General features: G+C 48.5%; 44 protein-coding genes, 3 tRNA genes and 1 rRNA gene (2 of these 48 running past the window's edge). 19 read left to right on the top strand and 29 right to left on the bottom strand.

Features of this window, described 5'->3' with window-relative positions; translation table 11 throughout:
• The 3 genes from Pan161_RS08505 to Pan161_RS08515 all read right to left on the bottom strand — a co-directional run.
• A 23S ribosomal RNA gene (locus Pan161_RS08505) occupies positions 1-328 on the bottom strand; it reaches 2,562 nt to the left of the window's first position.
• A 740-nt stretch (positions 329-1,068) separates the two neighbouring features.
• Positions 1,069-1,141 (bottom strand) — tRNA-Ala (locus Pan161_RS08510).
• A 95-nt stretch (positions 1,142-1,236) separates the two neighbouring features.
• Positions 1,237-1,310: transfer RNA gene (locus Pan161_RS08515), tRNA-Ile, on the bottom strand.
• Positions 1,311-2,481: 1,171 nt separating this feature from the next.
• On the opposite strand from Pan161_RS08515, the gene Pan161_RS08525 reads away from it, so the two are divergent.
• Both Pan161_RS08525 and Pan161_RS30485 read left to right on the top strand, forming a co-directional pair.
• Complete coding sequence (locus tag Pan161_RS08525) at positions 2,482-4,542, top strand: acetylxylan esterase (protein WP_145225856.1); 2,061 nt, start codon at positions 2,482-2,484, stop codon at positions 4,540-4,542.
• A 4-nt stretch (positions 4,543-4,546) separates the two neighbouring features.
• Positions 4,547-4,708 carry a hypothetical protein gene (locus tag Pan161_RS30485; RefSeq protein ID WP_197995774.1) on the top strand — a complete coding sequence of 54 codons (162 nt, stop codon included), beginning with the start codon at positions 4,547-4,549 and terminating at the stop codon, positions 4,706-4,708.
• A gap of 9 nt (positions 4,709-4,717) precedes the next feature.
• On the opposite strand, the gene Pan161_RS08530 is transcribed toward Pan161_RS30485, so the two are convergent.
• The gene (locus Pan161_RS08530; RefSeq protein WP_145225858.1) at positions 4,718-5,662 is read right to left on the bottom strand and encodes a polysaccharide deacetylase family protein; all 945 of its coding nucleotides are present in this window, start codon (positions 5,660-5,662) and stop codon (positions 4,718-4,720) included.
• A gap of 154 nt (positions 5,663-5,816) precedes the next feature.
• On the opposite strand from Pan161_RS08530, the gene Pan161_RS08535 reads away from it, so the two are divergent.
• Positions 5,817-7,394: a sialate O-acetylesterase gene (locus Pan161_RS08535; protein ID WP_145225860.1), complete on the top strand. Its 1,578-nt coding sequence runs from the start codon at positions 5,817-5,819 to the stop codon at positions 7,392-7,394.
• A gap of 1,052 nt (positions 7,395-8,446) precedes the next feature.
• On the opposite strand, the gene corA is transcribed toward Pan161_RS08535, so the two are convergent.
• The 6 genes from corA to Pan161_RS08565 form a co-directional block, all read right to left on the bottom strand.
• On the bottom strand, positions 8,447-9,526 hold the full coding sequence (corA, locus tag Pan161_RS08540) for a magnesium/cobalt transporter CorA (protein ID WP_145232554.1): 1,080 nt from the start codon (positions 9,524-9,526) through the stop codon (positions 8,447-8,449).
• Between the two features lie 162 nt (positions 9,527-9,688).
• Complete coding sequence (locus tag Pan161_RS08545) at positions 9,689-11,248, bottom strand: carbon-nitrogen hydrolase family protein (RefSeq protein WP_145225862.1); 1,560 nt, start codon at positions 11,246-11,248, stop codon at positions 9,689-9,691.
• 132 nt (positions 11,249-11,380) lie between these two features.
• Positions 11,381-11,827, bottom strand: a complete 447-nt coding sequence (locus tag Pan161_RS08550; RefSeq protein ID WP_145225864.1) for a hypothetical protein — start codon at positions 11,825-11,827, stop codon at positions 11,381-11,383.
• 55 nt (positions 11,828-11,882) lie between these two features.
• Entirely contained in the window at positions 11,883-12,344 is a 462-nt protein-coding gene (locus tag Pan161_RS08555; protein WP_145225866.1) for a hypothetical protein, read from the bottom strand.
• Positions 12,345-12,396: 52 nt separating this feature from the next.
• Positions 12,397-13,320, bottom strand: coding sequence for a LolA-like protein (locus tag Pan161_RS08560; protein ID WP_145225868.1), 924 nt, complete (start codon positions 13,318-13,320; stop codon positions 12,397-12,399).
• A gap of 33 nt (positions 13,321-13,353) precedes the next feature.
• Complete coding sequence (locus Pan161_RS08565) at positions 13,354-14,094, bottom strand: DUF2071 domain-containing protein (protein ID WP_145225870.1); 741 nt, start codon at positions 14,092-14,094, stop codon at positions 13,354-13,356.
• A 568-nt stretch (positions 14,095-14,662) separates the two neighbouring features.
• Between Pan161_RS08565 and Pan161_RS08570 the strand changes: the two genes are divergently transcribed.
• Together Pan161_RS08570 and Pan161_RS08575 are read left to right on the top strand one after the other, a co-directional pair.
• Entirely contained in the window at positions 14,663-15,601 is a 939-nt protein-coding gene (locus Pan161_RS08570; protein WP_145225871.1) for a DUF1559 domain-containing protein, read from the top strand.
• 183 nt (positions 15,602-15,784) lie between these two features.
• Positions 15,785-16,312, top strand: coding sequence for a transthyretin-like family protein (locus Pan161_RS08575; RefSeq protein WP_145225873.1), 528 nt, complete (start codon positions 15,785-15,787; stop codon positions 16,310-16,312).
• A 237-nt stretch (positions 16,313-16,549) separates the two neighbouring features.
• Here Pan161_RS08575 and Pan161_RS08580 read toward each other — a convergent pair whose 3' ends face one another.
• From Pan161_RS08580 to Pan161_RS08595, 4 genes are all read right to left on the bottom strand, one after another.
• Positions 16,550-17,710: a succinylglutamate desuccinylase/aspartoacylase family protein gene (locus Pan161_RS08580; RefSeq protein ID WP_232103668.1), complete on the bottom strand. Its 1,161-nt coding sequence runs from the start codon at positions 17,708-17,710 to the stop codon at positions 16,550-16,552.
• A gap of 8 nt (positions 17,711-17,718) precedes the next feature.
• Positions 17,719-18,969 (bottom strand): RimK family alpha-L-glutamate ligase, encoded by a 1,251-nt coding sequence (locus tag Pan161_RS08585; RefSeq protein ID WP_145225875.1) that lies wholly within the window; start codon positions 18,967-18,969, stop codon positions 17,719-17,721.
• Between the two features lie 42 nt (positions 18,970-19,011).
• The gene (locus Pan161_RS08590; RefSeq protein WP_197995775.1) at positions 19,012-19,506 is read right to left on the bottom strand and encodes an ATP-dependent zinc protease family protein; all 495 of its coding nucleotides are present in this window, start codon (positions 19,504-19,506) and stop codon (positions 19,012-19,014) included.
• A gap of 397 nt (positions 19,507-19,903) precedes the next feature.
• A complete protein-coding gene (locus tag Pan161_RS08595; protein WP_197995776.1) occupies positions 19,904-20,503 on the bottom strand; it encodes a PDZ domain-containing protein in 600 nt (199 codons plus the stop codon).
• A gap of 492 nt (positions 20,504-20,995) precedes the next feature.
• Between Pan161_RS08595 and Pan161_RS08600 the strand changes: the two genes are divergently transcribed.
• Complete coding sequence (locus Pan161_RS08600) at positions 20,996-22,672, top strand: arylsulfatase (protein ID WP_197995777.1); 1,677 nt, start codon at positions 20,996-20,998, stop codon at positions 22,670-22,672.
• 88 nt (positions 22,673-22,760) lie between these two features.
• Here the strand turns inward: Pan161_RS08600 and Pan161_RS08605 are convergent, their stop codons facing one another.
• Positions 22,761-24,533 (bottom strand): hypothetical protein, encoded by a 1,773-nt coding sequence (locus tag Pan161_RS08605; protein WP_197995778.1) that lies wholly within the window; start codon positions 24,531-24,533, stop codon positions 22,761-22,763.
• 63 nt (positions 24,534-24,596) lie between these two features.
• Positions 24,597-25,565: a YybH family protein gene (locus Pan161_RS08615; RefSeq protein WP_145225881.1), complete on the bottom strand. Its 969-nt coding sequence runs from the start codon at positions 25,563-25,565 to the stop codon at positions 24,597-24,599.
• A gap of 358 nt (positions 25,566-25,923) precedes the next feature.
• On the opposite strand from Pan161_RS08615, the gene mprF reads away from it, so the two are divergent.
• The 7 genes from mprF (at position 25,924) to Pan161_RS08645 (ending at position 36,397) form a co-directional block, all read left to right on the top strand.
• Positions 25,924-28,470, top strand: a complete 2,547-nt coding sequence (gene mprF, locus Pan161_RS08620) for a bifunctional lysylphosphatidylglycerol flippase/synthetase MprF (RefSeq protein WP_145225883.1) — start codon at positions 25,924-25,926, stop codon at positions 28,468-28,470.
• Between the two features lie 4 nt (positions 28,471-28,474).
• The gene (locus tag Pan161_RS08625) at positions 28,475-30,535 is read left to right on the top strand and encodes a glycogen debranching protein (protein WP_145225886.1); all 2,061 of its coding nucleotides are present in this window, start codon (positions 28,475-28,477) and stop codon (positions 30,533-30,535) included.
• Between the two features lie 60 nt (positions 30,536-30,595).
• The gene (locus tag Pan161_RS31215) at positions 30,596-30,718 is read left to right on the top strand and encodes a hypothetical protein (RefSeq protein WP_261342948.1); all 123 of its coding nucleotides are present in this window, start codon (positions 30,596-30,598) and stop codon (positions 30,716-30,718) included.
• Positions 30,719-30,805: 87 nt separating this feature from the next.
• On the top strand, positions 30,806-32,083 hold the full coding sequence (locus Pan161_RS08630; protein WP_145225888.1) for an FAD-dependent oxidoreductase: 1,278 nt from the start codon (positions 30,806-30,808) through the stop codon (positions 32,081-32,083).
• A 135-nt stretch (positions 32,084-32,218) separates the two neighbouring features.
• Positions 32,219-33,235, top strand: coding sequence for a prenyltransferase/squalene oxidase repeat-containing protein (locus Pan161_RS08635; RefSeq protein ID WP_145225890.1), 1,017 nt, complete (start codon positions 32,219-32,221; stop codon positions 33,233-33,235).
• 137 nt (positions 33,236-33,372) lie between these two features.
• Positions 33,373-34,221 carry a DUF6159 family protein gene (locus tag Pan161_RS08640; RefSeq protein WP_145225892.1) on the top strand — a complete coding sequence of 283 codons (849 nt, stop codon included), beginning with the start codon at positions 33,373-33,375 and terminating at the stop codon, positions 34,219-34,221.
• A 106-nt stretch (positions 34,222-34,327) separates the two neighbouring features.
• Entirely contained in the window at positions 34,328-36,397 is a 2,070-nt protein-coding gene (locus tag Pan161_RS08645) for a serine hydrolase (RefSeq protein ID WP_145225894.1), read from the top strand.
• Between the two features lie 7 nt (positions 36,398-36,404).
• On the opposite strand, the gene Pan161_RS08650 is transcribed toward Pan161_RS08645, so the two are convergent.
• Positions 36,405-37,505: an alpha/beta hydrolase gene (locus tag Pan161_RS08650; protein ID WP_232103669.1), complete on the bottom strand. Its 1,101-nt coding sequence runs from the start codon at positions 37,503-37,505 to the stop codon at positions 36,405-36,407.
• 37 nt (positions 37,506-37,542) lie between these two features.
• Positions 37,543-38,823, bottom strand: coding sequence for a right-handed parallel beta-helix repeat-containing protein (locus tag Pan161_RS08655; RefSeq protein WP_145225896.1), 1,281 nt, complete (start codon positions 38,821-38,823; stop codon positions 37,543-37,545).
• A gap of 557 nt (positions 38,824-39,380) precedes the next feature.
• Between Pan161_RS08655 and Pan161_RS08660 the strand changes: the two genes are divergently transcribed.
• Positions 39,381-39,454: transfer RNA gene (locus Pan161_RS08660), tRNA-Arg, on the top strand.
• 150 nt (positions 39,455-39,604) lie between these two features.
• On the opposite strand, the gene istB is transcribed toward Pan161_RS08660, so the two are convergent.
• The 10 genes from istB to Pan161_RS08710 all read right to left on the bottom strand — a co-directional run bounded on the left by istB (position 39,605) and on the right by Pan161_RS08710 (position 47,422).
• Positions 39,605-40,315, bottom strand: a complete 711-nt coding sequence (gene istB, locus Pan161_RS08665) for an IS21-like element helper ATPase IstB (protein WP_145223927.1) — start codon at positions 40,313-40,315, stop codon at positions 39,605-39,607.
• A complete protein-coding gene (gene istA / locus Pan161_RS08670) occupies positions 40,233-41,936 on the bottom strand; it encodes an IS21 family transposase (RefSeq protein WP_145223926.1) in 1,704 nt (567 codons plus the stop codon). Before istA ends, istB begins: the two co-directional genes overlap by 83 nt.
• Positions 41,937-42,153: 217 nt before the next feature.
• On the bottom strand, positions 42,154-42,522 hold the full coding sequence (locus Pan161_RS08675; RefSeq protein WP_145225898.1) for a recombinase family protein: 369 nt from the start codon (positions 42,520-42,522) through the stop codon (positions 42,154-42,156).
• Between the two features lie 489 nt (positions 42,523-43,011).
• Positions 43,012-43,389, bottom strand: a complete 378-nt coding sequence (locus Pan161_RS08680; RefSeq protein WP_145225900.1) for a hypothetical protein — start codon at positions 43,387-43,389, stop codon at positions 43,012-43,014.
• Positions 43,390-44,162: 773 nt separating this feature from the next.
• The gene (locus Pan161_RS31355; RefSeq protein WP_145232561.1) at positions 44,163-44,237 is read right to left on the bottom strand and encodes an HTH domain-containing protein; all 75 of its coding nucleotides are present in this window, start codon (positions 44,235-44,237) and stop codon (positions 44,163-44,165) included.
• Positions 44,238-44,250: 13 nt separating this feature from the next.
• The gene (locus Pan161_RS08690; protein WP_145225902.1) at positions 44,251-45,021 is read right to left on the bottom strand and encodes a hypothetical protein; all 771 of its coding nucleotides are present in this window, start codon (positions 45,019-45,021) and stop codon (positions 44,251-44,253) included.
• Positions 45,015-45,863 carry a RecB family exonuclease gene (locus tag Pan161_RS08695; protein ID WP_145225904.1) on the bottom strand — a complete coding sequence of 283 codons (849 nt, stop codon included), beginning with the start codon at positions 45,861-45,863 and terminating at the stop codon, positions 45,015-45,017. The genes Pan161_RS08690 and Pan161_RS08695 overlap by 7 nt, the downstream gene beginning before the upstream one ends.
• 4 nt (positions 45,864-45,867) lie before the next feature.
• The gene (locus Pan161_RS08700) at positions 45,868-46,086 is read right to left on the bottom strand and encodes a hypothetical protein (RefSeq protein WP_145225906.1); all 219 of its coding nucleotides are present in this window, start codon (positions 46,084-46,086) and stop codon (positions 45,868-45,870) included.
• A 13-nt stretch (positions 46,087-46,099) separates the two neighbouring features.
• Positions 46,100-46,636, bottom strand: a complete 537-nt coding sequence (locus Pan161_RS08705) for a hypothetical protein (RefSeq protein WP_145225908.1) — start codon at positions 46,634-46,636, stop codon at positions 46,100-46,102.
• A gap of 108 nt (positions 46,637-46,744) precedes the next feature.
• A complete protein-coding gene (locus tag Pan161_RS08710) occupies positions 46,745-47,422 on the bottom strand; it encodes a metallophosphoesterase family protein (protein WP_197995779.1) in 678 nt (225 codons plus the stop codon).
• A gap of 259 nt (positions 47,423-47,681) precedes the next feature.
• Between Pan161_RS08710 and Pan161_RS08715 the strand changes: the two genes are divergently transcribed.
• The gene (locus Pan161_RS08715; RefSeq protein WP_145225912.1) at positions 47,682-48,125 is read left to right on the top strand and encodes a hypothetical protein; all 444 of its coding nucleotides are present in this window, start codon (positions 47,682-47,684) and stop codon (positions 48,123-48,125) included.
• Positions 48,126-48,190: 65 nt separating this feature from the next.
• Here the strand turns inward: Pan161_RS08715 and Pan161_RS08720 are convergent, their stop codons facing one another.
• Positions 48,191-49,168 (bottom strand): DUF932 domain-containing protein, encoded by a 978-nt coding sequence (locus Pan161_RS08720; RefSeq protein WP_145225914.1) that lies wholly within the window; start codon positions 49,166-49,168, stop codon positions 48,191-48,193.
• Between the two features lie 396 nt (positions 49,169-49,564).
• Between Pan161_RS08720 and Pan161_RS08725 the strand changes: the two genes are divergently transcribed.
• The 4 genes in view from Pan161_RS08725 to Pan161_RS08740 are tightly spaced (at most 4 nt apart) and all read left to right on the top strand, a layout consistent with a single transcriptional unit that may run on beyond the window.
• A complete protein-coding gene (locus Pan161_RS08725) occupies positions 49,565-52,639 on the top strand; it encodes a BPTD_3080 family restriction endonuclease (protein ID WP_145225916.1) in 3,075 nt (1,024 codons plus the stop codon).
• On the top strand, positions 52,636-54,552 hold the full coding sequence (locus Pan161_RS08730) for a DUF262 domain-containing protein (RefSeq protein ID WP_145225918.1): 1,917 nt from the start codon (positions 52,636-52,638) through the stop codon (positions 54,550-54,552). Before Pan161_RS08725 ends, Pan161_RS08730 begins: the two co-directional genes overlap by 4 nt.
• Positions 54,553-54,556: 4 nt before the next feature.
• On the top strand, positions 54,557-57,331 hold the full coding sequence (locus tag Pan161_RS08735) for a site-specific DNA-methyltransferase (protein ID WP_145225920.1): 2,775 nt from the start codon (positions 54,557-54,559) through the stop codon (positions 57,329-57,331).
• Positions 57,332-57,671: the 5' portion of a hypothetical protein gene (locus Pan161_RS08740; protein ID WP_145225922.1), read on the top strand. The gene runs 398 nt beyond the window's last position; only the first 340 of its 738 coding nucleotides appear in the window; the start codon lies at positions 57,332-57,334; the stop codon falls past the right edge of the window.

Genomic DNA, 57,671 nt, shown 5'->3' on the forward strand with positions numbered 1-57,671 from the left:
TTTCCAACGAATTCTTCTAACAAACAGTTTTGTAACTTCACAATGACAAGCCCCACAACCCCGCCATGCCGAAGCAAGACGGTTTAGGCTAGATTCGCTTTCGCTCGCCGCTACTCACGAAGTCGCTGTTGCTTTCCTTTCCTGCGGTTACTGAGATGTTTCAGTTCACCGCGTGTGCCTCATATACCTATGTATTCAGTATATGATAATTCGGGAACCTCGGGATCAACGCTCGTTTGACAACTTCCCCAAGATTATCGCAGTCTTCCACGCCCTTCATCGCCATCTGATGCCAAGACATCCCCCATACGCCCTTAATAGCTTAGCCGTAATAATTTTTACCTCACACTCGACACATTGCCTTGCGGGAGCCAAAAACATTACAACCCGATCTCAATTCACAAGGTCTTGCATAACAACCTTGCACTTGAGTCGATTTGCCTAAGAACAAAATCTCGGAAAAACAATACCATTCCAAAGAATTGATATTGTAATTTGAGAACTCTATCGTTTATAGATGCCACTTATTACTTTTACCAAATTGTCAAAGAACATTGATTCTCAGGGTTACCCCCAGAGAAAAACAGCCAACCAAAATCAGCTGAATCAAAACCAGCACTGCTGAATTCGATTCAATCGACTTAAGTCAGCTGAGAGAGTCATCTTATCGCTGTCTCTCAGAAAGTCAACCGTCCGAGAAACAAATTTGAAAACTTTTTCCAAAACCTCTCAAACATCATCTTGCCACAAACCGTTTCGCGACAACCACTTGCACCTAACAACATTCATTAAGAACAAGTGAAGGAGTGAGATCTTAACCAGACAGAAACCACTCGTCAAGCCAGAGAGAACAAATTCCCTGGAAGTTTTTTTGCCACAAACTCTTTCGTGACAACCACTTGCCATTAACAACTGCTGTCAACAACAACTGGCGGAGCGGGATCTTAACCAGTCAGAAACCACCCGTCAACCCACTGGGAAAAGTTTCCCCAAAAGTTTTCCAGAAAGAACTGAGACCTGATTTACGACCTCTAAAAGGCACAGATCACTCAACTCTCTGAAAGACAATGGAGACGACCGGGATCGAACCGGCAACCTCCGCCTTGCAAGGGCGGCGCTCTCCCAATTGAGCTACGTCCCCAAACAGATGCCGACAACAACTATTGCCGACAAACTCCGATAGTGCAACCAAATAGCTGCAAATCAACCGGAGCACCTCTTAAAGAAGAAAAAAAATGGGCGTACGTGGATTCGAACCACGGACCTCAGCTTTATCAGAGCTGCGCTCTAACCAACTGAGCTATACGCCCCAATAAGAGGACGCGTATTCTGTCTTCTTATGTTGTTGCTGTAAAGTCTCTTTCGACACTAGTTTCACAAAAAATTACATTTTCTTCACGCTAAAAGACACCCCTGCTGCGAACAGGTTCGCAGTCCGCTTTTAAAGTACAGAAAGAGTATTCCAACAGTTCCCACAGTAACGCCGTAGTATCAGGCAGAGATTCAGGGGATGTGTTCTTTCTATGAATTCCCTGTACGACTATTTGTCCGAGAGATATTATCATGTTCCATCTTCTGCTCAAATCTGGTTTATCGCTGGCATTAATGTCCAGTTTGACCACCGTCGGTAGCGGAAGTTGTACTCCAGACAAGCAATCGCATTACCCGGCTTTTTCGGGTGATCCGCACTGTTGCCCGTCTCATGTCTCCCCTGGCCACCATCCGGTCTCACCAGCCTCGAGCGATGACTGTCATTGTAGAGTCATGCAGGTTCTTGCGACTTCCAAGAATCATTTTCCTGTACCTGATACAGGAATTTCTGAACTGCATGATTCCAGACCGCAAACTCCGTCTGGCCAGACGGGAGTCGAAGCCCCTCATTATTCTCAGGCAAAATCACGCCCATTATATCTGCTGCACTGCGTCTGGATCTGCTGATCACCCGAAACCGTGTACTCAAGTTTCATCTACTATCAGCAATACATTCACCGATCCATTCTTAAGGAGTCGTCAGATGTTATCGAAAATGATTACCGCCACAATGTTATCCGTTGGGCTGGGAGTAACTGCTTCAGCACACTCACAAACAGATATATCCAACTGTTGCGAACTGAATCTGGCCTGTTGCATACAGGGTCAAACCTGTTGTACCACGTCTACCAAAGCAGACTGCTGCCTGAAAGACCTGGCCTGTTGTGAACAGAAAGTGCAATGCTGTCTGGCAGAAAAAACCTGCTGCGAGAGACAACTCTCCTGCTGCGAAACCGGGGGAAACTGTTGTATCGAAAGTCCCACTGCTAACAGCCCCCCACAATAGAACCTCCTGAAAAAGATAGATCGTTTCTATCTTTAAAAATGGTCCCCTGCAGATAATCAGTCTGCGGGGGATTTTTTTTGAAATTCACTTTGAGATTCAAGCGGAGGCCGTTTAGGATCAATGCTGAAAACTGCTGATCCAAACCATGTACAGCGAGGTTTATCGTGCCCTGGCGCCCCTTTTATTGCTCCAGCTTCTCTCCATTGATCTTACTGTGCCTGCCTGCTCTCCTTACCGCTGAATCGCGTGTTCCCGAGGAACTGCGCCCCTGGCTGGCATCTCAGAAATGGGTGCGTGATACAGATGGCCCTGTCATTGAGCTTGGAAAAACAGGTACTTTTGACGACACACATCTGTTTGCACCCTGTGTCAGCTTTGAAGAGGGCCGCTATTCACTCTGGTACTGCGGCTCCCAGAATTCGGTCAAAAACCGCGTGTTTCAAATGGGACTGGCAACCAGCGGCGATGGCATCCGGTTCCAGAAAGCAGCTAATAATCCCGTATTTAACTTTGGAGACTTCCAACGTTCGATTCTGACTCCCACTCTATTGCGATCTCCGGAAGGACAGACATTACGGGAAACCGGGCAGCTGCGAATGTGGTTTTCCTCTGCGGATTTTCAGGACTCAACCGGCCTGCATGAACTTTATGAGACAGCCAGCCCCGACGGAATTCATTGGAAAAAACCTGGCGCTGCTGAGTTGAAACATGTCTATGCCCCGACCATCCTTAAAACCGGTCGCACTTACCAGATGTGGTTTACCGATGTTTCCTCCGAGCCTTGGAGTTTCAAACACGCTTCCAGCCTGGATGGAAAACGCTGGCGGGTTTCACCAGACCCGGTGTTGGAAGTCGATCAGAACTGGGAATCGGGGCGTCTGTTTTATCCGACGGTGTTGAAAATAGATGATGTCTACCTGATGTGGTATGGCAGCTACTGGTCTGCGCGAAAAAACACGACTGCTCTGGGGTTTGCCGTGAGCATTGATGGTCTGAAGTGGTACAAACATCCGGATAATCCGGTTTTGAAGCCTGACCCGCAACGCGCCTGGGAATCGCATTATGTCACCAGTCAGTCAGTCATGAAACTTCCCGGCAATCACTTTCGGATCTGGTACGCCAGTCGTAAACAGCCCCCTTTTGTGAATAAATATTTTGCGATCAATACAGCCGCGTGGAATGCGAAGCCTTTGAAAAAGACGGATCAACCAGTGCCGATTCCTGAAGATTTTGCGATCTGGAAGTCAAAAACCTGCCAGAAATTGCGAAACCAGCTGGGAATTCCACAGAATAAAGGGGCCTTGCACAGCGAGAAGCGGGGGGAATTTGAACTCGGGAATATCGTGATCGAAAAATGGATCTTTACCAGCGAGCCCGGTTCCCGGATTCCTGCCGTCATTTATCGCCCCAAAAAAATTAATCAACGGGCACCAGCGATTGTGCTCACCTATGGTCACGGCGGCAGTAAAAGCCAGTGGCAGTACAATTACGCGGCGCAAGCGTACGCTAAAGCAGGGCTCATCTGCCTGGCCATTGATCCAATCGGCGAGGAAGAACGCCACATTCATGGCAAACTGGGAACGCGGGCACATGATCCGAAAGCGATACACGAGCGCGCCTGGAATGCGGGTCGACCAATTATGGGTAAACTGGTGTTTGACACGATGCGAGGCATTGATTTCCTTGAGGAGCGAGACGATGTCGATCATTCGAAGATCGGCGTCGCAGGGAATTCATTGGGCGGGGCTGTTGCCAGCTGGATGGCGGCACTGGAACCTCGCCTGAAAATGGCAATCGTCTCAGGCTGGGCCTATGATAATGTAACTCTGCGAAGTAAATATTGCACGAAAATCCCCAATCAAATGCTGCGTGAATCCTGTACCTGGCCCGAATTCCTCTCACTGGCTGCTCCAAACTGTGCCCTTCTGGTCATGAATGGTGATGCTGACTGGATTATCGATTCTGACGATGATGGCACTGCCTGGCGGGGAACCAAGTCCGCAGTCCAGGCAGCGTCACAGATATACCAGGCGCAAAATGCGAGTGGAAAAGTCAAAACCTGGTTTGAACCGGGGGGGAGGACACCGGCCTTATATTATACATCCAGCCGCCCTGCTCTGGATTCATCAGCAGTTAGGAACCCCAGCTCTGACAGAGCAGGAAATCAGGGATCAGCCTACCATAAATTCCGGGATCTGGGGGGATGCCAACCAGATTCCATTTGAACGATTGTATGGAACAGACCTGCATCAACGGGGTGCCACACTGGTTGATTTCCAGATCCATCACACAAACCGGGAAAAACTGGCGTGTCTCAAACCTGAAGAAAAAGGCACCCCCGATTTCACTCTGGAAGGCTGGCTGAATCAGATTGAGAAAAATGATAACTGAATCTGGTGATTATTCTGTTACAGCCACTTTCTGCTTTGCCATTTCATGAAACTGTTTCCAGGTAATCACTTCAATCCCCAGATCCTTGATTTCTTTCATAACCTCCAGATCTGTGAAGACACGTCGGTCTCCATCGCGGCGTGAGGAACTGTGGGTAATATTCTGCAGTTCCTGATTATCAATGCCACAATGAATAATGATCTGAGTTACCCCCGGCTTGAGTGTCCGCAACTCGTCCAGGTATGCCTGTTTTCGCTTTCCATAGTCTGGTTCGCCATAAAACTGAACCAGTTCATCCAGCACGGGCAGACCATTTTTCTCAAGAACCTCTTTGAGTTCTTTCGCTTTTTCTGCAATCAGGCCATATTTCTTCGGATCAAGATTGGCAACAAACAGAACCGGGAGTTGGTACTCAATCCCCAGGTTCACATACATTTCCAGCAGATCAGGGCGGCTGATGACGGCCCCCATATGGGTATCGAGGTGACTTAAGGGAACTCCGAATTTTTTCGCACGCTCGATCTGGGCTCGCAGCTCTTTTTCTGCATCTTTCACATTCACATGCTGCATCACCTGACCGACGTTGTCCCAGAGATAATGCTCCTCGTCCAACAGGCTAGGCACTTGATCACGCGATGCAACCGGTCCCCAGCGATAATTTTTCCATTCGGAATTCAGAGTCAGATGAATCCCGAAATCCTGATCCGGATTCTGTTTTGCGTAATCTGCAAATTCCTTGAACCATGGACAGGGCACCATAATGCTCGCTGACGAGACAATTCCTTTCTGCATGCCTTCGATGGTTGCCTGATTCACCGAATGCGACATACCTGCATCATCGGCGTGGATGATGAGATATCGTTTCTCCCCTGTTTCTTTGTGTTCCGCCTGAACAGAAGCGACACTGGTCGCAGCAATTACACAGAACCATGTTAGCAGTAATTGATGTTTCATAAATCACCTGACGGAGTTACAAGAAATGAAATACTGGATTTGACGACGTGATTCGAAAGGGTTCGCTTGAATTCTGATATCAATCAGATCAAGCTATAAGTCGATTTGGATTGTTACCACTTCTCTATTCTACTTATCCTGCAAGGAACTACAAATGAATTGTACCTCTCTGAGACGACTTGCAGCCGTTTTACTGATGCTGATCACCGTGAACGCATTGAATGTAAATCTGGCGCAAGCAGAAATCAAACTTCCCGCGATTATTGGTGACCACATGGTCCTGCAACAGGGGCAGAAAAACCCGTTATGGGGTTGGGCTGAACCCGGTGAAAAGATCACCGTCACCGTCGATGGTCAGTCTCATTCCACTACGGCTGACAATAATGGAAAATGGAAAGTCACACTCGAACCTCTCAAAGTTGGTGGCCCCTATGAAATCACGATCAAGGGTAAAGACTCTGTTACACTCAAGGATGTCCTCTCAGGTGAAGTCTGGATCTGTTCTGGCCAATCCAACATGGCCTGGACCGTTGGATCATCCAATGATGCCGACCTGGAAATCATGACCGCAAATTACCCCAAAATCCGATTGATATCGGTACCTCAGGTCGGTACCCAGGAACCACAGGATAACTTCAATGGACAATGGGAAGCCTGCACTCCTGAAACAGTTAAGAATTTTTCTGGCGTCGGCTACTTCTTCGGACGTCAGTTATACCAGACGCTGAATGTGCCCATTGGCCTGATTGACAATGCCTGGGGTGGTTCTTCTGCGGAAGCCTGGGTGAATCGCAAGCGACTGGAAGATGAACCCGCTTTCAAAGAGATGCTGGAAAAATGGGAAAAGACAGAAGCGTCCTATAACCATGAACAGGCCGTCGCTGCTTATAACAAACGCCTGGATCAGTGGAAAGAATCAGTCAAAAAAGCTAAAGCAGCTGGAAAAGCAGCACCTCGGCGTCCACGGGCTCCAAGAAACCCGCTGACAGGTAATCATCGTCCGGCCAATATTTACAATGGTGTGCTATATCCTACTATCGGTTATGGCATCAAAGGAGCGATCTGGTATCAGGGTGAGTCCAATGCCAGCCGTGCCTATCAGTATCGAAAACTGTTCCCATTCATGATCCAGAACTGGCGTAATGAATGGAAACAAGGCGATTTCCCCTTCTACTGGGTTCAATTGGCTGATTTCCGGAGCGAAAAACCGGATCCCGCTGACAGCGACTGGGCGGAACTGCGTGAAGCACAGACGATGACAATGGATGCGCTCCCCAATACAGGAGAAGCCGTCATCCTGAATCTGGGGGAAGCTTCTGACATTCATCCCAAAAACAAACAGGATGTCGCCATGCGACTGGCCCGCTGGGCACTGGCGAAAGACTATGGCGTGAAAGTCGTACACCAGAGCCCCCGTTACAAGTCAATGGAAGTCAAAGGCAACAAAGCGATTCTGACCTTTGATCATGTTGGCGGAGGTCTGGATACCTTCGACGTGACAACTCCCATCGGCTTCACCATTGCCGGCCAAGACAAGAAGTTTGTCAAAGCGAATGCGAAAATTGTTGGCGGCAATAAAATCGAGGTCTGGAGTGATGCCGTCGCGAATCCAGCGGCCGTTCGCTACGCCTGGGCAGATAACCCCGTCTGTAACGTGCAGAATAAAGAGGGCCTGCCTGTGACACCGTTCCGTACGGACGACTGGCCTGGAGTGACGATCAATAATCATTAAGCAATCTACTGATGATTCAATCACAAAACGCCTCAGGGAACAGGTTTCTCTGAGGCGTTTTTTCATCAACTCTCGACGATCTCCCGTTTTACTGTCGCATCTCTATTCGCCTGTAAGACTGAACACCACACACCTGCTGCTGCACATTTTCGCACTCCCGCTGCATAAAATGAACTTGACCGCAGCGCGCCACCGGCGATAAGCGTTGTTTTGGGTCGCGCGCGTATCCAGTTTACAGTGCACCGGAACACGCGACACTTGTTCGTACTCTTCACGATAAATGAGCCTGTTTTTTCCAGATATTCACTTGTCAAAACAACACCCGTTCCCAATGTATGCCTGCGGGTCGACGCACTTCGCAGGTTTTCGTCCCGACATCGTCTCAGCACCGCCAGACATCGTTCCCATATCAACACAGTTCGCCACATTTTACTGTTCATCCCCCTTGACCTCCCCAGGCCCTTCCACAAAATAATCCAACATGCAATCAAACCCGCTTCCCAAACCCCAAGCATCACCCCTCCCCTTTCGTGTCATTTCGTGTTTTTCGTGGTAGCAATACCAAACGACCGGGCGCCCCGGTCGGCTCGCCCGACCGTGCTGATGCGATCATCCCCTGATCCGTTTCACATCGCATTATAAAAGAAGTGCCCCCACTCCCCGCAGATGAATAACCCGAACCACTATATACAGATCAGGGGGTAGCCCCGAATGTAATTCGGGGTTGTCGCAGACAACAGGAAACTGTCAGAGCAGACCTTCAAATAAGAATTGACTACCCCCGATATAACACAAAAGAAAGGGTAACCCCGGATGTAATCCGGGGTGAGCGCAGCGAACAGGAGGTCCTGGCGAATCCGCTCCCTCCACAATCGAACTTCCTCTACCCGCCGTGTGGCATCGGTTGGTCTGCCCGACAGTGCCTGTGCTCAGGGCCTCCTTCCCGGGTTCACCAGGCATTATAAAAGAAGTGCCCCCACTCCCCGCAGATGAATATCCCGAACCACCGTCAACAGGTCAGGGTTTAATTCAGAAATCTCATACAGGCCGGTTCACAACCATTTTTTCTTTTTAAAATAGGTCACCAGTACCACAGGTAATGTGATAAAAACCACCCAGAGGATCGGGTACGACCATTTCCAGCGAAGTTCGGGCATGTATTCAAAATTCATACCATAGATTCCCGCGATAAATGTGAGCGGAATGAAGATCGAGGCAAATACCGTCAGGATTTTCATCACCTCATTCATTTTGTTACTCACACTCGAAACATAGATATCCAGCAAGCCGGCCAGCATATCACGATAAGAGTCCACCGATTCAGAAATCCTCAGGACATGGTCAAAAACATCGCGAAAATAAATATGCGTTTTCTCGCCAATCAGTTTGTGGTCAGAACGAAGGATCGCCGAGAGCAGTTCCCGCTGTGGTGAAGTCGAACGACGTATATTGATTAGTTCCCGCTTCAGATGCTGAATGGAAACCAGGGTATTTGAGGTGGGATCCGATAATAATTCTGCTTCAATTACATCAATTCGCTCATCCATGGAGTCCAGCAGCACAAAATTCTGATCAACGATGCTGTCTAAAATCGCATAGGTCAGATAATCCGACCCCAGTGATCGAATGCGACCTGTACTGGTGCGGATCCGCTGAATCAGGGGAAGAAACAACTCGTCCTTCCACTCTTTGAACGTAAAAACGAAATCATTGAACACCAGAATACTGATCTGCTCGTAATCGACATTAAACTCGTCTGCCTCGACTCCCTCCTCTCCCAGGGAGAGACCTTTCAGAACGATATAGAGATAATCATCGTACTCTTCGAATTTAGGCCGCTGGTGCGTATTGAGAATATCTTCCAGCACTAACGGATGAATGTCGAAATATTTGCCGATCAATTCGGTAATTTCGACATTTTTCAGTCCCTCCAGGCAGACCCAGGTAATCGAATCCTTCTCGCGAAACTTGAGCAGGTCTTCCACTGTTTCCACACTGGGTTCTTCGACATCAATCGAACCATAGTCGATCACAGAAATCCGGGTATCTTCTTCATTAAAGTCACCCACATGGATCAGAGAACCAGGCGGCATGCCGACTTTTTTTGATGTATTCCGATAGGCATCAATCATAGATATTTGCTCGCAGGAAAAGCTGTCATGATTCATTCGCACACCTGAAGCTGGTGAGGCGAGAACACAGTCACTCTACCTGGGAGATATCACACAGGCAGTCCGAGCCAGATTTTAGGAAATCCAGGCTCGGGCTGCGAGATCAGACTGATTCGGGACTGGTCAAATCTCGAAGGAGTTGCCATCTTCCTTGTAGACCACCCGATAGAGTTCCGTGCGGCGGTCATTCCAGTTCTGCACACTGCCCGATTCACGATGCCGCCTTAACAGTTCGAAGTCGAGGTCATGAATAATCACGGTTTCGACATTGGGATTACACTCCGCGGCCACGCCATCACTGGCGAATTCCATATCAGAGGGTGTGAAAATTCCTGACTGGGCATAGTGGATGTCGGCATTTTCGACAAAGGGCAGATTGCCTGTGCAGCCTGAAATTGCTACGTACAGATGATTTTCAACACATCGGGCCTGGGCACAATGCCTGACCCGCAGATAGCCGTGCCGCGTATCGGTATTGAATGGCACGAAGACAATCTGTGCCCCTTTTTGGGACGCGATTCTGGTCAATTCGGGAAATTCGATGTCATAACAGATCTGAATGGCAATGGTACCGCAGTCTGTTTCAAAGACTTCAACCCGGTTGCCGGAACTGACGCCCCACCACTTGCGTTCACTGGGAGTGATATGAATTTTGTCCTGTTTCCCAATTGTTCCATCACGACCAAACAGATAAGACGAGTTAAACAGCGTGCCATGCTCGACAACAAACTGCGAACCCCCAATTACGTTGACATTATATTTGACCGCCATTTCCGTAAAGAAATCAAGATACTGTGGTGTAAATTCTGCCAGCCGGCGTGCCGCCTGCCCCGGGCGCGTCGCTTCCACACAGGAAAGCAGTTGCGTGGTAAACAATTCCGGAAACAGGATGAAGTCGCATTTATAATCGGATGCCGTATCCAGAAAGAACTCGCACTGCTGGGCGAACTCATCGAAGCCTTTAATCGAACGCATCTGGTACTGCACGACACAAATCCGGATCGGTTCGACCGGGTGATGAAAGCGACGCTTGGCACCACGCTTATAGTCCAGATTCGTCCATTCCAGATAGGTCGCATATCCGCAGGATTCGGTATCGGAAGGCAGATAATTGGGAATCAGCCCCTGGACCGAAAATCCATTGGCCAGTTGCGCCGTCAACACCTGATCATAGATCGCCTTTTCTACAACACAGTCAATGTATTCACGGGCCGTCAATTTGTCGGCGTGTAGATGATATCCTGGAATCCGGCCAGCAATAATCATCTGGGTCAGATTTTTCTGACGGCAAAGTTCTTTGCGGGCATCATACATCCGCCGGGAAAGTTTCATCCCGCGAAAATCGGGGTGGACCATGATTTCGATCCCGTACAGCGTATCCCCCTTGGGATTATGATTGCGGATATACCCGTCATCCGCGACCGCTTTCCAGTTGTGCCACTCCATACTGGGATCAAACGTCAGAATCAGACTGGATGAAGACGCTGCCAGACGCCCATCAATTTCTACACAGAGTTGCCCCTCGGGAAAATGCTTGAGTTGGCTTTCAATATGCTCCCGCCCCCAGGTCTGCATGCCGGGAAAACAGAGTTGCTCCATTTCCACCAAGGCATCGAAGTCGTCCATTGTCAAAGGTCGGACTTCGATCTTCCATTCGAAATCCTTCAGATCAAGCGGTTCCATTGATTTTCCTTAAGAGAAGCAGCTACAGGGACAGTGCACGAGATTATTATCGTCAGCACTCTTGATTTTGAATAGCCCCCGAAAATCCTTTTCTCTGCGGTTGCCAGGAATACCCTTGCCCGTAATTCCTTTTCAGGTCTCCCTGACAGTTTCTGTTCGGGAATCGCTCGCCATGTCCTCAAATAGAGATTTCGTATCTCTGGCAGTTAATACAAAAATCGCCCAGGCTCCCAGAACCGTCCCCACAGGAAAGATAATGCAGGTCACTGCGGCACCGACGAGACAGGTCCGATAACTGATTCGCTTTAAGAGACAGACCCCTGTTAAAAAACAGACCAGTGTAAAGGTAATCGAGACAATGAACATCCCTATTACCATGCTGTTCACCATGGAATCAAATTGATCACTGCTTTCAGATTTGGTTCCCTCGAGTGACGTCAGATTTGCCGTTGCTTCCGCATTCGCTTTGAACTGATCGCCAACATTCCTCAAAATCACAAGGTTGAATATTGAGATCAGACCCAGAACCAAAAACAGTGTACCGATCAGATTCAACTGACGGGCTCTCTTCTCTGTCATGAGTGGCTTTCCTCAGTGAGCTGGGTTTGAGTACTCAAATCGATATTTTTGAAATTCAAGACAAAAAATCTGCATCCCTCAGTTGATTCGATGCTTCAAAGAGAGGCTGGGCCTGTTTATCAAACAGGATCATCAGTGTCCAGACTCCCAAAACGGTCCCGATCGGGAACCAGATGCAGACCGCCGCTGATCCAATAATACAGATACTCCGCTGGGTTTTCCGGTAAAGGTTGATCCCAGTGAGAAATGACATTCCCCCAAACAACAGGCAGAAGAGCCCCAATAAACCATACATTAGATAAATGGTGGGCTGCATGTTCTGGAACATCTGCCGGGGATCGGGACGATTCTGGTGTTTTGGAAAATCAATCTGCTCAAATGTCTCCATCACTGACTGCAGCATTATGTAATGGAGCGGCAGTAATAACAGCATCATTACAGAGAAGCCGGCCAGTGCCATAAATAACACTCCGGCTACTTTGAGCTGTTTTTCGAATTTGTCTGTCTGTTCCGACATCCATTTCTACCTGAATTTTACTGGAACATGATGCGGGGCTTTGTTCCCCAGATTAGAAAATCATCGTTAATATGGATAATCCAATTCTGACGGCGGCCCAGTTTACCTGCGCTCCCGCCTCTTGCTGAATCGAACTGGTATCCTCTTTTTCGGGCCATGGTACAATAACTGGCCGCTCTGAAAGGTTCCGATAGCCGCTCAGATCGGGTTCCTCCCACTCCAGCGGATTGAACTCCACTTTCGAGAAGTGACAAATTGTACTCTGATTTCCTGAGGGGTGAATATACTGCACCGCACGCAATCTCCAGGGGTTTTTCTCCAGGTAAAGCTTGAATTCACGAAAATTGGCTGCGTGCCTGCGATTTTTTGGCTTGCCGGCAATCCAGATATGAGTCTCATTTTCCCGCATGACCTGCAGATAAGAATCAGAAATAAACTCATCAAATTTCGCCTGATCAGGCACGCCAGGCAGAATGAGTGTAATTGTATCCATATACGTGAAGTATCGTAAGCTATCAAACCATTTCAGCTCTGATTCAGGCGGAAGTGGTTTGATAACTCTAAACTCTTCGTACTTTTTTTCTTTGTGATCAATGCATCTGACACAAGATTTCTGCCAGCGCCATTCTTCACTGTAGCCCTCTTTATATTCATAAGGTTTCCCATCAGATGTTTTTTTCAGGTAGTCAGGATCAGGGGTTTTCAGCGCGGGACTGAATCGGAAGAAACTATGCTGAGGTCCCAGATAGCCAAAGGTACCCACTGAATGCTTTTGGATTCGAAATACGTCATCGTAGTCGATTCTGAAAATCTCGCCTCGTACTCCTGTGAAGCTCAGGCATTCTTCACTCCATTCGCGCAGAACCTCCCGGGCCCGCTGATCGATTTGCTGGCGGGAATCAGATTTTAATTCCGCTTTGACAGGAGTCACAGTCAGTCCGAGTACGATCAACGTCAGAAAAACACGGGCATCCATTCGAGTGTTCCTTTTAGTATGAGATAAAACTGCTCAGGCCGGGAGAGTTTCGGGGCAACACAAATCCTGGCGGCTGTGCCATTCGTGGGGAATGCCCCGCATCAGCAGGGCGCAGTCGAATTCGACAGTCCCCGGCGGAAAACGCGTGGGATCATCAAAGAAGCTGGATGTGATGGAATCCACCTGCAGCGGTTCTGCTTTCCAGTCCCGGCAACTTAATTCCAACCCGTCAAAATGCCCGGCCCTGTTGCTGGCCGAATACCCCAGTGCCCCCTGTTCGAAAAAGTCAGACGCTTCCTGAACCGAGGCAAAGATCGACGAAGCTGGCAAATCATCGGCTACCGAACCTGTCACCTGCATCCGGGCCTGACCATCTCTGGCCTGCATTTCGACCGAGAAACAGTCGTCCGTCTCTTCAACTGTAAAGCGGGCATGGTGATGAGTTCCCGGAAAAATGCGTCCTCCCGCCAGCGCATTCAGACAGGAATCGGTATCCCGCCGATTGACATAGACCCCCTGGTGCGTCTGACCGTCCGCTTCCCATTCGACGGCGAACCGGTGGGCGGCGTTTTCAGAACGAATTCCCCAGGAAAAGGGAGCACACCGGGGGCGGACATTCGTCAGTCTAATAAGACAAACGCCACCAATGGCATATCCATGAATCAGTTGGGGACGAAACGGGGCCGGCAGAACGCGGGCCATGGCTTCCGGATCAACACGAAAATTGGCCAGGATGCGACGGTCAATCATGCCTTCTATCACGGGAATTTTCATCGATGGCTCCAGGAGAAAAGAGAGTGAACTCCTCTGCACAATACAACAATAATCGATCTCCCACGTTTCGTCAAAGAGATTCTGCAGACAGAAGAAACGATGATTGGGAGAACTTAATTCGCGCAAGTCGGGAAATTTTTCTAAATTTATTGTTTTCTTAAATATATATCAGATATGGAAATGCATGTTTTCACCTTCCTATTTAACAATCTAAAGAAACTATTTCTCTATTTTTGTTCGTTGCTATTTGAACTCTGGGGTGTTAAATGATGCGTTAACTTGAAAAGAGCAGTATCAACAGCGTTTCAACGCCCCATAATCTCTGATACCCGACTCGCAATCCTTTGCTGTTGATTCTTTTTCAAGTCACAAGTTTTGCGCTCTTATCACGAGATTAAATACCCGGCAATTCCCTGTAGAGCCCCGTTGGGGCGTGTCCTGATCCAAGTGTGCCTGTCTCAATATTGCTGCGTATGAGTCTGCTTTCTGATCTCTGAAAGCGCGATAAGAATTCAAGATTGTGGTGTTTTCCTTTTCTTTTTTTCTTTTATGCTTTTCGGAGACGAAGATGAGACAGCTGCATGGAAAACGGGGTTTTACCCTGATTGAACTGCTGGTAGTGATTGCGATCATTGCCATTTTAATTGCCCTGTTGTTGCCAGCCGTGCAACAGGCGCGGGAAGCGGCACGCCGGAGCTCCTGCAAAAACAACTTAAAGCAGATCGGCCTGGCATTACACAACTACCACGAAACACACCGAACTTTTCCTCAAATGCAGGTGGAAAGTGTCCGTACGATCGCCGGTGATATCCCCACAGAAAGTTATCTGGGCTGGAGTGTCATGCTGCTGCCATTCATGGATCAGACCAACATTTATAACCAGATCAATATGAATGGCCCCTGGCGTACGCCAGCAGGAGTGATTCTGCAGCCAACAGTCATCAACCTGGTCATTCCGGCATTCAACTGCCCTTCCGATCCAATGGAAGGTGTAAACACCAATATCAGCTCATGGGGTAAATCAAACTATCCTGCATTGTACTCTCCTTCCCGCATGCTGACCGCTGCAACCACTCAGGGTTACACCAGTGCGTGGAACAATCACGCGGCCACCAGAATACGAGATATTACTGATGGCGTCAGCAATGTCATTGTCGTCGGCGAACGTACCACAGAAGACCGTGGTTCAGGAGCAATCTGGATTGGTTCTTCACCCATCAACAGTGCTACAGCGGGAAACTACGGCGACTGGCCTTACCATACCGCATTGGTGCGGAACTGGCAGGGTTCTTCAACCGCCCCCATTCCTTCCACGATTTACCTGATCAACGGCATTAATCAGACCGACGGCCTGCGATACGCGTGGACCTTGAGCAGTTCCCACACCGGAGGCTGCCACTTCCTGCTGGGGGATGGGCGAGTTCAATTCATCAGCGAAAATATTAATGGTGAAACACTGATCTATCTGACTGCGATCAATGACAAAAATGTGATCGGTGAGTTCTAGAACGCATCACACTTAGCCATAGCGTCTCTCAATCTATGATACTCGATCCAAATGGTCCTGGAGACGCTACAGTAAAACTGGACACAGTCTAAACCATCGTGTAACGATCAAATAGACCCCGGTTTCATCAACAGGATGAAACCGGGTTTTCTTAGAATTTTCTATCACTGGAAGAGCAAGCTCATGTCTACAGGAATTATTTTGAATCCTGCAAATTCAAAACGGGGTTACTTTCTTAAATTTTCAGCAGGGGTCTTACTGGTCTGCTGCCTGGGATGCTCGGGAGGTGTCGATGAAGTGAAACTTGCTCCCGTCTCAGGCACCGTCACCATGGACGGCAAGCCTCTGGCGGACATTGTTGTGATTTTTTCCCCTGAAAAAGGAAATCCCTCGTCCGGACGTACAGACGCATCCGGCAACTATTCACTTTCTTATAAGGAACATGCCAAAGGTGCTCTGTTAGGAAGTCACAGAGTGACCATTATTAAGGCTGAAGCCGTCATCCCCAAAAACGATGATGACTCGGGCATTGCGGAAACACTGCCTATCGAAACGTTTCGCGGTGAAAATGATGGCGTCGCTGCGATCAAGTTACCCCAAGGAACTTTCAAAAAAGATCCGATTCCTGAACGCTATAACACGAAATCAGAACTGAAAAAAGAAGTCGTGGATGGCAAAAACAAGTTCGATTTTGATTTAACGTCGAAGTAAGACTTAACTGTATCGTTTTTATGACAGTGGACTTTAGACTGTGTCCAGTTTTACTGTAGCGTCTCCAGGGCCATTTGGACCGAGTATAATAGATTGTGAGACGCTATGGTTAAATGTGATGCGCTCTAGCTGAATCGTTTCAGCCATTGTCCCCCCTGATAGTCTGACTGCAGAGATCCGCATAGATCTCTGCAGAAGGGACTCTGACAAAACCGAGAGGTTTCCAGAACCAGTACTTCACTCAGCCGCTGTTGGCTTCTCGGGGACAGGATGTGAACCTGATTCCCGGTGCTGCGTTTGATCAAGCTTGAGTTGTGCCGCTTCATCGCAGGGTTCTACAACAACCAGGTTCGTCGAAAGCTCGTCCACGACCTGACCTTCCAATCCGTCTTCTTCTCGTCGAAACCGCCGAATTTGTGAAGGTTTGGTTCCTTCGGGCAGCATTCCCAGATTACAGATAGGCTCACCCGGACTAATCGCTGGCAGAGTGGTCATCCCAATCACGACGGAGTCAAAAGGCGCATAAAGCATGCTGCGTTCTCTGCCGAGCAGAGTGGTGTTGGTGGCCAGTGGCTGATCTTTTTCGATAATGTCGCCCGGCTTGACATGAAATTTGAGGAAGCCCCCCCGCTCTGCCCGCACCCACGTCGATTTATCGACGATGACCTGATAATCGGGAGATTCCGGCTCACCATCCAGCATTTGCAGATCACGGAGGACATTTCTGACCCCGCGCGCTGCGGACTCGACGATCCCCGGTTCGACTTTCCAGACTTCCCCGCCTTCCATGATGATGGTCGGACAACCGCTGTTGCAGGCTTCGCGGCGGAATGCTCCCGCAGGTCCTTTGCCATTCATGATGACTTCTGAACCGAAGGCTTTTGCCAGTCGACAAACGTCTGGACTGGTTAGATCTCCGCGGACGTTAGGATAATTTGTTCGACGCACTGATGCAGTATGCAGATCAATGCCATAGTCACTGCGGGAAACGATTTCGTCAAAAATGATCCGGGCCATACGACTGGCAAGACTGCCGTTAGCCGACCCCGGAAAAGAACGGTTCAAGTCACGTCGGTCGGGCAAATAACGGGAGTGACGATCAAAGGCCAGTATATTGAGAACCGGGACCAGAATGACCGAGCCTCTCAATAGTTTGAAGTCCACATCCTGGATCAGTTCACGAATTGCGCCCGTGCCATTAATCTCATCGCCATGCAATGCAGCGGTTACAAAAACCACTGGTCCATCTGCCTCAGCGCGACGGATATGAATGGGAATTTTCACGTTCATACTGCTGTAGCTTTCGCTGACAGCCAGCTTGACGTCACGCGACTGTCCAGCCGGTATAGTGTCCCCATTCCATTGATCGATTGGCTTACGTTGTCGCGGTTTTGTCATGTGTGGCGTCAATTCCTTCCTGACCGCGCTGACTCGGCGGTCTCCTTGACAGCGTCCGTCAGCACTTCTTCGGCCACGGGCAACTCGGGCAGATCCTGAACTTTCGGTCGACGTTTTCGGCGTGTTTTTGAGGGAACCAGATCGCGCATCAGTTCCAGTTTTCCAAAACAGAGTAAACGGTCATGTGACTCCAGTTTCCGATCTGAACGGGGGTTGGGAATCACTGTAGTTCCACGATAGAGGGTTAATACGTTAATGTCTTTGTCCCGCAGACCAGATTCATTAATGGCTTTCCCCACATATTCCGATCCTTCCGGAATATGAATCTCAGTCACGCCATATCCTCGACTGACGGTCAGGCGCTGTCGGAGATCGATCTCCGGAAAATCAACCTGAGCAGAAATGTAATCAACAATGGCGCCGGCGATGTCGAGCTGAGTACATTTCTCAATTCCCTCAAGTCCTGGAGAGGAATTGACTTCCATAATCTGTGGGCCGTCTTTACCTTCAAGCATATCCACTCCCGCCACTCGCAATCCCATAATCTGAGCTGCACGCACCGCCGTTTTACAGTAGGTTTCATCAAGAATGACTGGCTCTGTCAGGCCACCACGATGCACATTGCTGCGGAACTCCTGCCCCTGTGCCACACGTCGCATCGCTGCTACTACGCGGTCTCCGACGACAAAGGCCCGGATATCACGCCCCTTGCTTTCTGCGACGAATTTCTGAATCAATACGTTCTGCTTCTGGTTCTGCAGCAGTTCGATGATGGCTTCTGCCGACTTCACCGATTCGGCCAGAAGCACGCCAATCCCCTGTGTCCCCTCCAGAAGTTTGATGACCACAGGTGCGCCACCAACACGTTCAATGGCAGGCAACACGTCTTTTTTATCGCGGACAAATGTCGTTTGCGGGATTCCGATCTGATGGCGACTCAGAATCTGCAGACTGCGAAGTTTATCCCGAGAGTTGGTAATGCCTGAAGAGGAATTCGCACAAAAAATATCCATCTGCTCGAACTGCCGGACCACAGCTGTTCCGAAATAGGTAATGGAAGCGCCCACACGTGGCAGAACTGCATCATAATCAGAAATGGATTTTTGTCGGAAATAGAGATCCGGTTCCGCCTGTTTGAGATCGATGGCAAATTTAAGTGTATTTAAAACTTTGACTTGAAAGCCACGTTGTTCTGCCGCTTCGCGCAGACGCCGCGAACTGTAACATCGGGGGCTGCACGAAAGAATTGCAAGTTTCATGAAAGATCCTTTTATCGTCAAAACGGTTGTGGTTTGAACCAGCTAAGCCCGTTTCGACTTTTTTTTGGTTTGTTGTGGCTTCCCACCGTAGTAAGATTTTCCGGCGTCGACGAAAAAGCGTCGCCGAAATGCTTCACGACCCAGCAGCATTCGGAAGCCCATTTCATCTCGATTGGCGAGCGTCAATTCGACCGGCCAGCTGACTCCCAGCAGTTTAATATTCGTCATGATCACGGGCCGTAGATTGGCCTTCCCACTGGAACTGCGCACCGACCGGAACTCAATAATCCGCGCTTCGGCTTCAATGACCTCGCGCGTTTTCCGTTGCACGGGATGGACCTTAAATCGAATCCATTTTTCGTTCTCTCGCTCGAACTGATGCAAATCATAAGCATGCAGGGACGACGACCGGGCCCCGGTGTCTACTTTAGCTTTAATGCTCTTAATCCCCAGATCCGGCAAACTGATCCATTCTCGCCAGCCAATGACAGGCAGACCAGTATTCCGTCTTTTTTCCTTCTGCAGTGTTCTCGTCACGTTTGCTGCACGGCCTCCTCTGCACCTTTTCTCAGTTTCGAGATACTTAGTCTACATCAAAATACCTAGATATGCCAGTTCTGTCACATGTAATCACTCAATCTCTGACTGATTATAGAACCAATTCCAGAACGCATCACATTGAACCATCGCCTCTCAGAATCTATGATACTCGGTCCAAATGGCCCTCGAGACGCTACAGGAAAACGGGACACAGCCTAAAATTATCTGCAGTCGAATGCTTCCTGTTTCAGGCAAATTGACAGGACTTACCCGTTGTATCAGCTATCGTATCTATGACACGAATCTCTCACGGAAAATCTACAAAAAAAACAGGCGATGCCTGAATCGGGCATCGCCTGCATTAAAAGCCTTACAGTGAGAGCTGGTGGTACGACTATGGTTTAGGAGTTAATCCAAAATCCATGGGAACAGAGGGATCCAGCTTGGGAGCGTACTCATACGGAGCAGCGTACTGATATTTCAAAGGTGCTTTGGGATTGATGAGGTATTCATCATCGTTTCCAAAATTAGACGCGGAAGGATATTGAGGTGTAAAGGTGCGAGGCGGATTTCCCTGAGCAGGAGCATTGATCCGTTCTGACCAACCGAGAGTGACATCAACCGTGCTGACAGCACCCTGTTCTCCTACCTGGATGACAGACAGCTTGACGTCCTGACCTGGTTGAGCTTTGGCCAGCAAGGAATTTAACTGACGAACGGAAGCCAGACGATGACTGCCGAAAGACAGGATGATATCGTACTTCATTAAGCCAGCCTTATCTGCTGGAGACCCGGGAGCCACGTGCATAATGACAACACCATAGCCGGGATTCCCGTCCAGATTGGTACCGACACCGGTCCACCAGTCTGGTGCGCCGTTTGTCATATGGGCGGCGAGAGGGCCGGAGGCATCAGTGCAAACTACGCCCAGAGTGGCTTTGTAGTATTTCGCGTAATGCTGGTTCAAGCGGGCCTTGTGAGCATCACTCATCATTGCAGCATACTTCTGACGAGCGGTCGATGCAGCTTGTTTACTGGCAGGTGCTTCTTGAGCCTGTGATTCATAATTCACGACCAAAAAGAGTGTGAGAAGACAAAGCAAGCCCTTGCTCGTTATAGACTTCTGCAATTTCATCTTAGTAACCCTTTATTTCAAAACATGTACAAGACACATAATATTTCTGGTTGCGGAGCTTCTCAATTTAAGGCAACTCAACAATCGCCGTACTCAACGCATTCATCCTATCCTAGCTCACGCATATACCTTGTCAAATACGGAAATCGAATTCTGATGATTATTTGCAACATCATCAGAACCCCCGGCGCCCCGATAATTGGTTCAATCATAATCTGAGACTCTTTCTGGAACCTGTGTTAAAGAGCGGTTAAGCTGAGGAAGCAGGCAGCAGATAACACAGACATGCCAGTGCTGTGAAACGAGGACTGCCCTGTTCCCATCACAGACACACCTTAATGGAGAGAGAACATGATGATGCCTGACCCGGTACTTCCTGTGTTTCGTATCTGGCAGATCTGCCCCCTGCTCTTTTTAGTGATACTTTTCAGCGGGCCTGAACAATGCTGGTGTGCCGAACAGAAGCCCAATATTCTGCTGATCGTTGCCGACGATCTGGGCTATAGTGACCTGGGATGTTTCGGAGGCGAGATCAAGACGCCCCAGCTGGATTCCCTCGCCAGGCAGGGTGTTCGACTGACTCAGTTTTATAATACAGGCCGCTGCTGTCCGTCCCGGGGCACGATTATGACTGGTCAATATCCACATCGGATCGGGCTGGGACACATGACGCGTAATCTGAACCAGCGCGGGTACCAGGGGCATCTCTCTGATGAAGCCATCACAGTTGCCCAGATCCTGAAACAGGGAGGCTACCGCACGTTCCTCTCCGGTAAATGGCATCTGGGAACGGAAGATCCGACGAAGTCTGGTTTTGAAGAATTCTATGGGACACTGGTCAGTGCCAAAACATTCTGGGACGTCGATCATTTCAGCAGGCTCCCCGCATCCCGGTCCACTCACACCTATCCTAAAGGGGAATTCTATGGCACGGATGCACTCGGCGATTACGCGATCGATTTTCTGCGAAAGGGAAGACAAAACCCGGAACAGCCCTGGTTTTTATATCTGGCCTTCAATGCGCCGCACTTTCCCCTGCATGCCCCCCAGGAAGAAATTCTCAAATATGCAGATCGCTACCAGGTGGGCTGGGATAAAATCCGGGAAGAACGATTGACACGTATGAAGAAAATGGGAATCGTGCCGCCGGAGACGAAACTTTCTCCCCGTTCACGTTACTGGGACTGGGGTGAAGCAGAGGCCCGCGTCAATCCTGCCTGGAATTCGCTGCCAACAGACCGCCGAGGTGATCTGGCGCGACGCATGGCGATTTTTGCCGCGATGGTGGATCGCATGGATCAGAATATCGGACGTGTAATCACCAGCCTCAAACAGAATAATGAGCTGGAGAATACGCTGATTATTTTCACTTCCGATAACGGTGCCTGCGCCGAATGGGATCCCTTTGGATTTGATATCCGCTCCAGTCGTAACAACACCTTATACTGGGGAGATCAACTCGATAAAATGGGCGGACCGGATACGCATCACAGCGTCGGTTCCGGCTGGGCAAATGCTTCAAATACTCCCTGGAGACTTTACAAACATTACAACCACGAAGGGGGTATCGCTTCCCCCGGCATCGTGCACTGGCCGGCACAGATCAAGCAACAGGGAGCCATTGTTTCAACACCCGCGCATATTATCGATATTGTCCCCACACTGCTGACGGCGGCTCAAGTTGCTTACCCCACTCAGTGGAACGGCGTGAAAACGATTCCCCTGCCAGGGCAAAGTCTATTCATCCCCATCAATAACTCTTCTCAGACCGAACGCACGCTCTACTTTGAACACCAGGGTAACCGGGCCATCCGGGAAGGTCGCTGGAAGCTCTCCGCTCTGCGCGGCGGACCGTGGGAACTGTATGATATCTCAGTCGATCGTACAGAACTGAATAATCTGACCGAAAAGCATCCGGAGGTCGTAAAGCAACTTGACCAGAAGTGGCAGACCTGGGCCAAAGCGAATTTTGTACTCCCTTTCCCGACAGATTACCGCATCGATTATCTGGCACCGTTGAAGAAATAAGGTTGCAGGTAGAAACAAAAACAGAGTTGGTAAAAAAACAACCAACTCTGTTAAAGGGTATCTATCAGGTTCATCAATAGCGCTGTGATTACTCACTGGCGGAAGTGCTGGATGACTTATCTTTGTCCTTCTGAGTGATGCGTACCATGAGCCATTGCTGAGTCTCATCTTTACCGATATGCACCAGCAGAGGCGCTTCGTCTTTGGTCAGGTTATAGATGCCAGTATCATAGACGGTATTTTTGTCATCGCCAACCGTCCAGGCAGCCCGTTGTGTTTTCTTATCCACGGACCCCTGTATTTGCTGAGTTTTGTTCGTTTTCGTATCAGTGTAATTACCACGGATGATGCCTTTCGCATCGACGGCCAGTTCTACAGTGGAATCAGACCTGGTCTGCCCACTGGGTGAGAGCGCAAATACGCCAAGCGGCATCCAGTCCTTCTGATTGCTGACATCCGCAGAAGCACCTTGAGACGCCAGTTGACTGGCCTGCTGAGTGTATTCTTCTGCAGATCCAACATCCTGGTTGTTAACGTACACACTGTTATCCTGATAGACCACGTTGTTGCCATAGTCATAATAGAGGGGCTGCGAATTGGCTAATGTCAGCCAGGCCATCATGGAGTTCCAGGTGCAGGCACTCCAGGCATAACCAGCCGGCCAGCCGGGAACGTACCAGACTCCCGGATGCGCTGCATACCAGCCGGGATAATACATGCCGTATCCAGCAAACCCACCGCGAATCACCGCACCATGGTAATAGCGGGTTGAAGGGGGAACGTGCACAAAGCCCGCAGCGTAACCGCCATTCGGACCACGAACCACACCGCCAGCTGTTCCTCCTCCATTGGGTCCGCGAACAACACCACCGGCAGCTTTTCCGCCATTGGGACCGACCACACGACCACCGGCCGCACTGCCACCATCCCTGCCGACGACACGCCCTCCCGCAGCGGTTCCACCGTTGGGACCAACGGCTCTACCACCAGCAGCAGATCCACCATTGGGACCCACAACCCGTCCCCCGGTAGCACTACCGCCGTTCTTTCCATCGATTGATCCGCCAGCAGCGTGACCGCCATCTGGACCGATGGCACCGCCGCCGGTAATGGTATTTCCACGCCGGCCTGTATAAGTGCCGCCAGCTGCGACGCCACCGTTCGGACCATGATAAACATTACCGGAACCGGTACCGGAACTGATGGAACGGTTGATGGTATCACGTCCGGTAAAATCCTGAACTTGAGGATGAGAATTGGTCACCGCATTGTGCCCGGCATCGGAGGGCAGACCCAGGAAGTTATTCAACCCCTGTTGAGTGGGTCGCTTGTTGAAGTTCATATCCCCGACATTGAGTGAACCCGAATTCCGAAAACCACGGTCTCCATTAGCCCCCCCCTGGTTCAGATTTCCCCGGTCAAAAGTATTTCCCCGAGGTTGCTCAAACGAGCGCGCCTGATTTGAGAACTTGGAGTCGAATCCGCTTTGATCATTAAAGCGGCTGGTCGTATCAAATCGACTGCCATAATTGGAAAAGCGACTGCCATCAAAGCCACCGCTTCCATTAAAACCATTCCCACCCAAATCACGACCGCCTCCATAGCCGCCTCCGCCACCAAGCCCACTTGCGCCACGGAAATCACCGCCGCCGTTGAAACCGCCGCCGCCAGCACCGCCGAAACTTCTTCCTCCACCACCAAAGCCTCCTCCGCCACCACCAAAACTCCTACCGCCGCCACCTCCGCCGCCAAAGCTCCTACCTCCGCCGCCGCCAAACCCGCCACGCGCCCAGGTTTCAGAAAGTTCGGGATTGAACAGGCAGACTGCCGTAACCGCGATCAGTGTGATGAATAATCTCATATCTAATATTCCCAATTTCAGAATTTTGTCAGTGTCGATTTTGAAGCGCGTGCATCGCTGAGATTAATCTCGCTTGGAGACCACTTCGAGTGCATCTGGTAATTCCGTTCCATTTACGAAACGATTGACCGACTGCCAGCGACAGCCCTTATCATCAATTTTTGTCACAATGTTATTAGCGCTCGTGAGCATGCCGTTTGCCATCACACCACGGGATTCGATCGCCCACCCACCATCGACGGGCATCCAGATTCCGATCGCATGACTGCCATCAGTATTGAAAGTCCAGGACATGATATCGCCACTCAGTGGATCAATGCCGATGATTTGAACACCCATCTGCTGCGATTTTTTTCCGGTGCTCGCGACAAAGGTTCTTTCGATAAACTTCCTTCCCGGCAACCAGCGATAAATAGTCTTTAATGTGACGCCTTCATCCTCAGTGGTCCAGGTTCCTATCAGCCATTCCAGATCCTTCAAGTTAATTTGAGGTAATGAAGGTGAGATTGCCGATTCTTTGACGCTGGCCATCTTCCACTTCCCATCCTGTTTCACATGGGTTGCGGTATATTGGCTGAATGCAGGGGGAGATTCGGGAACTGTCACGACCGTCCGTCCTTCTTCAATCGCCAGCTTCTCACCAATTTCACGTACCGCATCGATTGTGATCTGGATTTTCGCGCCTTTGCTGTTTTTGAAGTATTCCGTATACATTTTCTGAATATCCGGTCGACCAGCCAGACGTTTGCCACTGCTTTCGATATATTCTCCCTCGGGAGTCCAGAAACTGGCGATTTTTTCTGCATTCCCTGCATCAAAAGCCTGTTTAAACTGCTCAGCCACTTTTTTGACAGCTGCTTCGGCTCCAGAATTAGCTGACTTTTTCTGGGGTTCCGTTACTTCCGGTTCACCGCTGGCAATGAGCGGAGTTCTCTGGAACTGCGCCTGCAGGGCAGAACTGTCCCACATAAATAATAACGAGAAAGCAGATACGGTAAGACCAGAGCGGGTCAATCGCTGTAGAGGATTCATTCTGACTTCTTTCAGATATGGTGTTGAATTCGCTTGCGTTGTGAGAGAGTCGGCAGGCTGCTCCCAAAGCCACAGCCCGCGCTTTTATTCTATTCCCGCCTATTCAATATTGCACGCATAATTTATGATCTCTTTCAGAAAATTCATGAGCTGTTAAACGTAACGAGAACAATACGTGACCCACTACCAGGTTCCCTGATGATAACACAATGGATTCGCAACATTGTTGACGAATTCATGAGATGCCTGTTCTCTTTCTCACTGACAACGGGATGGATATCAATTCTGCAAGCATTGATCAGTAAACCCGAATTTGTTACTTCAGAGCCTTCAGCACCTTTGTTATTAAGAATCATTGATGCTTCATCGTCTTAAACAACTCGCTCCCCTGGCTGTCATTGCAATTTTCATGGGAGCAATCTGGCTGCTGTCCCGGGAATTGAAACATTACAATATTCATGATATCCGCAATGCCATTACCCACATCCCGGCGTGGCGACTCTGGGCAGCCGGCGGTCTGACGGTCATTAATTACCTCGTTCTGATCGGCTATGATTATCTGGCGGTCCGCGCGATACAGCATCCACTCTCCCTGGGAAAAATCTCCCTCGCATCGTTCACCGGTTTCGTAACCAGCTATAACTTTGGCGCTGTTCTGGGAGGGACTTCAGTCCGATATCGCCTGTATTCCGCCTGGGGACTTTCGGCTGTCGAAATTCTGCAGCTGGTCATCATGCTGGGCACGACGTACTGGATTGGTGTGTTTGCCTTAGCAGGAATCGTTTTCATTTCCCACCCGTTTCCGATTCCTGCCTCATTACACTTCCCTTTTGATAATGTGCAGCCAGTCGGGTACATCCTGCTGACGGTCGCCGCCTGTTACACTTCGCTGACGTTGATTCGCACCAAACCTATCAACGTCAAAGGAATTCAGCTGAAACTTCCCGGCACGGGGATGACATTACTGCAACTGGCAGTCTCTGCCATCGATCTGATTCTGGTCGCGTTCATTGTATATACGCTGCTGGCGGGAGACATTTCGATTGGCTACGGCGAATTTCTGGGAATCTTTCTGATGGCCACTGTGACGGTGGTCCTGTCGCACGTGCCTGGCGGAATTGGTGTTTTTGAATTAGTGATGCTGACCCTCCTGGCGTCTCCCCATTCAGGAATAATTCTGGCCGGTCTGCTGGTATTTCGAGTGATTTACTATCTGATTCCCCTGTTTGCAGCAGTCGTACTCCTCGGCTTGCATGAACTTTCTCTCAATCGAGGCCTGGCATCACGCGTGATGCAGGAAACAAGCCGCTGGTCGACAGCCATCGCCCCTCTGATTCTTTCCGGGTGTACGCTGCTGGCCGGAGCCGTACTGCTGTTTTCCGGAGCAACACCGATCGTCACCGCCCGCATTGGATCTCTGCAACAGACGCTCCCACTACCTCTCATTGAAGTCTCGCATTTCCTGGGAAGCTTAACGGGAGCCGCCTTGCTCGTACTGGCCCGGGGCTTGCAACGCCGTTTGGACTCAGCCTGGTGGCTGATTACCTCTCTGTTAAGTGTGGGGATTGTTGTCTCTCTGATGAAAGGTTTTGATTTTGAAGAAGCCATCCTGCTGAGTATGCTGCTGTTCGCATTATTGATCAGTCGCAAACAGTATTATCGAAAAGGCGCTTTGATCCACGCCCGTTTCAGCCCAGGCTGGGCGGGAACCATTTTGACAATCGTGTTCTGTTCGATCTGGCTGGGCCTGTTTGCCTATCGACATGTCGAATATTCAGACGAGCTCTGGTGGGCCTTTACAATCAAAGGAGATGCATCCCGTTTTCTGCGAGGCAGCGTCGGCGCAATCGCTATCATCCTGCTGTTTGCTTTTTCCAGGCTGGTCGCGGCTCACAAGCCTCGTGTGTCGCCACCCACTCCCGCAGAACTGGATGCGGTAAAACAACTGGTCCTGTCATCACCTCAGACCTCCACTCAACTGGCATTGCTGGGCGATAAATCACTATTGTTCAATACCCGACAGACAGCCTGCATCATGTATGGCGTGCAAAAACGTTCCTGGATTTCTCTCGGCGATCCCATCGGGGCAGACGCAGATCGGGGAGAACTGATCTGGCAGTTCCGGGAACTCGTCGATCGCTATGACGGCTGGCCCGTCTTTTATCAGGTCAAACCAGAGAATCTCTCGCTGTATCTGGATCAGGGACTGACCATCCTCAAACTCGGGGAAGAAGCCCGCGTCCCCCTGGAATCGTTTGACCTGCAGGGTGGCAAGCGACGGAAACTCAGACAGGCCATCAATCACTGTGAAACGGAAGAGTGTGAATTCTCACTGATTCCCCGGGAAGGTGTACCGGAAATTCTCAGTGAACTCAGACAGATTTCTGATGCCTGGCTCCAGGCGAAAGAGATCAACGAAAAAGGTTTTTCGCTCGGTTATTTCGATGAAGCGTATCTCAAGCAGTTTCCGATTGCCATCGTTCGACAGCAGGGACGGATCATTGCGTTTGCCAATGTACTGGAGGGTGCCGGCAAAGATGAACTCTCTGCTGACCTGATGCGACATACCCCCGAAGCACCGCCGGGAGTCATGGAATATCTATTTGTGGAATTACTACTCTGGGGCAGGCAGCAGGGTTATCAATGGTTCAATTTCGGTATGGCTCCCCTGTCCGGTCTCGAAAATCGTCCCCTGTCCCCTGTCTGGAATCGAACGGCCAATTTGATTTTTCGTTATGGCGATCATTTCTATGGCTTTGAGGGATTGAGAAGTTATAAAGAGAAATTCGATCCCGTCTGGACACCCAAATACCTGGCGTCTCCCGGCGGAATGGCATTGCCTCAAATATTGTCTGATGTTGTCGCGATCATCGCAAAAAACCAGTCAAATTCAAATCGGACTTAATAACATGGACCACTGGGACAAAATCGAAGGTTCCCCTGTAAAGCTGGGGGAAACCTGGGTTCCTTCTGAATACGCCTATAATTTTGCCATCTATTCCAAACATGCAGAGCGGGTTTCCCTGCTCTTTTTCGCCGAAAATGATCTGTATCATCCGGTTCATGTTTATCATTTTGAACCTCACCGCAATAAAACAGCTGAAATCTGGCATTGTCGAATCCCGGCCGTCAATATTCGTCCTGCTACGTATTATGCCTATCAGATTGAGGGCCCCTCTCCCGAAGCCCCTTATGACTGGCATGCGTTTGATTCTGAAAAACTGCTGTTCGATCCGTATTCACGAAATATCTATTTCCCGCCCGACTTTGACAGAGAGGCTGCCTGCCACCCCGGAAGCAATATGGGTCGCGCTCCGCTCTCGGTTCTGCAATCTATCGAATGTGCTTTTAACTGGGACGATGATCAACCGGTTCACCATACCTCTAATTTAATTATCTATGAGATGCATGTACGTGGTTTCACAAAGCGGGATAACTCGGGCGTAACCGAAAAAGCCCGGGGCACCTTTGCAGGAGTCATCGAAAAAATCCCTTACCTGCAGGAACTGGGAATCACAGCGGTCGAACTGCTGCCCGTTTATCAGTTCGATACTCAGGACGGGAATTACTGGGGCTACATGCCTCTCGGATTCTTCGCGCCGCACGATGGATACTGCATGTCGGAAGAGACCTGTGAACGACACATTGAATTTTGTGAAATGGTGAAAGCCCTGCACCGCGCCGGAATCGAAGTCATTATAGATGTCGTCTACAACCACACAGGCGAAGGAAACGAGAAAGGCCCGACCTACAGCTTCAAAGGCATTGATAACACGACCTATTATTCATTGACAGGCAACCCCGAATCTCAATTCGCCAACTACTCGGGAGCGGGTAACACCCTGCACACCGCCAACCGTGCCGTGCGCAAAATGATTGTCGACAGTCTGCAATACTGGGTGAGAGAAATGCACGTCGATGGATTTCGCTTCGATCTGGCCAGCGTGCTCACCAGAAAAGCAGATGGCAGTATTGAAGACACGAACCCGACGACACTCGGGCAGATCGGATCTGACTCTTCGCTGGCAGGCAGACGATTCATTGCAGAACCCTGGGATGCGGGTGGCGCTTTTCAGCTGGGCTCACGTTTTCCCGGTCATCGCTGGATGCAATGGAATGCCGCCTATCGGGATACACTGCAAAAATTTGTCCGAGGCGATGAGGGACAGATTGCGGACCTGATGACGCGACTGTACGGCAGTAGTGATCTCTTCCCGGACGACTGCCTGCATGCACTCAGACCCTACCAGAGTATCAACTACATCACTTCGCATGACGGCTTCTCCCTGTACGATATGGTGTCATTCAATCAAAAACGCAACTGGGAGAACGGCCAGCACAACGAGGATGGAACTCACGATTACAGCTGGAATTGTGGCTGGGAGGGATCTGACGCCCCCGAGGACATACTCAAATTGAGAAAGCAGCAGGTCAAAAACTTTTTCACCCTCCTGATGGTTTCCAATGGCACCCCCATGTTTCGCATGGGAGATGAATTTCTGCAAACCCAGGAAGGAAACAACAATCCCTATAATCAAGACAATGAAACCAGTTGGCTGGACTGGAGCCGCCTGGAAGCAAACCAGGATATGTTCCGATTTGTGAAACAGATCATCGCGTTTCGCAAAGCCCATTCATCCCTGTGCCGGTCTTATTTCTGGCGGGAAGACATTAAGTGGTACGGCGTCACTCGGTATGTAGACCTCCAGCCTTCTGCCCGAACTCTCGCTTTCTGCCTGCACGGTAAAGCAGAACAGGACGCAGATATTTATGTGATGATCAATGCGGCCGCCAATACCTGCGGCTTTGGAATACATGAAGGTACTCCGGGAGAATGGAAACTTGTTATTGATACGGCACAATCCAGTCCGCAGGATATCCTGGAATCAGGCAACCTGGGCTCCATTACAAAAGACACGTATGACGTGCAGGCACGGTCTGTGGTGGTACTGATCAGACAACCTGGTTAAAATAGATATCGTACAGAATTCAGCTAGAAGGGTTCTCTGCAGATCAGGTGAGGAAGCTAAATGGATGGTATCGCAGAAGTCTTTGGGGGCGTGATGATCCTGTTTGTGATTGTGATCTTTTCACATCGACTCCGAAAACATAAATCGAAACCGGAAGTGAACGACGAAGCAGATACATCTTGAAACATCAAGCTGATATTCCTATGCTGCGGAGTCGCGTCCGCCAAGATTCCGATTCATCAACGCCAGTCTTACAGGAGGTAATACGCAATGAGTGAATCCCGTCCCCCACTCTCTGGGTCACAAATCAGAACGCGGTGCTGTATTGTCGGTGGTGGTCCCGCCGGTCTCTTTCTGGGTTACCTGCTGGCCCGCGCAGGCGTTGAAGTCATCGTGCTGGAGAAACACAAAGACTTTCTACGTGATTTTCGTGGCGATACCATTCACCCCTCTACGCTGCAATTGTTGTTTGAACTGGGACTGTTGGATGAATTTCTCCAAATCGCTGACAAACACTTTGAAGCTCTGAACCTGAACTTTGAAGGCCAGCAGATTCCCGGACCTTATTTCACGCATCTGCCAACCGAATGCAAGTTCATCACCTTTGCTCCCCAATGGGACTTTCTCAACATGATTGCCAGTCATGCCAGTGAATATCCCAACTTCCATCTTCATCTGCAGGCCGAAGCGAAACACCTGATTCGGGATGGAGAGCACGTCATTGGGGTCAAAGTAAATGGACTGGAGGGGGAATACGAAATCTTTTCCGATCTGGTGGTAGGCGCCGATGGTCGTGGTTCACAGATGCGGATTGATGCCAACGTCGAAGTGATCGAAAAAGGAATTCCCATCGATGTTCTCTGGTTTCGAGTAGGGAAACAGGGAGACATTGATGACAACACGCTGGCACGGATTAAACAGGGCCGCATGCTGATCACGATCGACCGCGGAGACTATTTCCAGGCGGGTCTGATTATCCATAAAGGATTTTTTGATGAAATCAAGCAGGAAGGCCTGGAAGTCTTCCGAAACCGAATTCTGGATATCCTCCCCGATCTGGGAGAGGGAGTCGCAGAAATCGACAGCTGGGACAAAGTCAGACTCTTAACCGTGCAACTGAATCATATCACCAACTGGGCACAACCGGGCCTGTTATTGATTGGAGATGCCGCCCATGCCATGTCGCCTGTCGGCGGAGTCGGGGTTAACCTGGCGGTACAGGATGCCGTCGCCACTGCCAATCTGCTGGCTGATAAACTGTACGAGGGAGTGGTTACATTGGCCGATCTGCAAGAGGTGCAAAATCGACGTGAACGCCCCGCATTGAAAACGCAACGCATGCAGGTCTTTGCCCACCAGCGACTGTTTGGAGGACACTCTGCGCCCGGTAAACCTGTCTCGATCTCCTGGGGCCTCAGAAAGTTTGCCAGGTTATTGGCCCCGATTCTTAGACGGACCGCAGGCAAGCTGATTGGTCTGGGATTTCTACCCGAGCATATTCAGACCCCGGAACGGGCAGCGAAAAACAGTACTCCTGTCGCCCCATAAAACATCAAAGCCAGTTTGGTATAAAGAAAACAGGAAAGATTCTGCTTTTTATTATCCATATTGTTAAAATGTATTCTGGTCTGGAGAATGATTCCAGTACAGAGTCATTGAAACGTGGTACCAGGAAAAAGCAGTATGAATAGAATCTGTTTCAGCAGTTCGATTCTGATTCTGGCAATAGGTATTCCCGTCATATCACAGGCGGGAGAACAGGCTGAGCGCACGACTCAGATCCGGAAAGCGATTCAAAAATCCATCCCCTTGCTTGAAACGGCGTCCGCAGGATCAACACGCGAGCGAAAATGCTTCACCTGCCATAATCAGGCGCTGGCAGTTCTGGTTCTGGATGAAGCCCGCCAGAGGGGATTTAAAATAGACCAAGCGAATTTCCAACTTCAGGTTGACCATACTGCGCAACATCTGAAACGCGGGCTGGGAAACTATCGTGCCGGCAAAGGACAAGGAGGCGGTCCCGATACGGCCAGCTATGCGTTGTGGACACTCGAAACAGCCGGACAAAAGCCGGATGAAGTGACGACTGCAGTCACTGGTTATCTGCTGGAACGTGACAAGGGGCGCCCGCACTGGACCCGAAATTCCACAAGACCTCCTTCCATGTCTTCCGACGCCAATACAAACTATTTCGTCATCAGGGCACTGCAGACGTTTGGCAGTGAATCTCAACAACCGGAAATCTCAGCCCGCATCGCGGAAGCTCGCAAGTGGCTGCTCGACCTGAAACCCGCATCAACAGAAGAACGTGTGTTTCAGTTGCGCTGCCTGCAAATCCTGAGTATTGACGACGCGATACAGCAAACTTCGATAAACGGGTTACTCAAGCTGCAAAACACGGATGGTGGCTGGTCTCAACTGCCTGAGATGCAGAGTGATGCCTATGCAACGGGAACCGTTCTGGTGGCATTATTACGCTCCCATCTGATTGATGCTGACGAACCCGCGATCAGAAAAGGCATTCAATATCTGGTCGATACGCAACAGAACGATGGCTCCTGGCATGTAATCAGCCATGCAAAACCATTTCAAACTTATTTTGAAACGGGTTTTCCTTACGGAAAAAATCAGTTTATCTCGGTCACCGCCAGCAGTTGGGCCACTGTGGCTTTGTTACTCACTCAACCAAAAGTGGATTGACAGCCAGTTTTCCCGTTCCACTGCTACCGCTTATTCTGATATAACCACAGCCTGACCATTTCCCATAGAAAAGTATCGTGAAGTGAGTGGTGTCTCATCTCCGTTAAACTCCTATCATATCAGAAGGCTGACTGACCATGTTTGAACGTATTTCGAATGGCTGGGCGTTATCGAAACAGAGCTTTCGGGTGTTAATGCTGGATAAAGAACTGTTGCTGTTTCCGATCATGAGCGGTATCTCCTGCCTGCTGGTTTTAGCCAGCTTCGCCTTACCACTCTGGGACAGCAAATACTTCGACACGATTATGAATGATCAGCAGGCGCCCCAGGATCCTGTGGCGTACGTGATTTTATTTGCCTTCTATTTTGTCAATTATTTTGTGATGATCTTCTTCAACTCAGCCCTGATGGCCTGTGCGATTATCCGATTGAAGGGAGGCAATCCCACCGTGAGTGACGGCTTCAATGCCGCGTTAAATCGACTGCCTCAAATTGCAGGCTGGGCACTGGTCAGTGCGACGGTTGGGTTTATCCTGAAAATGATCGAATCCCGCTCGGAACGCATCGGACAGATCGTCGCCGGCCTGCTGGGCATGGCCTGGTCGATCACCACTTACTTTGTCATTCCCGTCCTGGTCGTAGAAAAAAAGAACCCCTTTGAAGCCATGAAACGTTCTGTCAGCGTATTACGAGAAACATGGGGAGAATCTCTGGTTGCCAATTTTGGAATCGGTGCGATCATGTTCCTGATCATGATTCCCGTAATTCTCACACTGATAGGGGGCGTCATGATGATCGCGGCGGGAAATGCCGTTGTGGGAGGAGTTATCATAGGTTGTGCCATCCTGAGTATTTTGTTGATCTCCCTGGTTTCCTCGGCAGTACATGCAATTCTGATCGCAGCGATATACCTGTTCGCAGCCGAAGGGGAAGCGCCAGAACAGTTTGACCAAACTCTGATCGCGCACGCCTTCAATCAAAAATAAGACTTGAATATCAGCTTCAGCCAGAAAACACTTGAAGTCAGCGCGTTCCAGCATCTATGATCGAGTGGATCTTTTGCTCCCCCGATTTTCTGCTGAGGACTCCTCGATGGCTGTGCGGATTGTTTTAATGGTTTGCCTCGCTTATTTGTCGGCTACAGTCACTGCCGAAGAGCCTGAACTCCAGCTGCAGCTAAACCCTCTCATCTATCAGCGACAAATCACGCGGTTGGGGAAACAGGGATTCGCAGCGACTGACCTGAGTGTCTATGAAGGTCAGCGATCTGAGCGATTTGCTCTTCTGGGAGTCAAACAAAAGAACCCGAAAGACTGGAAAGCCTTTCATGGGCTGGATGAAAAGCAACTGGAAGTCAAGCTGAAACAGCAGGCCACCGAAGGATATCACCCGCTGGTCATCAGCGGCTATGAGAAACGGGGTGAACCACGGTTCGCCGTTATTTTGCAGAAGGCAGTAGATGCCAACCATATACTCAAACACTCCCTTTCCAGCGATCAACTCCAATCCACTCTGAAGTCCTTAAAAGAAGTAGGCTACGCGCCCCTCCAGCTGGACGGTTACACTGTCAACAATCAGACGTTCCACGCAGGTATCTGGAAAAAACAAAACGATACTGTCTGGGAAGCCACCTGTCAGATTCCATTAAACCAGTTTCAAAACACCTTTGACGATTACACATCAAAAGGATTTCAACTCGTTGACCTGTGCGGTTTCGTGGAAAATGGGACTGCCGTCTATCATGCCATCTGGTCGAAAGCATCTGGCTCGCAATGGATGTGTCAATTTAATCTCACTGCGGAAGAATTCCAGAAAACGAATCAGAAGAGTCTTGCTGATGATTTTCAACTCATCAATCTCGATGCGTATTCCATTAATAATCAGCCTCTGTTCACAGGGATCTGGCAGAAGGTTATGCCGGAGAATCGTGTCGAAATACCACTCTGGAAATCCCCGGATGCGATTCCGATGACGGGACTGGACCAGAAAGAATTAGCGTCACTGGATGAAGCAATCAAAGACTTCCTGATGTTGCATAACCCTCCCGGGGTTGCCGTCGCAGTCAGTTATCGCGGTCGGCTCGTGTATGCACGGGGCTTTGGGTATGCAGACAAAGAAACAAAAGAACTGGTGCAACCCGACAGCCAGTTTCGCATTGCCAGCATTTCCAAACCGATTACCGCCGTCGCCATCATGCAGTTGGTCGAACAGGGCAAGCTGAAAATCGACAGTCGCGTCTTTGACGTATTAAAACAGTATCGGCGTCCCCTCTCTCAGAAGAACATTGATCCACGACTGAAAGACATTACCATCCAGCAGTTATTGAATCATACCGCCGGCTGGGACCGGGAAGCTTCCTTTGATCCTATGTTTCGTTCAATCGCTTTTGCAAAGCAAGTGGGGAAACCCGCACCCGCGGAAATCGATGATATTATTCGCATCATGCTGGAGCAGCCACTCGATTTTAAGCCCGGCGAACGTTATGCCTACTCCAATTTCGGGTACTGTTTACTGGGGCGGGTGATTGAAGAGGTCAGCGGCCAGAGCTATGAGGACTATATCCAGCAGACGATCTGCAAACCACTTCACATGAATGAGACACAGCTGGGGAAAACACTCCTCGATGGTCGCAAAGAGAAAGAAGTCAAGTACCACAGTACTCGGGAGGGGGGCTCTGTCTTTGCTGCCAATCTACGCAAGCAGGTCTCGTCTCCCTACGGTACCTGGTATCTGGAAGCAATGGACTCCCATGGCGGCTGGATTTCCTCAGCACCGGACCTGCTAAGATTTGCGACCGCCTTTAACATACCAGACCGCTGTCCTGTTTTGAGTGCCCCGACAATCTCAAAGATGCTGGAACGCCCACCGGGACTCGCCGGTTTCAACGACCAGGGTAAACCCAAAGACGCCTACTATGCCTGTGGTTGGATGGTCCGTCCCATAGACACCGCCGGGAACTCCAATCAATGGCACGCCGGTTCCCTGGAGGGAACGTCGACGCTCCTGGTTCGAAGGCTCGATCGGATCAACTGGGCGATACTGTTTAATTCTCGTCAGGGGGTTGATGAGAAACGGCTGTCTTCACTGATTGACGCTCCCATGCATACCTGGATTAACCGAATCGAACGCTGGCCTGCCAAAGATCAGTTCAAACAGAAATGATTCCGGTTTACTGCTTCAGATGGCGGTCAAAAAACTGGTAAGCCGTTTCGCGAGTGGCTGGTGGAAAATCGTGTTTTGCCTCCGGATACACGGCCTGCAAGTTTTCAGGCTGACCCGATAACGCATAAACGGGTTGAGCAATCCGTATTACATCTTTCACGCCCGACACCTCAAAGTTGCTGTCACTTATCGGGGCACATGCCAGAAACGCGCGGGGGGCGAAGCTGGCTACGATTTCGGTAAAATCAAAAGGGACCAGATCCGGATTGTTCTGATACTCACTGTTGATGACAGGCATATAGCGATCACTGGTCCAGCCTTTCAGCTTGCCGCCATAGTATTTATGAAAGCGGGTAAATCCACAACTGGAAACCAATGCTTTGATCCGGGAATCGAAGGCAGCCGTGAACATGGTATTGTGGCCCCCCAGTGAATGCCCGATGCAACCAATGCGGCCTCCCTGCACATAGTTCAGGGACTGCAGTAAATCAAGGGATCGCATATTATCATAGATGGCTTTCATCGTGCCACTGCGGTATTCAGGATGCGCCTTGAAATCGTAGGGATATTCCCCGAACGAAGGATAATCCGGCGCGAGTGTCACATATCCCCGTTCCGCCAGTTCCAGCGCATATTTCAGATTCGGCAAGCCTTTGATTCCCGCCGGTTCTTCTTTGCCCGTACTGGAATTCGTCTGATGCAGACAGAGTATCGCTGGCACTGGGTGCGCGGGAGACGCTGAAGCGGGCACAAATAAATACGCCTTCACACGCTGCTGCAAATCATCCGTGTGATAAGAGATCTTCAACCGTTTGATAGAACCGACGGTTGTTTCTTCCAGCACTTTCAGATCCAGGGGAACCGGTTTCTCTGGATGGGGAATCTCGCCCATCACCGTCTGCATATTGGATAGAATATGGTCGCGACGTATTTTCCAGTCAGCCCATGATTGAACAGAATGCTTCTTCCCGGCTGAATCCAGATAATAAGAGAGATCCAGATGCTCCTGATAAACGGGAACCTGTTGCGTTGGATTCTGTGGAGCATCTGCACTCCACAGAACCGGACTACAGGTAATTAAGCAGATGAAGAAACTGGAATATCTCACAAGCACAGCGGTACCTTTCTTAAAGTGAATTCCCAAGTTACTTTTCAGATGGTTTAGCAACCGGTTTCACAGGTTCCGCGGGAGCGATCAGCGTATTTTTGATAATGGATTCGGTCAGCTTATCATGATCGGATTCAACATCGATCAACAGGTTATCTCCGAAGAGCACATGCGTCGTAGGCTCAATGACTGTCACAGCCTTGGGACGAACCGAAGCAAACAGATTTCCGGAAACTGTGACTCCACGGGTTTTATCGAGCGTCAGTCCGGCGGCTTTCAGATCATTGGTACGGCGTTTGACCTGCCCGTTTCCTATGTAACTGTTGGAAAAATTATTGCCCGTCACCGTGATCCGGCCCGACTTGGGTCCTATCTTTAAGGCATCTTTAGACAGCAGCGTAAATGTATTCGCACTGACCGCACAACCATGGGCGTCATCCAGAATAATACCACTGCCATTGTGAGCGATGACATTAGCAGAAAGTGTAATGCCATAACATTCTTTATCCAGAGTAATCGCCCGGCCTTTGCATTCTTCAATCATGTTGGCACAGACAATGGAACCATACGTATTTTCAATGATCACACCATCGCGTAAATGGTCATCCAGATTGTTGCCACTCATACACAGGTTATATCCATCGGTACATCGCAGTGCATCCAGGTTCTCTTCAAAATGATTTGCCGAGACAACAATGTCATGACAACCGACGGTATTCAGACCTGTGGCTTTGTTGTAGGTAATCAGACAATCGGAAACGCGGGGATCTTCGAAGCAGAAATCCAGAAAAATACCGTCGCTGCCATGATAACTGCAGGTGACCCCATGGATATAAATTTCCTGAACCCATTTGGCATTAATGCCCCGCCCGCTTTTCTCATTGCCCGTCACGCGAAAATTCTGCAACTGCACACGCCAGATGCGGGGCTTCGGGTCTGGCTTTCCATCCGGAAGCTTGGCATCCGCAGGCGGATGGATGGCGATCGCATCCTGACCTTCTTCATTCTTATTATGAATGTGCGTCGCAGAACCAGCGCCCATCAGTAACACATCACCTTTGGTAATGACTAGCGGCTCATTTATCTCAAAATTCCCAGGAGGCAGCATGACGACTCCCCCTTCTGCAGGAATCGCATCCAGCGCCTGTTGAATGGATTCATAATTGATCGCGTGGATCACAGGTCGCGCACCTGGTAATTTCGCTTTGCTTTGTGTTTCCCCTTTTTCCTGCCCGGCAAACACCAGCCCTGAACTCAGAGAGATAATAAACGCCAGAGTCAACATCGATTTCAAAACGGCTGTGTGAGAACGTTTCATAGCAGGCAGGACCTCTTAATAAATCAGAAGCGCGGGGCAGGAAGAAAAACAGCTTGAGTAAAGCCATCTTTCACGATCAGGATGTAATTCCGGATTGGTGCAATAACACCAGCTTAACTTTCTTTCGTAATTCATCCATCACAACCGAAATAGTCTCGATAGTCAAGTTGCAGACAAGAAGTAGTCTACTCAGCAAGGCATATTGAATTCTCTATGAGAATGACTCAGATTTAGACTGTATCCAGTTTTACTGTAGCGTTTCCAGGGCCATTTGGACCGAGTAGCATAGATTGAGAGACGCTATGGTTCAATGTGATGCGATCTAGCCTAAGACTGATTTTGTGCATTTCAAATCAGACAGCGGGGCGACTTGTAATTTATCCATGGAATGCTAGAATCACCCAGCGCAAACAGTTGCATCTGTTTCTGATTTTAGTAACATAAACACTGACAACAGGTTGCACCTGCTTCTCAGAAACGGCGGCTCTCAAAATCCGGTGAAGTTCCGATTTTTTGAGTCACCTGAATCACTCCAGGATAGTCCACTATTCTGACAGGCACCCGTAGCTCAACTGGATAGAGCACCGGTCTTCGGAACCGGGGGTTAGGGGTTCGAATCCCTTCGGGTGTACTTGACTTACGTCAAATGAGGCTCTCGCTTGTACCTATGGAGATTGGCGTGTAAAGCGGACCCACTTTGGCGCGGAAATGGGACCCACCTGGGGTTGGGTTAACCACGTGGGGTAACGTGGTGGTCAGTATGCCAAAGTGTGGAAGCGACTCAGGCTTTTTTGCGAGGTGGCTTCTTTTGTTTCATCGACTCTTTGAACCGATAGCTTTCACCATTCATCTCAAATATTTCACAATGGTGCGTTAATCGATCCAAAAGTGCTGCCGTCATCCGTTCGCCCTGAAAGATCTGGCCCCAGTCGCTGAAGGCGAGGTTGCTGGTGATCAGCAGACTTCGTCTTTCATAACGATCAGCAAACACCTGGAACAGTAGTTCCGCACCAGCACGGCTGAAAGACAGATAACCCAGCTCGTCGACAATCAGCAGATCGAGCTTGTCGAGCCTGTTCAGGAGACGCTCCAGACTGTATTGCTGTTGCGCGGTTTCCAGTTGATTGACGAGTGCCGCAGCGGTGAAGAATTTCGTTCGGATTCCTTCACGACAGGCGGCCAGGCCCAGTGCAATCGCCAGATGGGTTTTGCCCGTTCCCGGCTGACCAAGCAGACAGAGATTGGTATGTTGCCGGACCCATTCACCACGGGCCAGCTCCAACACCTTCTGTTTGTTGACTGATTTCATGGCCGCGAAGTCGTAATCTTCCAGCCCTTTTTCCACTGGGAACTGAGCCTGTTTGATCCGGCTGGTCAGCGCATTCGTGGACCGTGCCGCCACTTCCAGTTCAGTCAACTGCAGCAGATATTGCTCGAACGTCTGATTTGAGTTGGCCGCTTCGTGGGCCAACTTCTCGAACTCCGCATTCATGGCCGGTAACCTTAACTGCTTGAGATTGCTCTGCAGCAGTAGATTCGGATCGTTTTTCTTCTGTATTGTTTGTGGGGGCACGATGATCTCCTTGTGTTGACGTAGAAAGAAACAAATCAAAATGGTTCAGGCTCGGACAGGGAACCTGTACCGACAAGACCTCCGGACGACTCAATTCTTCTTTGCTCAGAGTTGCCGGAGAGAAATCAGGCTGATTGCGGGCATGCGCGGTACTGCGTTTGACCCGGCGAATGATCCGGTCGGCATCCGCTCCTTCGGGGCCACGCAACTGTTCGATGGTTTTCTGGACGCGCTGGACTGGATGTGCGGACAATAGCTGTAGCACTCGTACATATTGTTTTGCTCCCGCACATAAGCCATGCCGGTTTTCCAGCCGTTCGCGAAGTTCGTCAAACACCGGCGGTAGCTTCCACTGACGGTAGACGTTGGAATGATCTAACGCAGCCGGTCGCCGCCCCAAAGCTGCGAGGTAATGCAACGGGTTAAGAATCTGACACCCTTTCTCATAGCTTCTTTGATGGGTTGCCACCACAGTTCCCTTAAAGACCATTTCCACACGGTCAACGTAACCTTTGACGCTCACCGTCTGAAACGCACACTGTCGCGGCACGCTGTAATCCACGTTCTCAAACCGGGCGAACTGATACTTGTTGACCTTTACTTCCCGGCGGATGCACGGATCAAAGCGGTGCCTGGGCAACCCGGCGGCGTTTTGTTTGTCCTGTTCCAATCGTGTGCCGATGGTTTCTGTCTTACCACTACTGAGACGCTGCTGTTCCTGGAGGCAGCATTGCCGAAGATAGTTGTTGAGTTCCTCGAAATCTTCCATCTTGGGAACCGGAGTCGACCATTTCCGCTGCAACGTCTTCACGCGATTCTCAACGACCGGTTTTTCGTTCCCGCTGGCCGGCAGGCAGAACAGTGGTTCAAAGACATAATGACTTGCCAGGGCTGCATAACGTTGGTTGATTTTGCGACTCCGCCCGCTGAGCACCGCGTCGGCTACCGTTTTCGGGTTGTCCCACCAGACTTCTTTGGGAACGCGATCAAAATACTCGAACGCCTGCACCATGCCTTCCAGAATCGCTTCGGTCCGTTCCGTCGGTAGAGCGATCACAAAGGGGGCGTTGGAATACGACCAGACCAGAATCAACACTGAAACCCGTCGTCGTCCGTCGGGAAAATCGACATAAATCTTGCCGAAGTCGGCTTCCAGCCGTTGGCCCGGTTGGTGATCAAGCGGGATGAATGTTTCACGTTTATTGGTTCGGTGCTTCCGCACGAATCGACAAACTGCATCGTAACCGCCGAGATAGCCGTGCTCGTCCCGCAGTCGCTCAAAGATTCGTTGTGCTGTGTGCCGCTGTTTGGGTGGTTGCGATTCATCATCGGCGAGAATCTGTCGGATGGTCTCATGGAAGGGGCCCAGTCGGGGAGCCGCCTGAGTCTGGCGCTGCGAATATTGTTGCGGTTGCCCTGCACCGTGTAATACTTCGCGGATCTTTCGCCGTGAATGATGAAATGTCCGAGCGATTTCCCGGATGCTCATCCCGTCGCGATGAGCACGCCGTATACGTCCGTAATCGTCCACCGTAAGCATCCTTCACCCCGAAACTGAAGGTCAAAAGCCTCCAGTATCAGGAACTTGCTACGATGGGTCCATTTTACGCGCCAATAACTCCCCCAAAGTGGGTCCGCTTTGCACGCCAATCTCCACCCATGCCTTTTCGCGAATTCGGACTAAATGAGACAATTTCCATCTGAATGGGCTTTGGCATGCACGATTTAATCAATTTTTTCTCGGAAAGATCTTTCGATCAGTTCGACGCATCGCGGAAGATGTGTCGAACCGATCGAAGGCACAGGAGACGGACATCGTGTTTGGCGAACAAATCCCAAAGTTCCACGAAGTCCAATAGGCTGCGCGTCAACCTGTCGAGTTTGACTACGAAGATAATGTCAATTTTTCTTGCCACGACATCGGCTTTGAGCCGTTGGAGTTCGGGGCGGTTTTGATCTTTCGCACTTCGCCCGGCATCGATGTAGTAGTCCGTGCTCGCGACCACCCATCTGTTAAGTGTTTCTCGATATTCAATTCCCTTTCGAATGTCGTTTCTTTGAGCTTCCAGACCATCCGCTCCACAGCTTGACGAGTAGAGGAAACACGAATAGAGACCGCGATGCAAACTCCGTTGCTCTCTTCTGTCTCATTTTGTTTTTTCTTTAATGACTTTGATGCCATAGTGTCCTCTCCTGATCAAGACAGATGGTTTTGATTGTTGAGTTGTTCTGCCTCTGCCCCACGCCGTCTCTCAGCAATTGCTGCCAACACGCCACCAAGTGACTGCTGCCGGGACTCTTCTCCTCCTTTTTTGTGACATCTTAGAGTGGATGATTTGGTGTGATGGTGACTTTTTTCTCAAGTGCTTCAACAGTTAAATGCAACGTCCATATCCTTTTTTCGTAATCGCTTGGTCTGCATAATCGCAACCATCCCTTGAGTTTCTTGGAACGCTTGAAGACCGAACAGCAACCAGCGACGAAGGAACCGTCCCTCCGCCTAGTGGTTGCTGTTCAGTCGAGATGATCTGAAAATACATGTCCATGTCTCTGGCTCATTTGAGACTAACGATGCTTGCGTATAGACTCGGAGGTACCTTGACTTACTACCCGAATCAGTCGCACCTGAGAAGTGCCCCGACTAAATCTTCTATTTCCTCTGCTTCTCGTGCTCTACGGCCAGCAGATTTAGGAGTCGACCGAGAACCTGGTATATCGCAAGATTTGCAGAGAGCACTCAGGCTGTCAAACTCTGCGTTCACCTCCAGTTGAATGTCAATTCCTCCACCCGCGAAACATTCCAAGTGCAAAATATTCACGGTGGTCAACTCCGCATAGGGCACCCCAAAGCCTTGAAAGGCTCCACTGTCCTTTATCTTTTCTTCAATACACTGAATTAGCTCATCAGTGAACTCCTCTTTCTTAATCATTTCGGCATCCATTTTGCCGCAGCATTCATCACAAATATACTGATCTTCTGAAACGGTAGTCATTGCATTCTCTTTCTATAATAGAGAGACATATATAGTGCAGGCCAACAGTTGGCCTTAGGTGACTTCACCCGAACCATCGCTCGGAATATGAAATGAAGCCATATGAGCAGCAGTTTCGTTGACATACCGGTCACCTTTTCATATGATGTCAGTGTTGCCAAGAAGGACTGTCCTCGAGTACAACATCTCATGCGCCGCCACTGTTGTCAAGGGTGACAGTCAGTTTTTTTCGATTTTGATAGATCTGAGCAGATGATACGATTCAGGCTGAATGAGTTAATTGCAGAGTGCAATGCTTCAGGCACAGAAGAACGGCTTCATATGCAGACGGTTGCGGACGCAGTGGGGGCAGCCCGTTCAACCTTAGCCAACCTCACCACGCTCAATCGTGAGCCTGTTACCAATACGGCACTTGTCGAATGTCTCTGCCGATTTTTTGCCACTCATCACCCAGAGTTTGAACTTTCTATGCTTATTGAGTTCACACCGAGTCTACCCGAGACGACAACGACCCACATTGATGCGCTGTATCCAGAACGGGCAGCGAAAAGTAGGAGGAGGCACTCTTAGCAATACTACCTCCATCGGTATTTTGAATGGACGATGCTATTTGTGTCCTGTCGCCAATTTTAAGGCCTTAAGAAACTCCTGTAGTGAACTGGCAAACGCCTCACCGTTGGCGATCATCTGTTTCTCAAGTAGTGGGAACTTATAACCAGGTCGAACTTGTAGGCTCGGATTCTTTCGTCAAAGAACTAGGGAACGCCTGCCATTCAGAGTGTTTGCAAAAGTCGATGGACAGTTCTTTTTGAGCATTCCAACTCTTCAGCCAGTGTATTTGAAGTCATCTGGCTTCCATAATCAATTATCCGACTGTTTGCTAATTAATTGGTCCAACTTAAATTGTATGTAATCATTAAGTTGGTCAGTAAGACGCTGCTCAGTCTTGGTCATAAATCGCTGATTCGAATCTAATATATTGAGGAGGACCAAATAATTCATTTCACCTATGAACGGAGTCCGTGGTAGTGTTGCGAGTCGACCGTTATGTGGAATCGATTCTCGGAACTTACCCAGATCTCGATATCGTTCAACTAGTGGGTTTCCCGTTTTAGGTGAGAGCAAGATCAGGCTAAAGTCCCTCGGGAGAAATTCGAATAGTTTTGCTTCTTGATAGCAACCACATTGATAAAGGCCAATACGAGCATTCCGAATCAACTGGTCCGCTGGATAACCAGCATGACCATTATTGTGAGTCGTATTTGCAGAAAGTGGTGAGCCATATTTCATCTCAACAAACACAGTCGTCGGTGGATTTTCCCACGTGATGACAACATCGACTTCAGTTTGTCCTTCATCCCAGGGAATCAGCCAGCGTGGGAATTTTGGTTGCTTTTGCCAAAGTACGATACGAAGCTTTCGGAATACCTGACGGCGAAATCGTTCAACTCCGAGAGCATGATTCAGAAAGTCGGGCAACCACCACCTGGGATTGATCGCCTGTAACGTTCCAAATAAGTGACCGGTAATCACATCTTCGCTGGTGGGCCGAACGATCAGGGGACATCGTAGCGTTCCACTTTTGGCGGGCTCACACAAACAACCCCCTTTCCCTCCCAATTCCGTCAGCATGCTCCGACTCCGATCAGTTCTACCATCTCTGGTGTTGATTCAAGATGTCTCTTCTGTGGCTTCCATTCCCGACATTCCTGTCGAAAGACACACATTGAACAGTTCAGGGGAGTCTCAACGGGATAAAAGATTTCATTGTCCACCGCACGTTCCACATTCTCGACAAGATCTCCCAGTCTTCCGAGATCATCTTCGTTACGGGCCGTTTTCAATCGTTGGATCTTTGGTGTTTTTGTTTTCACCAGGACTGTAAATTCCACGGAAGCCCATTCTCCGAAACTTTCCCAGAGCATATTGACATAGCAGGTGGCTTGCAGTGATCTTTCTACTTCGAACTCACCATAGGATCGGCCTGACGTTTTAAATTCATTGATCTTCAGAACTCCATCTTTTTCACGGGTGACCAGGTCTGCGATCGCCACCAGAGGAGTTTCCAGATATTCTCCGTCACTGTTTGTGATGGGAATATAGCACTGATGCTCAACCGTGAAGATGTCTTGCGGCGGAGGTTCCTCATGATAGATTTTTAATAATGCTAAACCTTGAGCAATCAAATCATCACGAGATTCTTTAGGCTTGTATTCAACAGTTTGATCATCCTCTCGAAAGACCCAGGTTTCGAGAAACTCCTGTTGAATTTCCTGCCATTTCAACTCGGCCCCATCTTTCAATCCTTGATGATAGACGGCTAATGCGTTGTGAACCGCAGAACCAAAGATCAAACCACTGCCGACAGACTTTCTGGGGATGCGAAGAATTCGTTCGAAGTAATACTGGAGCGGGCAGCGTAGATACTGATTCAGGGCACTAAAACTCCAGTGTGGTCTTGATCTGTCTCGCAATTATTTATCCTCCCGGTGTTTGCACAGCCATCATGACCTTGCGGCATACATACCTGCAGATCATCTGGTCCCACTCTTTCGGTAGAACGCGAGATACTGTTTGAGGTGGAAAGCCGTTTTTGTCGAGCCAATCAATCAGATATTCGGCTCTCAATTCGGCTTCGAATAAATCGTTCTCGACAATCGCTGCCAGCATCTCTTCCCAGGCAACTTGTGGGTCCATTTTGAGTTTCCTGTTACCGTCGGACTGATTTGTTTCCGTTGTTGGCTTCAGTGAGATGATTGAGGACCTTTCCCGCTTCATCCTTGGTCAATTCGTAAACATCAACCTCATGACCTAAGATTCCGGCAATATGATTTTCCAATTGTGGCTTTGCAAGTCCTTGCCGTTTACCGAGGGATAACAGAAATTGAATCTGCTTATTGGTTGCTGGAGTGCTGGAATCGCTGTTTCCCATTCGGGAATGACCATTTCCATTTCTTGTGGGTGAAGTATTTTCTGGAATACGAGTTTGTACCGGGCTCGGTCGATGATTTCCATTCGCGTTGGAATGATCCATATCCCGCTGTGAAATTGCAGTTTCCCCTTCGTACCGTTCAATTTGCTGAGCCAGAGATTCTTCTGCGTGGTCGTAAAATTCCTTGACCCGTTCCACGATGGCTTCTGGATCATCGAGATTCGCCAGGATTTCACCTTCCAGATTCACACTGAAACCGGTGCTGTTATAATCCCGTGATATTTTACGACTCATTCCAACGTTGACTTTGAGCATGAAGGGTTTCCTTTCAGTAGAAAAAAGATTCTTGTCACTGAACTGAATACCCGACTCAACGTGAGATTACGCTGTTCTCTGAAAGGAACATGAAGATTGGATTGATAATCAGGAGTGGTCTGATGCCACCACTTCACCTGATTCCGTGACTTGCCATGATGTATTTGAAGCGACATCCATCGCTGTGAGTTGTCCGCCAAAACCACAGCCGGTATCGATGCAACGACAGAATCCATAATCACGAATCACTCCTGGCGTGTGTCCCAGGATGACTGTTTTGCCACTAACATGTGGACGCGGCTCAGATTCTTTGAGGGAGAGCCAGCGGAGCAGCGAAGAAGGTTGCTGGTCAAGTGCTGAATACCAGCAATAGTTAGCGTGAGTGAATATGAAATTCTCCGTCTCATAATACGGACGGCACTCAGAAAGAAATCGCCAGTGCGTCTGAGAGATCTGTCCAATACCAGCATTGTCACCGTAGGATTCTAAAGTAGCCTTACCTCCCTGGTACATCCAACGTTGTTCTGCATGACAATCATCGCGACTGTCCAGCATCATCTCTTCATGGTTTCCCAGTATGGGAATCAATTGACATTGTTCATGAAGTTCCAGGAGTGTTTCGATCACTCCGCAACTATCAGGCCCCCGGTTGATATAATCACCCAGAATGACGATGGTGTCGTCTTCTACGGGAACGATTTGCTCCAACAATGCTTGCAATGCCAAGTTATGACCATGAATATCTCCGATTGCGATCAATCGACCGGATTGCTTTCCCTCACCCACGACTCTCAGATACCTCTCCTGTAAAAAGTGCCTGCTTCCTACATCTGAATTATAGCAAAACCTTTTACGCAAAGGTGGGTTCAGTCGAAATAATTTAGAGCATCCCTTATGAATTGATGCTCGCCTTAATTGTTTATCATTGCTTTTGTTAAATTACTTTTACATTCGAGACAATTATTTTTAGAATCTAGTTTCGAGTTGAAAGAGATGCATTTGTTACGAGTAGTGTCAAGAATATAGCTGCTTTAAAGGAGGATCGTTGGATAAGCTAACAATAGTTACTGGACTTCCGGGATCGGGAAAAACACACCTGTGTAAAGAAGAATGCCAAAAAAGTATCCAACCGGTGTGGATTTTTTTTGAATATTCTCCACTAAAATGTCTTATCAACATAGTAGGTGATGCTACTGCAAGTATTCATGAATGGGAAAGCCGTTTTAATGCATATGTGAATCACTTGAAAATCAAATACGAAATTCCAGGAGATATAAATCCATTGAGGGTAGAGATTCATCCTGATTATCTACCAATACTAGAGCATGCAGATTGTAGAACACTACTTTCAGAAATCGAAAAGTGTCTTAATTATTCTTTAGAAACTAACTCACAGAGACATTTAATAGGTAAAGAGGTTGAAACAGATCTACGTGCCAGAGCGAATCAGTTGAAGGATATTTGGAATCAGCTAAAGAAAAATGAATAATCAAATTATGAATTATTTCTCAATAATAGACTTCTAATTATCAAGGGTATTTAGTCTCCGAATCATTAAGAAGCCATTTCCAAGGCAGCACTCCAGGCAGCTGCTTTCAATCGAGCCCCACTACCAAACCAGGAAGATTCGAAGCGGCGACTGATTTTTTCGTCTTCAGTTTTTCCACGTGTGGATCGATGGTGATCCACGAATTCCGTCACAGCGTTGAAAGCTGCCCAGCTTGTGAGTTTTGTTTCGGGGATATTCTGTCCTCTCCCATTTTCGAACAGATAACTCAGGTTTTCCCGGATGTTTTTTACCCGTTGATTCTTTGAATCGGGAGTATCTGGATAAAGTGTTTCAAAGTATGTCTCCAACTGCTTACGACTCGGGTAATGATGGGCTAGTCGATTGATCCGTTCTTCCAGATTGTCATAGAACCGCTTTGCAAAGCCCAAAACATTCTGAGCCTCTGCGACTTTGGAAGACAGGTTCCCCTTGTGCATAATTGAAACACCTTGCCCCCGGCTGCGTCTTTCTGCTACTCGCAATGTATTCGAACAAACAATTCTTATCGGCGAGTAGAAGATCCTGAGGGAGGAGCTGCCATCGTGAGAATTACTCAATAACAGGTATTGCTCGGTCACATCCTCGGATTCTTTGATTCGAATTTCACCAGGGAGCTTGGCCAGCATCCAAACTCTCTCACCCTGTCCTAAGGCCCCTGCTGTGTGGTAGCGGAGTTGTCCGTCGCTCACCACAGAATCCAGGAATCCAAAGCACTGGTGATTCTGGACAGGCTGATAACTGTTTCCCACAACTCCCAGAACGGTATTGGAATCGCTTCGAACGACCGCTTTTCGCTGGGGGACTGGAAGCCCCTCTTCAGTTTCTAATGGTCGAAGGTCAACCCGGTAATTTAAACCCGCTGCCTCAATAGCTTCTGCAGCAGTTGCAGGTTCATTTAGTTGCGTTCCCAGTCGATGCCAAGGTGTTTCCCCGACATACATCATGGCTGGTTGACCGTTAGTGGTTGCGATTTCGTGAGGCATGTAGGACTCCAGAGCTAAAGTAATGTTGTTCCTAAACTTAAATACCCCTGGGAGCAATTTTCTACTGCGGATTTCAATTCAATCTTACCTGCTCACATGATTGCGATTTCCTAAAAACATTGGTAGTTTGTTCATATATAGTACGGTCCCACCCTTGCACTTTATGTATAGGCCAATAAATGAGTTGCACATTCATTGAATCTACGGAGCAAGAAGTGATTACAGCCATCACGGCACTTTTTAAATTTCATCGATTCGGCTAAGTAACCAGTAAAAATAAACCTCTTGGTAAACGGGAATCAACTTAATAGTTCAGCAAAAGCCACCACACCCTTGGGGTATTTCTCTGCTGAGTTTCTGACTTTTGTCAACGAAGAGCTACAGAAAGTTTCATCAATGCAAGATGAGTTTTTCAATCAACCAATTCTCAACTCACCTTATTATTATCCCACTCGACATTGGGAACTCGATGAGAGTGGTCAGCCAACTCAGAAGATAGCCGAGAAACGACGTCCGGCAGAGTTCATTACGCCCATTCCTAAGCCAAAGAAACGCAAGAAATCAAAAGCTCAAGAGCAAAAAGAATTTGTCCTTGATGAAGGAGAGGGACTTTCAACTGAAGAACAGCAGTACGATACCACATTTCTCATCAATAGAGTTCGTAACTATGTTGATCAATGGCGTGCTGATCCCAACCCACATAACTGGAGAGTCACACCAGAGACGGCTCGTCTCCTTCAACACTGGCGTCACCATCCATTCAACAGTATCCGTCCTTTTTTCTGCCAGATAGAAGCGGTCGAAACCGCGATCTGGTTAACTGAAGTTGCACCTCAATTAGGGAAAAAAGGTAAGGAAATTCTCGACAAACTGGTTGCAGTTAATGAGCAGGCGAATCCAGAGTTGATGCGACTGGCCCTCAAGCTAGCAACCGGGGCGGGTAAAACCACCGTAATGGCGATGCTGATCGCCTGGCAAACCGTTAATGCTGTCCGTCGTCCGAACAGTAAAAAGTTTACCCGAGGATTTCTTGTCGTTGCACCAGGTCTGACAATTCGGGATCGCCTTCGAGTCCTCCTCCCCAACGATCCAGACAGTTACTACCAAAGTCGTGAATTAGTTCCGAATGACATGCTTCCCGATCTGGATCGTGCAAAGATTGTCATTACGAACTATCACGCTTTCAAACTCCGAGAACGAATGGAACTTTCCAAAGGGGGACGATCTCTATTGCAAGGTCGGGGTGATGAACTGGATACACTGGAGACCGAAGGGCAAATGATGCAGCGCGTCATGCCTGACTTGATGGGAATGAAAAACATCTTGGTTCTCAATGACGAAGCCCACCATTGCTATCGAGAAAAACCCAGTAGCAATGAAGACGAAGATTTGAAAGGCGATGACAGGAAGGAAGCAGAAAAAAATAAAGAAGCTGCTCGCATGTGGATTTCTGGTTTGGAAGCCGTGAAACGAAAAATCGGTATTTCTCAAGTAATCGATCTTTCAGCAACACCATTTTTTCTGAGTGGTAGTGGATATGTAGAAGGTACTCTTTTTCCCTGGACGATGTGTGATTTTTCTCTGATGGATGCGATTGAGTGTGGTATCGTCAAACTGCCTCGTGTCCCAGTCGCTGATAATATCCCTGGGGCAGAAATGCCCGTGTTTCGTAACCTATGGGAGCATATAGGAAAACAAATGCCGAAGAAGGGTCGAGGTAAAGGGAAAGCACTTGACCCACTGAGCATTCCTAACAAACTACAAGCGGCATTGGATGCTTTATATGGTCACTACGAAAAAACCTTTGAATTGTGGGATGAGAATGGAATCAAAGTTCCGCCCTGCTTCATTGTCGTCTGTAACAATACTGCAACTTCCAAAATTGTTTACGATTATATCTCCGGTTTTCATCGTGAAAACGAAGACGGCTCCACAAGTCTGGTCGAAGGTAGGTTGCCGTTATTTCGGAACACTGACGAGCATGGCAATGAACTTGGTCGTCCTAATACATTGTTGATTGACAGCCAACAACTGGAATCAGGCGATGCTCTTGATAATAATTTTCGCGATATGGCAACGAGTGAAATTGAGCGATTTCGCTATGAAATGCGGCAGCGGGGCGAACACAAAAACGCTAATAATATTACCGATCAAGATTTATTACGTGAAGTAATGAATACAGTTGGCAAGGAAGGAAGACTAGGAGAATCAATCCGCTGCGTTGTATCAGTCTCAATGCTGACAGAAGGTTGGGATGCTAACACGGTTACCCATGTGCTTGGCGTGCGAGCCTTTGGGACTCAACTTCTTTGCGAGCAAGTCATTGGTCGTGCACTGCGAAGACAATCCTACGATCTCAACGAAGAGGGTCTTTTCAACGTCGAGTATGCAGATGTTTTAGGAATTCCATTTGATTTTAATGCGAAGCCCGTCATCTCAAAACCGCAATTACCACGTGAAACGATTCACGTTAAAGCAGTCCGTCCTGATCGTGATCATCTTGAAATCAGTTTTCCTCGTGTTGAAGGATACCGTATTGAACTGCCAGAGGAGAAACTCGAAGCAGAATTTAATGATGATTCAATTCTCGAACTGACTCCCGACTTAGTTGGTCCTACCAAAAATCGTAATGAAGGAATTATTGGTGAGGGGGTCGATTTAACTCTCATTCACACTGGCGACATGCGGCGATCTACATTGATTTTTCATCTTACGAAACGTTTGCTCTACACAAAATGGCGAGAACAAGATGAAGAACCGGGACTGCATTTGTTCGGTCAGCTCAAACGCATTACCAAGCAATGGCTAGACAACTGCCTGAAACGCAAAGGCGGTACCTATCCTGCACAACTCATGTATCAGGAATTGGCAGATATGGCTTGTCAGAAAATAACCGCAGGTATTACCAGGAAAATGATTGGAGAAAATGAAATCAAAGCGATTCTCGATCCATACAATCAGACCGGCTCGACCAACTTCGTCAACTTCAATACATCAAAAACTGACCGTTGGCAAACGGACTCTCGCTTCTGCCATGTCAATTGGGCAATTCTCGACAGCGGTTGGGAGGGAGAATTTTGTCGGGTTGCTGAGGCTCATCCCAAGGTGAAAGCGTATGTAAAGAATCATAATCTGGGGTTGGAAGTTCCGTACCAGTTTGGTTCGACAATGCGAAAATACCGTCCTGACTACATCGTACTCGTTGACGATGGTCATGGCGAAGATGATTTACTCCACCTAGTTATTGAAATCAAAGGCTATCGCAAGGAAGATGCAAAGGAAAAGAAAGCAACAATGGAAACTCAATGGATTCCTGGTGTCAACACTTTGAAATCTTACGGTCGATGGGATTTCGTCGAATTCACCGATGTATACGAAATGGAAGATGACTTCGAGGCAAAAGTCGAACAGAAATTCAACGAAATGGTTGATTCTCGATCAGTTATCAATGCGAATGGAGAAATGAAATGAAAGCAGACAGCATGCCTTTTTCTAAAATCATAAGCATTGACCAAGGTGCACGTGAACACTACCACGTACCCAAATACCAAAGAGAATACAGTTGGCGGAAAACAGACTGGGAACGCTTAGTCCAAGATATTGACGAAAATGAATCTGGGTATTTCATGGGCTCAATTATCTGTGTTAATGACGGCGAAAGAGGAAATCAGCCAGGCAGCGAAATTGTTTATGATGTCGTAGACGGACAGCAAAGACTTACAACTCTCTCTCTCTTCATGATGGCAATTTATGAACGCTTGAACGACCTAAAAAATGAAACTGAATTTGAGGATGATGAAGATAGGCAAGATTACGATAACTCTCTCTCAAGCCTCAGAAATAAATTAGTCAAAAAGAAAAAAAAGGATGGAGACACAGGATCGGAAATTGGTGGCTGGGTAGAACAATCAAAAATCTGCTTTCTCAGAGTCCAACCGAGTAGCCAGAATCGCAATCTTGATGATTATACTTATCTGTTAAGCAAAACTGGAATCATTAAAAAAAGAGATAAGCCAAAATACTTTGGGCTGCGTTCAATCGCTAAAGCATATCGCTTCTTTCAGAATTGGATTTCTGAGGATCCTGCCCCTCTGATGGCATTGGTTGAAAAGATTAATCAATTAAATTTTGTCCATATTTCTGTGAATAGCCAGGCAGATGCTTTTACACTTTTTGAAACATTGAATAACCGAGGTGTACCACTTTCAGCAATAGACATAATTAAAAATAAAATATTGTCAGAGATGGAAAAACAACATCAGGTTGATGTCGATGAATCGTTTGAGAAATGGCAAGAGGTTATTGCAGCTATTCCAGACACAACTGATCAGGAGCGATTTCTTCGTCATTACTACAATGCATTTCGTTGGGATAAATCAATACGCGTTGAGGGGATTTCGAGAGCGATCAAATCAAAAATCATACTTATCTATGAAAAACTCATCAAACAAGATGCTGCAAAAGTATTTGATGACATTTGTATTTATGCTGAAATTTATGGAAAACTAATTGCTCCAAGCGATGAGAATTATGATTCTGTACTCACTAAGCAGTTATCAGATCTTAGTAGAATCAATGCTTCACCCGCATATCAAATTCTGTTGTACTTGTTTCATTTACCAGATTCACAACTTGATCAAAAAACATTTCGCTCTGATGCCGTAGATTTATTACAGAAATACTACGTTCGACGAAATGTAACAGACTTTCCGGGAACGAGAGACTTAGATCAAGCAAGTATGAATCTTATCGAAGCATGTCATAATCAAATCGAATCAGGTCACTTACTTACTTTTGATTATTTTAGGGATACCCTGTTAAAGTCGGGAACTTTCGCTTCCAGGGATCAGTTTGAAAAGAATCTTAGAAAGAGCATGTATTCGACAAATCATTTAATGACGCGTTATTTGTTGATCAAACTGGATGAAACACATCACTCACGAGAATATGCTCCCGATCTTTGGGCAAGAAATGATAAAGATAATTACGTTTGGACTGTAGAACATATTTTGCCTCAAAAAGAGGATATATCAAATGATTGGGTAGACATGATTGCAAACGGTGATCGTGCAAAAGCACAATTAATCCACGAAGAAAACGTTCATCGTTTAGGAAATTTGACAATGAGCGGATACAACTCAAAACTGGCTACAGCTTCTTTTCAAGACAAACAGGCTTTGGCAGAAAATAAAAAATTCTTGGGCCATAAAATCAACATTGGATATCGAAATGGATTGGCTCTCAATAATCTTAATTTTACGGTCAGCAAAAAGTCAGACAATCTAGCAAATGTTCCCAAGTGGACCATGGATATGATTGAGTCACGTACGAACGTCATGGTTGATCAGCTGCTAAAGATGTACTCCTTCGAAGGAATCGAATAAAACAATGGCTAAGAAACGGACCAAACAGAAAAAAACAATCGCCACAATCAACCATGAAGAGGCGACACGCACGAATATTCCGACTGCGGAGATGGAATCAGTGGTAGCGGATGAGGATAAGTCTCCGGTTCAGATTGCTTACGAACGTCGTAATCGTGATCTTGACCCGCAACTGGTCTGGAAAGGTAAAGACGAGCAGGATTGGTCGGACCTCGTGGTCAATGCACCGCCCCTTTATATTCAGGAGAAGGTGCATCCCAAGGTACTCATCGATGATCTACTCAAAAAGACGGAAAATCAGGAGAAAACAAAACCGGGAGCACAGCTTGATCTTTTTTCTGACTTCAACGGTCTACCCGATGAAAATGCCAAGACTGAGTTTTATCAACACGATTCCAACTGGTCAAACCGCATGATTCTGGGCGACAGCCTACAAGTGATGGCTTCTTTAGCAGAACGCGAGGGGCTGCGCGGTAAGGTGCAATGCATCTATCTCGATCCACCCTACGGCATCAAATTTAACAGCAATTTTCAATGGTCAACCACAAGTCGCGATGTCAAAGATGGCAATAGCAGCCATATCACCCGAGAGCCAGAACAAGTGAAGGCATTTCGTGATACTTGGCGAGATGGGATTCATTCTTATCTTACATATCTGCGAGATCGACTAATAGTTGCAAGAGATTTGCTGACAGAATCAGGTTCCATTTTCATTCAAATTGGTGACGAGAATGTCCATCGGGTACGAGTATTGATGGACGAAATATTTGGTGACGAAAACTTCATTTGCCTAATCACACTCCAGAAAACAGGTGGTCTAGTCTCGACTGGTATAGTACAGACTCTCGATTTCATACTTTGGTATGGAAAGAACAAAGATGAGTCCAAAATCCGACAATTGTTCCTTCCACGCATGGCGGGCGATACTGCCCTAGAACGCTACGATTCAGTAACAGATGTGGACGGGAGCATTAGACGATTAACGAAAGCAGAACGTATTTCAAACAAGGTCGAAGGGGGAGGTCGACGCTCACGTACAATAGCACTTGAGTCAGCTAATCCACGTTTTCCATTTGTGTACCAAGGGAAAGAGTACAACCAACGATGGAAAACTAATGAGGAAGGGTTGCAGAAACTCAGAAAGGCTGGTCGTCTTACGTCGACTGGAACACGCCTAAATTCCCTTCGCTTCGTAGATGATTTTTCCGTCATCCCTTTGACTGATCGATGGGAATCGATGCAGATAGGGACAGGGCTCATATATGTGGTTCAAACAGCTACAGCGGCTGCCCAAAACTGCATACTCATGGCGACTGATCCTGGCGACTTAGTTCTTGACCCCACTTGTGGTTCTGGTACTACCTCGTATGTTGCTGAACAATGGGGGCGGCGTTGGATTACAATTGACACTTCGCGTGTTGCTCTTGCTCTGGCTCGTGCACGCATCATGGGAGCACGTTACCCATACTATCTATTAACCGACAGTAAAGAGGGACAAATAAAAGAGGCGGAAGTGACTCGTACCGATCCTTCTGAAACTCCGACATTCGGAAACATTCGACAAGGTTTTGTTTACGAACGTGTGCCACACATTATGCTGAGTTCCATCTCCAATAATTCCGAGGTAGATGTGATCTGGGAGAAGTTTCAGGAGAAACTGGAACCACTTTGGGAAAAACTAAACAAGGCGGTCAGTCAGCAATGGCAAGAATGGGAGATTCCTCGCGAAACGGAGAAAGGCTGGTCGGAAGCAGCGAAGAAACTGCACGCCGACTGGTGGAAGCAACGCATTGCCCGGCAGAACGAGATTGATGCGTCCATCGCTGCCAAGGCAGATTTTGAATATCTGTACGACAAACCGTACGAAGACAAGAAAAAAGTGCGTGTGGCTGGCCCCTTTACGGTGGAGAGCATATCACCACACCGTGTTTTAGCTGTCGATGAAGATGATGAACTGATCGATCCCCAACAACAAGAGACCGCTGCATCCGGTGATGAAGGTGACTTCGTTCAGATAATTCTGGATAATCTTAAAACTGCTGGTGTGCAACAAGCACACAAAGAAGACAAAATTGAGTTCACTTCACTCACCCCCTGGCCTGGTCGGTTTGTTTGTGCAGAGGGTCAATATCTCGAAGGTGAAGAAGAGAGTGGAAATGAAAAGCGAGCCGCCATTTTCATCGGCCCTGAATTCGGTACTGTTAGTCGAGCCGATTTAGTCGCCGCAGCCCGTGAAGCGGGCGATGCCGGTTTTGACGTGCTGATCTCTTGTGCGTTCAACTACGACGCCCATTCCTCCGAGTTCGACAAACTAGGCAAGCTTACAGTTCTCAAAGCAAGAATGAACGCCGACCTTCACATGGCAGATGACTTAAAGAACACCGGCAAAGGCAATCTGTTCGTCATCTTCGGCGAACCAGACATTGACATTCTCGATACAGACGAGGGACAGATTCAAGTCAAAATCAACGGCGTTGATGTCTTCCACCCTAACACCGGTGAAGTCCGCAGCGACGGAGCAGAAGGCATCGCCTGCTGGTTCCTCGACACCGACTACAACGAAGAAAGCTTCTTCGTCCGACACGCCTATTTCCTCGGAGCCAACGACCCATACAAGAGCTTAAAAACAACCCTTAAAGCAGAAATCAATGTTGATGCCTGGGCCACTCTCAACAGCGACACATCCCGTCCGTTCAGCAAACCCAAAAGTGGACGTATTGCTGTGAAAGTGATCAATCACCTGGGTGATGAAGTAATGAAAGTATTCAGGGTGGAGTAAATGACGCAATTCTGGAAAGAAGGTCATTACCGGACGAACGCTCAGGGCAATGAGTTTTGGGTCAATGGGCATTATGTCAATCGTGACGATTGGAACCGATCATCTTATGATTACATGCCGCCTCCTCCGCAAGTGGATTCCTTTCTCATCCAGTATCCTGAATTCAAGACAGAAAGCCGGGTTTCTGTTTGCTTTGTAACCCCCAATGCACTCTGTCCTGTCTGTGGCGAGAGCGTCTATTACTATCAGAACAAGAATGGAAGCCGCGTTTTCTTTGATGAATTAGGGCATCCTTGGCCGAAACATCCATGCACAGATTCTTCAACCACCGCTGCCAGGA

Source organism: Gimesia algae, from assembly GCF_007746795.1.
In the GTDB taxonomy this organism is placed as follows: domain Bacteria; phylum Planctomycetota; class Planctomycetia; order Planctomycetales; family Planctomycetaceae; genus Gimesia; species Gimesia algae.

What these genes read in the sequence shown, in the direction of transcription:
- Pan161_RS08530 (WP_145225858.1), bottom strand. Translation starts at nt 5,662, where the DNA reads ATGAAACATCAATTACTGCTAACATGGTTCTGTGTAATTGCTGCGACC.
- Pan161_RS08535 (WP_145225860.1), top strand. Translation starts at nt 5,817, where the DNA reads ATGAATTGTACCTCTCTGAGACGACTTGCAGCCGTTTTACTGATGCTG.
- corA (WP_145232554.1), bottom strand. Translation starts at nt 9,526, where the DNA reads ATGATTGATGCCTATCGGAATACATCAAAAAAAGTCGGCATGCCGCCT.
- Pan161_RS08545 (WP_145225862.1), bottom strand. Translation starts at nt 11,248, where the DNA reads ATGGAACCGCTTGATCTGAAGGATTTCGAATGGAAGATCGAAGTCCGA.
- Pan161_RS08550 (WP_145225864.1), bottom strand. Translation starts at nt 11,827, where the DNA reads ATGACAGAGAAGAGAGCCCGTCAGTTGAATCTGATCGGTACACTGTTT.
- Pan161_RS08555 (WP_145225866.1), bottom strand. Translation starts at nt 12,344, where the DNA reads ATGTCGGAACAGACAGACAAATTCGAAAAACAGCTCAAAGTAGCCGGA.
- Pan161_RS08560 (WP_145225868.1), bottom strand. Translation starts at nt 13,320, where the DNA reads ATGGATGCCCGTGTTTTTCTGACGTTGATCGTACTCGGACTGACTGTG.
- Pan161_RS08565 (WP_145225870.1), bottom strand. Translation starts at nt 14,094, where the DNA reads ATGAAAATTCCCGTGATAGAAGGCATGATTGACCGTCGCATCCTGGCC.
- Pan161_RS08570 (WP_145225871.1), top strand. Translation starts at nt 14,663, where the DNA reads ATGAGACAGCTGCATGGAAAACGGGGTTTTACCCTGATTGAACTGCTG.
- Pan161_RS08575 (WP_145225873.1), top strand. Translation starts at nt 15,785, where the DNA reads ATGTCTACAGGAATTATTTTGAATCCTGCAAATTCAAAACGGGGTTAC.
- Pan161_RS08580 (WP_232103668.1), bottom strand. Translation starts at nt 17,710, where the DNA reads ATGACAAAACCGCGACAACGTAAGCCAATCGATCAATGGAATGGGGAC.
- Pan161_RS08585 (WP_145225875.1), bottom strand. Translation starts at nt 18,969, where the DNA reads ATGAAACTTGCAATTCTTTCGTGCAGCCCCCGATGTTACAGTTCGCGG.
- Pan161_RS08595 (WP_197995776.1), bottom strand. Translation starts at nt 20,503, where the DNA reads ATGATGAGTGATGCTCACAAGGCCCGCTTGAACCAGCATTACGCGAAA.
- Pan161_RS08600 (WP_197995777.1), top strand. Translation starts at nt 20,996, where the DNA reads ATGATGATGCCTGACCCGGTACTTCCTGTGTTTCGTATCTGGCAGATC.
- Pan161_RS08605 (WP_197995778.1), bottom strand. Translation starts at nt 24,533, where the DNA reads ATGAGATTATTCATCACACTGATCGCGGTTACGGCAGTCTGCCTGTTC.
- Pan161_RS08615 (WP_145225881.1), bottom strand. Translation starts at nt 25,565, where the DNA reads ATGAATCCTCTACAGCGATTGACCCGCTCTGGTCTTACCGTATCTGCT.
- mprF (WP_145225883.1), top strand. Translation starts at nt 25,924, where the DNA reads ATGCTTCATCGTCTTAAACAACTCGCTCCCCTGGCTGTCATTGCAATT.
- Pan161_RS08625 (WP_145225886.1), top strand. Translation starts at nt 28,475, where the DNA reads ATGGACCACTGGGACAAAATCGAAGGTTCCCCTGTAAAGCTGGGGGAA.
- Pan161_RS31215 (WP_261342948.1), top strand. Translation starts at nt 30,596, where the DNA reads ATGGATGGTATCGCAGAAGTCTTTGGGGGCGTGATGATCCTGTTTGTG.
- Pan161_RS08630 (WP_145225888.1), top strand. Translation starts at nt 30,806, where the DNA reads ATGAGTGAATCCCGTCCCCCACTCTCTGGGTCACAAATCAGAACGCGG.
- Pan161_RS08635 (WP_145225890.1), top strand. Translation starts at nt 32,219, where the DNA reads ATGAATAGAATCTGTTTCAGCAGTTCGATTCTGATTCTGGCAATAGGT.
- Pan161_RS08640 (WP_145225892.1), top strand. Translation starts at nt 33,373, where the DNA reads ATGTTTGAACGTATTTCGAATGGCTGGGCGTTATCGAAACAGAGCTTT.
- Pan161_RS08645 (WP_145225894.1), top strand. Translation starts at nt 34,328, where the DNA reads ATGGCTGTGCGGATTGTTTTAATGGTTTGCCTCGCTTATTTGTCGGCT.
- Pan161_RS08655 (WP_145225896.1), bottom strand. Translation starts at nt 38,823, where the DNA reads ATGAAACGTTCTCACACAGCCGTTTTGAAATCGATGTTGACTCTGGCG.
- istB (WP_145223927.1), bottom strand. Translation starts at nt 40,315, where the DNA reads ATGAATGCGGAGTTCGAGAAGTTGGCCCACGAAGCGGCCAACTCAAAT.
- istA (WP_145223926.1), bottom strand. Translation starts at nt 41,936, where the DNA reads ATGCTTACGGTGGACGATTACGGACGTATACGGCGTGCTCATCGCGAC.
- Pan161_RS08680 (WP_145225900.1), bottom strand. Translation starts at nt 43,389, where the DNA reads ATGACTACCGTTTCAGAAGATCAGTATATTTGTGATGAATGCTGCGGC.
- Pan161_RS08690 (WP_145225902.1), bottom strand. Translation starts at nt 45,021, where the DNA reads ATGCTGACGGAATTGGGAGGGAAAGGGGGTTGTTTGTGTGAGCCCGCC.
- Pan161_RS08700 (WP_145225906.1), bottom strand. Translation starts at nt 46,086, where the DNA reads ATGGACCCACAAGTTGCCTGGGAAGAGATGCTGGCAGCGATTGTCGAG.
- Pan161_RS08705 (WP_145225908.1), bottom strand. Translation starts at nt 46,636, where the DNA reads ATGCTCAAAGTCAACGTTGGAATGAGTCGTAAAATATCACGGGATTAT.
- Pan161_RS08720 (WP_145225914.1), bottom strand. Translation starts at nt 49,168, where the DNA reads ATGCCTCACGAAATCGCAACCACTAACGGTCAACCAGCCATGATGTAT.
- Pan161_RS08725 (WP_145225916.1), top strand. Translation starts at nt 49,565, where the DNA reads ATGCAAGATGAGTTTTTCAATCAACCAATTCTCAACTCACCTTATTAT.
- Pan161_RS08730 (WP_145225918.1), top strand. Translation starts at nt 52,636, where the DNA reads ATGAAAGCAGACAGCATGCCTTTTTCTAAAATCATAAGCATTGACCAA.
- Pan161_RS08735 (WP_145225920.1), top strand. Translation starts at nt 54,557, where the DNA reads ATGGCTAAGAAACGGACCAAACAGAAAAAAACAATCGCCACAATCAAC.